The following is a 56406-nucleotide window of genomic DNA, read 5'->3' as shown; positions in this document are numbered from 1 at the left end:
CAGCGTTTCCAGCTGGTGGCGGGCTTCACGCCGCTGCAGGCAGGCCTGCTGGTATCGGTGGCGGCGCTGGGCAGCCTGCCCAGTGCGCTGCTGGGTGGCAGCATCCTGCACCGCGTGGGCCTGCGCCCGCTGATCTGCGGTGGCCTGGCGGCTGGCGCCGTGGGTGTCGGTGTTGTGGCGTTCGGCTTCCCGCACGGCCTCGGCTGGGTGGTGGCCGGCATGGCGATCACCGGTTTCGGCATGGGCTCGGCCATCTCGGTGGCATCCACTGCCATCCTCAACAATGTGCCGGCACACCGCGCGGGCATGGCCTCGTCGGTGGAAGAGGTGTCCTACGAGTTTGGTGGCCTGCTCGCGGTGGCGATGCTGGGCAGCCTGAGTGCGGCAATGTACGGCGCCTTCCTGCCGGTCTCGGCGGACATGCCCGAGCTTGCCCGTCACGGCTTCACCCAGGCGCTGCATGCCGCACGCGAAAGCGGGCAGGGCGAGTGGTTCGCGCTGGCTGCGGCCGCATATGACCGTGGCTACCAGGTCGTGCTGCTGGTGATCACGGTGGTGCTGGCAGTGGGCGCGGCGATCATCGCGCGCCTGTTGCGGGGGCGCGTCGGTGGCCGCGACGGTGCGGCCGATCGCGTAAAATGACGCGATGAGAACCAGCAAGCGCGACCGCATCCTCGACGCCGCCGTCAACGTGATCAATCGTGACGGCGTGCGCGCGGTGACCTTCGAGTCGGTGGCCGCCGAGGCCAAGCTGACCCGTGGCGGCCTGCTGTACCACTTCCCGTCGCGCGAAGCGCTGCTGCGCGGCATCGACGAGCATCTGGTGCAGGCCTGGGAAGCGTCGATGGAGTCGCTGCTGGGCAAGACCGCAGGTGAGGCCACGGCGCTGGAGCGCTACCAGACCTTCGTGCGTGTGTCGGCGCAGAGCGCCACCCGTGCCGAGTTGATGTTCATGCTTGAATCGGCTGACCCGGACGCCGACGAGCGTCCGTGGGGACCGGCAGTGCGGCGCTGGGCGCCGTTGCCGCCGTCGGCCGCGGAACAGGATCCGGCCGCGCTCGACAATTTCGTAGCGCGGCTGGCGGCCGATGGCCTGTGGATCTACGAAGCGATGTACGAAGGGCAGCTGGATGAAAGTGTGCGCGCCCAGGTAGCGGAGCGGATCGCCGGGCTGCTGGCAAAGAACGACGGACTGTCCAGCTGAGCCGTCGACCGACGCGCGGATATCGCTCTTGGTAGAGCCGACCGCTGGTCGGCTGCTCACGAAAATCCCGCGCTTCGCGCGATAGTCGACTCTACCCAGCCTGCGCTGCGCTCGCGGCCAGCCATGCCCGCGGCGACGCTCCCAACCGCTTGCGGAACGTCTTCGACAATGACGCGGTATCGGCAAACCCGACTTCGATTGCCACCTGCTTGACCGCCACGCCCGCACGCAGCTGCGCGCAGGCCAGGCTCAGCCGCCAATCCAGCAGATAACTAGCCGGCGTCGCCTGCATCACCTCCTTGAACACCGCTGCGAACGCACTGCGCGACATGCCAGCGGTGGCGGCCATGCGCGGCAGCGTCCATTCGTCCTGCGGCGCCTGGTGCATCGCCACCAGCGTACGTGCCAGCCGCGCATCGGACAGCCCGCGCATCAGCCCGTGGCTGACCCCGGCCGCATCGGGATGATCCACCACCCAGCGCAGGATCTGGATCAACGCCACCTCGAACAGGCGGTTGGTCAGCAGCCGCGAACCGCAGCGTTGGCGGTCGGCCTCGGTGAACAGCAGATGCAGGGTGTCGTCCAGTTCGCTGATCGCGGACAGCGGCACCACCATCACCGGCGGCAGCGATTGCACGATGGGGTTGCGCGCGCCGCCATCGAAGTCGAGCGTCGCGCAGGTGAAGTCGGGGCCATCCAGCGGCGCATTGAAGAACACGTGGTGCAGCGGTTGCGGATACAGCAGCAGGCTGGGCGCGTCGATCTTCAAGCGGGGAAGCGCGATATCGCCGTCGGGATGACGGACCTCCATTTCACCCTGGCGCAGGATGTGCAGGAACGCCCGACCGGGCTGCGGCTCGAAGACATGGCGCCCGCACAGCGGACCGCTGTGGAACAGCGCGGCCTGCACCCGGAAGCGTTCCAGAAGGGAGGACAGGCGGTCAGGTGCGGAGGTGTCGGCAGGCATGCTCATGGACGAATGGACAATAGATGCGGCTTATTACGACCAATGCGTCCGTCGAGTCTACCTAGGATGAGCAGGTCGTCCAATCCCGGGCGCTTTCCCAAGGAGATCCACCATGTCCCGTGTCCCCCTGATCGATGCCTCCGCCACCACTGCCGAGCGCCAGGCCCTGCTGGGCCAGGTCCACGCCGCTTTCGGCGCCACCCCAGCCATGTTCCGCGCCGTGGCCAACTCGCCGGCCGCCCTGCAGAGCATGTGGGGTTCGTTCGGCGCGCTGGGCGGCGGTCGGCTGTCGCCGTTGCTGGGCGAGCAGATCGCCGTCGCCATCGCCAATCGCAACGCCTGCGAGTACTGCCTGGCGGCGCACACGGCGTTGGGTCGAAAGGCCGGCGCCAGCAGCGAACAGATGGCTGCCGCGCAGATCGGCCAGTCCAGTGATCCGGCCACCTCGGCGGCGCTCGACTTCGCGCTGAAGGTGGTTGAACAGCGTGCACAGATCACCGACGGTGATGTGCAGGCGCTGCGCGCAGCCGGCTTCGATGACGAGCAGATCGTCGAGATCCTCGCCCATGTGGCGCTCAACCTGTTCACCAACTACATCAACGTGGCGTTCGACGTGCCGGTGGACTTCCCCAAGGTGGCGCTGCGCTGAGGTCCATCAGGCCGGGGGTGTCTTGCTCCCGGCCGTTCTCAGCTATCGTGGCTGTCGTCCGCCTGCAGCCGTTCGGGATGGGTATACACATTGAACCCGCTCTCCCGCGCGAACCCGACCAGGCACAGTCCCGCACTGCGGGCCAGGTCGATCGCCAGCGCGGTCGGCGCCGACACCGCTGCCAGCACGCTGGCACCCGCACGTATCGCCTTGCTGACCATTTCATAGCTGGCCCGGCTGGAAATCACCAGCAACCCGCCGTCGATGGCGTGCTCGTTGTGATGCAGGGCGCCGATCAGTTTGTCCAACGCATTGTGACGGCCGACGTCTTCGCGCACCCAGCCGATCCGCCCGCTGGCATCGGCCCAGGCCGCGGCGTGCGTCGATCCACTCACCGCATTCATCGGCTGATGCTGCGCCAGCGTGGCCAGCGCCCGCAGCAATGCGGCATGCGGATAGGTGCGGCGCTCGCGGATCTGCGGCAGCGGGCGCAGCACATCCTCCAGCTGGCGCGTGCCGCACAGGCCACAGCCACCGCGACCGGGCAGCAGGCGGCCATTGGCCGGATCCAGATCGGCACCGGGTGCGTCTTCAGAAACGGTCATCTGCAGCTCGATGCCCTCCAGCTGCGGGCGGACCTCGATCGACAGCAGTTGCGAGGGCGTAGTGATCAGCCCCTCGCTAAGCGAAAAACCCAGCGCGAAGTCTTCCAGGTCGCAGGGCGTGGCCATCATCACCGCGAAGGCGGCGCCGTTGTAGCGCAGTGCAACCGGCACTTCCTCGGCCACCACGTCGACCTGCTGCTGGTGCCCCTCGCTGCGCCAGCGCTGCAACGGGCGCTGGGCCGTGCCGGCAGGCGGGATGTGCGGCGGGGTCGAGTCAGGCATGCAGCGCGTCCGGGCAAGGGAAATACGCAGGTGGTGGACCACCCACGGCTTCGAGAATAGCGCAGTGGCCGGGCGCTGACGCGGGTGTAACCGTTGTCATGGCACGCTGCGCTGAAAACAGCGTCTGCCTCTGGCGAAGCGGCCTTGTCCGTGCTTGACTGCGGGGCTGGCCGCGCTGCAGAAGCCGCATCGGGCCCGTCTCGTGCCGTTGATTGTTGTGTTCCTCCCGCCAGGTTCCCGAACATGTCCGAGCAGAAGCCGCCGCGTTACAAGCCCTACAACCAGCCGGCCGGTGGCTGGGGTGCCGCTGGTGCCACGGCCAAGGTGCTGTTGCAGCAGAGTGTGATCGGCAAGGGCTCGAAGGCGCTGCTGGCGATGAACCAGCCCGGTGGCTTCAAGTGCCCCAGCTGTGCGTTCCCCGATGCCGACGAACGCAAGAAGCTGGAATTCTGCGAGAACGGTGCCAAGGCGCTGGCCTGGGAAGCCACCCAGTTCCGTGCCGGCCGCGAGCTGTTCGCCCAGCACACGGTCACCGAGCTGATGGCGCAGACCGACTACTGGCTGGAAATGCAGGGCCGGCTGACCGAGCCGATGCGCTACGACGCGTCCACCGATCATTACGTTCCCTGCAGCTGGGACGAGGCGTTTGCCTTGATCGGCCGTCATCTGCAGGCGCTGGACAGCCCGCACCAGGCCGAGTTCTACACCTCCGGCCGTACACCCAACGAAGCCGCGTTCCTGTATTCGATCTTCGTGCGCGAGTTCGGCACCAACAATTTCCCGGACTGCTCGAACATGTGCCACGAGCCGACCAGCCGCGGCCTGCCGCCGGCCATCGGCGTGGGCAAGGGCACCATCGTGCTGCAGGATTTCGAGCACGCCGAGGCGATCTTCGTGATCGGCCAGAACACCGGCACCAATTCGCCGCGGATGATGAGCAACCTGGTCGAGGCGCGCAAACGCGGCATCCCGATCGTGGCGGTCAATCCGATGCCAGAGCGCGCGCTGATCCGCTTCGCCGAGCCGCAGGACATGGTGCAGATGGCCACGTTCGGTTCGACCGAGATCACCAGCGAGTTCGTGCACATCCGCATCGGCGGCGACCTGGCCCTGATCAAGGGCATGATGAAGGTAATGTTCGAGCGCGAAGCGCAGGGCGAGCGCGTGCTTGACCACGATTTCCTGGCCGAGCACACGGTGGGCCTGGACGCACTGCGCAAAGATGTGATGGCGCAGGACTGGGACGAGATCGTGCAGGTCTCCGGCATCACGCAGGCGCAGATCCGCCGCTGCGCCGAGATCTACATCCGCTCCAAGGCCACGGTGATCTGCTACGGCATGGGCCTGACCCAGCATCAGTATGGTTCGACCCTGCTGCAGCAGGTGGCCAATCTGCTGTTGCTGCGTGGCAACTTCGGCAAGCCCGGCGCAGGCATCGGGCCGATCCGTGGCCATTCCAACGTGCAGGGCGACCGTACCGTCGGCATCGACGAGAAACCCAAGCCAGCCTATCTGGACCGCGTGCAGCAGGTGTTCGGCTTCGATCCGCCGCGCGAGCACGGTCATCACGTGGTCGAATCGATCGAGGCGATGCTGGACGGCAGCGCCAAGGTGTTCATCGGTATGGGGGGCAACTTCATCCACGCCGTGCCCGATACAACGCGCGCGTATGAGGCCATGCGTGGCCTGGAGTTGACGGTCGGCATCGCCACCAAACTCAATCGGGGTCACCTGGTGCATGGCCGCGATTCCTTGATCCTGCCGGTAGTCGCGCGTTCGGAGCGCATCGTTACGCCTGCCGGCGAGCAGTTCGTCACCATCGAAGACGCGATGTCGAACGTGACCGCTTCGCGCGGCGTGCTCGAGCCGGTCAGCACGGACGTGCTCCCGGAGGTCGAGATCGTCTGCCGCATGGCGATGGCAACACTGCCGCACAGCAAGGTCGACTGGGCCGGGTGCATGCATGACTACGCACCCATCCGCGAGCTGATCGCGGCGGTGTACCCGGATATCTACACCGGCTTCAACGAGCGCATCCAGCAGCCGCACGGCTTCCATCTGGACATTCCACCGCGCCGTCGCGTGTGGCCCACGCCCAACGGCAAGGCCAACATCCTGGTGATGCCGGGGCTGGACGTGGACGCGCCCGTGGATGACCCCGAGATGCTGCGGTTGGCCACAGTGCGCTCGCACGACCAGTACAACACCACCATCTACAGCTACAACGACCGCTATCGCGGCGTCTACAACGACCGCATGGTGTTGTTCATGAACATCGAGGACCGGCTGGCACGCGGGCTGGAGAAGGAAGCACTGGTCAGCCTGGAGACGATCAGCGGCGACGGCGTGAACCGACGCATCGAGGGCCTGACCGTGCTGGACTACCCGATGCCGCGCGGCGCGTTGGCCGGTTACTACCCCGAGTTGAACCCGCTGCTACCGCTGGACTATTACGATCGGGTCAGCGGCACCCCGGCGGCCAAGTCGATTCCGGTGCGGATGCAGGCGATGGCAGCGGCGATTGCGTGATGCGTTCATCGGCTATCATCAACGGGTGAACCTGCCTGGCCTGCTGCTGAGATGGATGCTTCTCCTTGCCCTGGTGCTGAATGCACCGGCGCTTGCGGTTGCCTCATCCTCGTACGCGGCGCAGTCCAGCGCGGACCATTGCGCCGCACCGCATTCCGCTGCCATGCCCGGATGCTGCGACGAGGCAGCATCAACGGTCTGCCAGAGCAATGAGTGCGAATGCCCGCCGGCCAGCCTCGGCATGCTGGCCACCCTGAGCGGAACCCCGGCGTCACCCTGGCGTGAGGCGCCTTTGCCCGCCAGCACCCAGCAACGCGCACCGCCTCCGTTGCCGGATCCGCTACGCCCTCCCATCGTGTGATTCCCTGCAGGCCTCAAGCGCCTGCCGTAGCTGCTCGACTCACTCTCGACTCTGCCTGTGCCTTCGACGCGCAGGCAGCGGGCCGCGTTGCCCGCATCTGCAAAGGAATCAACACCATGAACCGTTCTCTCTCCCTCAGCCTGTTGCTGGGCACCGTGCTGGCCACTACCGCCTGCGCGCGTGCTGCTGAAGAATCGTCTGCCGCGCCGGTTGCCACCGAAGCCCCGGCGGCACCGATCAAGGCCGGCCCGTCGCAGGTGGATCCGGCACTGCCCATCGCCATCGTGCACAAGACCGCCAGCTGCGGCTGCTGCGGCATCTGGGTCGACCACCTGAAGGCCGAAGGCTTCCAGGTGGATGTGCGCAATACTGATGACATGAACCCGATCAAGGTCCGGCTGGGTGTGCCGGTCGGCAAGGCCTCCTGCCACACCGCCGAGATCGGTGGTTACGTGGTTGAAGGCCACATCCCGGCCGAGGACATCAAGCGACTGCTGGCCGAGCCGCCGGCCGCGCGCGGCCTGGTGCTGCCGGGCATGCCAGCCGGCTCGCCTGGCATGGAAATGCCGGATGGCTACGTGCAGCCGTACACCGTTGAACTGGTGCGCAACGATGGCACCACCGAGCCGTTTGCCCAGCACGGGCAGGGCGGCTGACAGGCGGCGGTGCCGGTCGTCCTGACCGGCACCCTTCGGCGCGCCCAATGTAGAGCCGAGCCCACCCTCGGCTTGCTCTTTGTGGCGTCGAGCCATGCTCGACTGCTCTGCTTCGGTCGAGCAAGCTCGACAGAATCAGCGGGCGCCGGCTGTTTCCTTGGCCAGCTGTGCGTCGAACTTCTGTTCTGCCGCATCCGCGTAGGCCTTGCAGGTCAGTGCCTTGGCACCGGCCCTGGCACCCGCAGCGTAGTCCCAGTTGCTCGCGCCCGGATGAGGGGTCAGCAACACGTCGCAGGGCAACGCCCGCACCGTCGCGAAGCTGCGCTTGTAGTCCTCGACCAGGCGCGGATAACGGGGGTTGCCCTTCAGCTGGTAGCCCGGTGCACTCAGACTGTCGGCATAGGCGATGCGCACCGGCTTGCCCTCGCGGGTATCGGTCCAGGTCCAGGCGGTGCTGCCCGGGGTGTGTCCCGGCATGAAGTGCGCGGTGAATTCGATGCCGCCCACCTCGACCACCTCGCCATCCATCACGATGCGGTCTGCATTGGCAGGCGGGTAGGTGATGCCATCGCCGAAGTGCAGGTCATCGCTGCCGCCACGCGCCAGCAGCACTGCCGATTCCGCGTTGGCGACCACGTGCGCGCCGCTGCGGCGCTTCAGTTCCGCCACTGGGCCTGCATGGTCGGCATGCGCATGGCTGAGCAGGATCAGACGCAGGTCCTGCGGGGCCACGCCGCGCGCCTTCATGTTGTCCAGCAGGTGGCCGGCCATCTGTGGCATGCCGCCGTCCAGCAGCACTGCGCCCTCGGCGGTCTGCACCAGCAGTGCGGTCAGGTTCTCGGTGCCGATCTGCCAGGTGTGGTCAGCAATCTGCAGCGGTGCCATCGGCTGCAGCCAGGAAGCATCCACGGTGTAGGCCCGCAACTGCGGCAGTGGTGCCTCGGCGGCGCTGGCGCAGGCGATCGGGAGTACTGCTGCAAGCGAGAGGGCGAGCATGTGCGGGCGCATGTGAAAGGTATATCGGGAAGGTGGATCGAGGCTAGCACGGCGCTTTCCGGTGCCGTTTCTATGATTCCTCATGCCTGCCATAAGCCGGCGTTGCGGGTGCCGGAATATTGGCGCGACAACTGCCGTGAAAGGGCGATGCAGTTCGCAACGTGTTCGCATCGCGCAGGGTAGCCTGCAGCGACCACAAGGAAGGAGCAGGCGCATGTGCATTGTGTGCAATCCAGGAGCCGCAGCATTCCTGCAGGCACGTCGCGAGTTTCTGGGCGGGATGGTCGGATTGGGTGCGGCGGCGCTGGTCGGGTCGGCCGTACCGCTGGCAGCGTTCTCTGCTACGCCGCCGCCGAATCTGGCAGGGCCGGCAGATAGGATCTTCCATGGCGGTCCGATCCATACGCTCGGGCCAAAGGGCAAGGTGCAGGCCATCGCGGTTCGCCAGGGACGCATTCTGGCCACGGGCAGCCGCGAGGAAGTCATGTTGCATCGAGGGCGCCAGACCGACGTGGTCGACCTGCACGGCCGGGCGCTGCTGCCAGGCTTCATCGACCCGCATATGCACTCGGCGATGGCGATGCTGTCCGATTGGGTGGATGTGACGCCGTTCAGTACCCGCACGTTGGCCGAGGCGCTGTCGAAGATTGGTGCCGCCGCAAGTGCGAGCAAACCCGGCGAATGGGTGGTTGCGCAGGGCATTGACCCTTCGCTGATGCCGGGTGAGCCGATCACCATGAAGGCGCTGGATGCGGTCGCTGCGGATAATCCGGTGTTCGTCCTTGAATCCAACGGACACGTCGCCTACAGCAACAGCAAGGGCTTCGCCGCTGCCGGAGTAACCGATGCGACGCCCGATCCGGAGCAGGGGCGTTACGATCGCGAGGGTGGGAAGCTGACGGGCCGGATGCAGGAGTCTCCCGCGATGAAGCCGTTCATGGCGGCAATGCCGGTCCCCGACGAGGATCGCTACGTCGCGTTGATCCAGCAACTGTTCTCGGACGCGGCCAGGGCCGGCTGCACCGGCCTGCATGATGCCGGCATCGGGACCGGAGGCGTGACCGATCTCAAGGTACTCAATCGCGTGATGGCGAAGAATCCGCCGATCCGCTATTCAGGCTTTCTCACCTCGGACCTGATGGACGACTGGGTCGAACTGGGGCTGAAGCCCGGCCACGGTGATGACCGCTTCCGCCTGACGGGTATAAAGTTCTGGTCCGATGGCTCCAACCAGGCGCAGACCGGCTATCAGCGCGAGAACTACCTCGGCTCGGACAAGCGGGGTTCGCTGAACTACACGCAGGAGCAGCTGACGAAAGGTGTGCAGCGCGCCCACGATCTCGGTTGGCAGGTCGGCATCCATGCCAATGGCGATGCGGCCATCGATACCACCCTGAAGGTCTACAAGACCGTACTGGCCAACACGCCACGTGCCGATCATCGCCACCGCATCGAGCATTGCAGCGTGCTGCATGGGGACCAGATCAAACAGCTTGCCGAGCTGCAGGTGTCGCCTTCGTTCCTGATCGGGCACGTGTACTACTGGGGAAAGGCGTTCCGCGACAACATCCTCGGTCCGCAGCGCGCCGATCTGTACGATCCATGCCGGTCGGCGCTGGCGGGCGGGCTTCGCATCTCGCTGCACTCGGACTTCAACGTCACCACCATCGAACCGTTGCGCTACATCGACAACGCAGTGAACCGGCGCATGCGTGATGGCGGCGAAGTGTTGAACCCTGAAGAGTGCATCAGTGTCGAACAGGCGCTGCGCGCAGTGACCATCGATGCGGCATGGCAATGCCGGGTGGACGACATTGTCGGAAGCCTGGAGTACGGAAAGTATGCGGACATGGTCATTCTTGATCGCGATCCGCTGACGATCGATCCGGCAAGAGTCCTCGAGCTGAAGGTGATGGAGACCTGGCTGCAGGGTGAGCGACGCTACGCCGCGTGATCCGAGGCTTGAAGCACGGCCCGGGGCAGCTGCGCCCCGGGCCCTGTGCAGGCTTAGTACTGGTACTGCCACCCCAGCGTCAGCACTCGGCCACGGCCCGAGAAATAGCTCGGGTTCGACGGCGTGGTCTGCGAGTAGTAGCTGATGTACTGCTTGTTCGCCAGGTTCTGCACGCCCAGGGTGAAGCTGTGCTTGTCCAGTACATAGCGGGCCACCAGGTCCATCGTGGTGTAACCCTTGAACTCCGCCACCTGCGCGCCACGCAGATCGAAGTCGCGGTCGAAGGCGTGGCTGGCCTGCAGGCGGGTGCTCAGCTGTGGTGTCCAGCTCTGTTCCCAGAACGCGGTCAGCCGGTTCGGCGCGATGTTGACGCCGGCCAGGTCGCTGTCGAGGCGGCCGTCGACGTCGGCATCGTAGCGGCCATTGGCGCGTGCATAACCCAGGCCCAGCCGGCTGTCGCCCAAGCGCAGGCGCAGGTTGCTTTCAAAACCTTCCACGCGGGTGGCCTGGCGCTGCACCGCATAGGCGTCGATGCCCGGATCGTAGATCAGCACCGAGCCCAGCTTGGATTCGGAGGTGTAGTACGCAATATCGCCACTGAAACGGCCATCGTCGTACTCCAGCCCGATCTCGCGGTTGTCCGAAACCACCGGTGACAGGTCAATCAGATTGTCCACGCGCTGGCCGTCGCGGTTGATCGCACGTAGCACGCGGCCGACGTCGGCCACGGTGTAGCCTTCCGAATACGAGGCGTAGGCGTTGAGGCGATCGTTGATGTACCAGACCGCGCCGAAGTTGGGCAGGGTCTCGCTCATGGTCGGCTTGCCGCCTGCCACCTTGCGCGCGCCGTAGCGGGGCAGGGTGGTGTAGTCGCCTACTTCCAGCTCGCCCTTTTCGTAGCGCAGGCCGCCGGAGAGCATCAGGTGGTCGGTTGGCCACCAGTGCAGCTGCAGCAGCGGCGACAGGCTCTGGTAGGTGGTCTGCGGCACCCAGTTCATGCCACTGGCCAGCAGTACCTGGTGGGTGCGGTCGCGCAGGCCGTCCAGGCCCAGGGTTACGTCCAGCGTGGTATCGGCGATGCGGGTCCAGCTCTGGGTCAGCTTGAAGCCACGCTTGTCCGATTCGTTCTGGGTCTGGTCCCAGGCGGCGTTCGCGCCGGTGTTGCCCCACGGATCCCACTGGCTGGCACCATAACGGCCTTCGAAGTCCACCGCGAAGGCCTGCGCCTGGAAGTGGCCACCGAGCAGGTCGGCGGCGCTGTAGTCCAGCGTCAGCGAGCGCGAGCGGTTCATCGGCGGATCGAGCGGGGTATCGCCGGGGACCGAAATGGTCGGGCGACCGGTGCGGTAGTCACCGTTCACCGCCAGGTAGTTGTCCAGCCCGCGCAGCTCGTAGCGGTTGGCCATCAGTTGCAGGCGGTGGCCCTCGGCAATGTTCCAGCCCAGCTTGGCGAACACGTTCGACGATGTCGAATCCATCAGTTCGCCCTGCGCGTTGGTACCGATCGAACGGCCCTCGCCGTCGTGGTACAGGCCCTGCTTCTCATAGGCCAGGCCGGCCACCAGATCGAACCGCTCACCGCGTACGCCGACCAGTGCCGAGCCGCGCTGGCCATTGTCATCGTGGCGGCTGGGCAGGGCCGAACTGTAGGTGACGTTGGTGTCGAGCAGGAAGGCGCCCGGCTCGCTGGGCGCGCTGCGGGTGATGATGTTAACGATGCCACCGGTACCGCCGATGCCCTGCAGTGCGTTGGCGCCGTGGATGACCTCGATGCGCTCGATCATCGCCGGATCGATGGTGTGCGAATCACGTGAGCCATCGCGCAGCGGCGTCGACTGCGGCACGCCGTCGACCATGTACAGGATGCCGCGGCCACGCATGGTTTCGCCGTAGTTGGACATCTTCTCGCGCGCCGGGGCAAACGCCGGGATCTGCGCCGACAGCACGCGCGAGACATCCGAGCCCAGCGCCAGCTGCTGCGCGATGTCCTCGCGGGTCAGCACGGTGATGGTGTTGGGCATCGCGGTCTCGCCCTGCGGCATACGCGCGGTCGAGGCCGATACCGTGACGCGGGCCAGCGAAGTGGTCGTGCCCGGGGACGCTGCCGATGACGAGGCCCGGGCCGGAGCGCGGGCCTTGGAGGATGCCGGCGCGGCACTCACCACGAACACCCCCGGCGAGCGCTCCTGCATCGCCAGGTCTTGCCCGGCCAGCAGGCGCTGCAGGGCGTCGTGCGGGGTGTAGCGGCCGTCGAGGGCCGGCGCGTTGCGGCCACTTACGCTATCGGCAGCGAACAGCAGCTGGATGCCACTCTGCCGCGCCAGTGTCGTGAGCGAAGCCTGCAGCGGGCCGGCCGGCAGGTGTAGTTCGACAGGTGCGGACGCAGCGGTCTGCGCGGTGGCGGGCAGCGCCGCACACAGGCAGGCGGCAAGCAGGGTGGGGGCCAGCCGGCGCAGCGCGGCAGGCGGAACAGGGCGGATCATGCGGGGGTCCTTCGGAAGGGTTCAAGCACTTGCCGGATGGGACGGCGCGCAACCCACCCTCGGCGTGGCAATCAATCGCGGGCACGCAGATGCAGGCTGCCGTCGGCGGCGGTATGCACCTGGACCGGCAGGATCTCCGGCAACAGGGCGACCGCCGTCTCGGCACGGTCGGCATCGAACACGCCCGACACCTGCAGTGGTCCCAGTGCCGGGTCGTCCAGCACGATCGGACGGTCGTGATAGCGCTGCAGGATGCGCAGCACCTCGGCCAGCGGCATGCGGTCGAACTGCAGCCGGCCGGTGGTCCAGTCGGCCCGGTCCGGATCCACTGCTTCCGGCGGAGACAGGGACCCCGGCTGGGCCAGCAGGCGCTGCCCCGGCTTCAGCCGCTGCTCGGTGCCGCCGCCATCCACGCTGACACCGACCTCGCCGCGCCAAAGCGTGACCTCGCTGAGATCGCCCTGGCGGTCAACATCGAACACCGTGCCGTAGTTGCGTACCTGTACCGGCCCGGCATCGACCTGGAAGCGGCGCCACGCCGAATGCTGCACCTCGAAGCGCGCATGGCCCTGCGCCAGCAGTACCCGCCGCGAACGCAGGTGGCGACGGACCTGCAGGTGGGTTCCCGCGTCGAGCAGCACGCGGCTGCCGTCCGGCAGCTCGATGTCGCGGCGCTCGCCGACGGCGGTCTGGTAGTCACGCACCTGCCAGGCCGGGTCGGCCAGCAGCAGCCCAGCGGCCGCCAGCAACAGCACCGGCAGTACCCGTTTCGCGCCAGATCCGCCGCGCCGCCGCTGCAGCTGCTCCGGGCCTGGCAACGGGAAACGCTCCTTCAGTGCCTCCCGGTGCTGATCGAGCGTGTCCTCGGCGGACGGTTCGGCGGGCGGCGACGGCGGTACCGGATCGGGTGATGCAGGGCTCACCGCAGCGCACCGTGCAGCCGACAGTCGGCCATGGCCAGGCGCAGGTGACGTTCCACCGCCTTCAGGCCGATGCCCATCCGCTGCGCCACTTCGGTCTGGGGCAGCTCGTGGATCTTGTGCAGGATGAACACCTGCTGCCGCCGGCAGGGCATGCGCTCGATGCTGGCGGTCAGCCGCTGCAGCGCCTGCTGGCCCTGCGCCTGGCGCTCGGGTCCGGGGCGCTCGCAGGCGCCTTCGGGAAGCTCGGCGCGGGGCTCCACCCAGTGCCGGCGCAGGTCCTCGGCGCGGCAGCGGTCGACCGCTGCGTCGTGGGCGATCCTGCGCAGCAGCGCGATCGGTTGGCGGGCGTCATGCACGGCCGGACGTTCCAGCAGGCGTACACAGATATCGTGTACCACTTCGCGGGCCAGCCCGGGCGAGCGGAACCGGCGATGCAGGTAGTCCACCAGTTCCTCGTAGTGGCGCACCAGCGAGGTCACCAGCGGCAGCGCAGGTGGGCGGGGAAGTGTCGGCTGGGACATCCGGACGGGCAGCAAGGGTGAAAGGCGGGTGCCGGGAGGTCATCCCTGCGTAATGACGCAATACTAATGGGAACTGTTCTCGTTTGCCATGCCGCGATCGCCAGGGCGATTGTTCGCCGCGCCTGGAAAGTGAATCCACGATCATCGGCTGGAGCGCAGAATCGCCCACGGCTAGCCTGCCTGCAGGCTCAAGGAGGTGGACCATGCATGTGCTTCTGGTGATGGTGGGCGGCATTGTGCTGTTGGGAGTGTTCCTGTTGTTCGGACGGCTGTGGAGCGTAGGCACCTCACAGCTGCCCACGGCCCTGATCGCGTTCATTGCCACCTGGCTGTTGGTGACGGTGGCCAACCTGTGGGTGGGTGTCAGCAAGGCCGGCTACGGGATGCGCGAAGAACTGCCGATCCTGCTGCTGGTGTTCGCGGTGCCGGCCCTGCTGGCCGGCCTGCTCTACTGGCGCCTGGCGCGCTGAAGGAAAGCCATGAGTACACGACTGCGATTGCCGGCCCTGCGCCAGCGCGACGGCCACCACGCCCGCGTGACCTACGAAGAACTGTTCTTCGACCTGGTCTATGTGTTCGCGGTCACCCAGCTGAGCCACCACCTGTTGCATCACCTGGACCTGGCCGGCGTGCTGCAGACCCTGGTGCTGTGGTTTGCGGTGTGGCTGGGCTGGCAGTACGCCTGCTGGGTCAGCAACTGGTTCGATCCGGAGGCACCGCGCATTCGTGGCCTGCTGTTTGCCACCATGCTGTTGGCCTTGCTGATGTCGTCGTCCATTCCCGAGGCGTTCGCCGACCGTGCCTGGGTGTTCGCCGGGGCCTACGCCACCATGCAGGTCGGGCGTACCGCCTTTGTGCTGTTCGAGGTCGGCCACACACACCCGCTGGCGCCGAACTTCCGCCGCATGCTGGCGTGGGTGAGCGTATCGGCCTGCTTCTGGCTGGCAGGTGCGGCAGCCGAGGGGAATACGCGGCTGGCGCTGTGGGCGGTGGCGGTGGCGTGCGAATACGTCTCACCGATGTTCGGCTTCGCGTTCCCGGGGCTGGGTCGTTCGCACACCCGCGAGTGGACCATCGAGGGCGGGCACCTGGCCGAGCGCTGCCAGCTGTTCGTCATCGTTGCACTGGGCGAGACGTTGCTGGCCACCGGTGGTGTGCTCAGTGAAGTCGAGCGGTGGAGCGGGGCGGTGGTGTCGGCGGTGCTTGCCACCTTCGCCGGCACGATCGCCATGTGGTGGCTGTACTTCGGCATCTCCAGCCGCGACGCCACCGAGGCCATCAGCCATGCCGAAGACCCGGGCCGGATGGGGGCCAACTTCCACTATGTGCACGCGTTGCTGATCGCCGGGATCATCGCTACGGCGGTGGGCAATGACCTGGTCATGGACCACCCGCACGCTGCGGTGACGCCGGTGCATGCGGCCGTGCTGGTTGCAGGGCCATTGATCTACCTGCTGGGCAGCGCGCTGTACAAGCGCGTGGTATACGGGCGCGCACCGTACTCGCATCTGATCGGTGCGGTGGCACTGGTCCTGCTGGGCGTGGTGTTGCCGCAGACCCATCTGCTGGCCGCCGGTTGGCTGACCAGTGCGGTGCTGCTGGCGGTGGGGTTGATGGATACGCGGTTGAAGCACCGTCTGCAACGCGCCTGATCCACACGGCGGCTCGCACTGCTTGCGCAGGCGGGCAATGGGAGTAGCGTTGGCGGTGGGTGCTCTTGGAGCCGGGAGTGGCGCAACATGCAGAGCGTTCCGCAATGGCTCGTCTGGGCCGGGTTGTCAGCCTGTTTCGCCGCTCTGACCGCGCTGTTCGCCAAGGTTGGGGTCAAGGGCGTCGACTCGGATCTGGCCATGGCCATCCGCACCCTGGTGGTGGCGGCGGTGATCCTGCCGCTGGTGGTGATCAGCGGCAAGTGGTCGAATCCATTGCTGCTGCCGGGGCGCACGCAGCTGTTCCTGGTGCTGTCGGCACTGGCCACCGGCGCCTCGTGGCTGTTCTACTTCCGCGCGCTGCAGAGTGGTGAACTGGCCAAGGTGGCGGTGGTCGACAAGTTCAGCGTGGTGCTGGTGATCGTGCTGGCTTACCTGCTGCTGGGCGAACGACCGAGCCTGCGGGAGTGGAGCGGCATCGGCCTGGTGGTTGCCGGGGTGATCGTGCTGGCGACGAAGAAGTAGCGGGATTCAACCCATCACACGGAAGTGCAGGATGCAGGGCGAAGCACACGGTAGAGTCGACTCTACCGTCTCCCTCTACCGCCTGGGGTGGCCTGGCCAAGCGCGGCGGCCATTGCCGCAAGTTTGCCGACCGTGTTGAGGTTGCGGGCGGTGCCTTGCTGGGCATAGGGAATCCGCAGGCGTGAGTCGGCCATGCCGTCGCCATAGTGGACGAAGATCTCGCGTGTACCCAGCACCAGCTGCTCATCGCGCAGGCCGGTCACCCCGGTCAAGGGATCCGTGGGCAGTGCCTCATCCACGAACAGCGCGACCACACGATTGCCGGCGGCGTGCGGGAACGGATTGCCGGCGGCAACCGCCGCGATCTCGGCTGCCGAGCGCACCAGCACACCCACCGGTTTTCCGGCATAGGCCTGCAGCCGTTGGCCAAGGGCTTTCCGCACGCCGGCTTCGTCAAGTCCGCTGCGGAACACCACGTTGCCGCTGGCGATATAGGTGCGGACGTCGGTGAAGCCTGCGTCCTCGCACATCGCCACCAGTTCAACCATCGGCAGCTTGCCGGTGCCGCCGACGTTGACTGCGCGTAGCAGCGCGACATGCACGCTCATGGGGTGCCCGCCTGCAAGCGGTCGTACATGCGCACCAGGTCGACCAGCGTACGCGCGCCCATCTTGCGCATCACCTGTGCGCGGCGCACCTTCACGGTGATCTCGCTCACCCCGAGGTCGCCGGCGATCTGCTTGTTGAGGCGGCCGCGCACCACGCCGTCGACCACCTCGCGCTCGCCGGGGTTGAGGGTATTCCAGCGCTTCTGCAGGGCGTCCAGTGCCTCGCCGTCACGGCGGCGCTGGCGGTCGATGTCGATCCCCTTGTGGATTGCATCCAGCAGCTCCTGGTCACGGAACGGCTTGGTCAGGAACTCGATGGCACCGTCCTTGATCGCGTTGACACCCATCGCGATGTCGCCGTGGCCGGTGATGAACACCACCGGCAGCTGCAGGCCGTGGCTGCCCATCGTGCGATGGAACTCCAGCCCACTCTGGCCGGGCATGCGCACATCCAGCACCAGGCAGGCCGGTGCATCTTCCAGTTCGTGCTCGAGGAATGCCTGGGTGGAGGCGAAGGCCCGTACCTGCAGGCCCATCGAGGCGAGCAGGTCTTCCAGCGCGGCGCGCACCGACGGATCGTCATCGATCACATAGACGATGGGCGCTGGATCGGCGGCGGGTGCAGCGGGCTTACGCATGAGGAAGTTCCGTGGCGATGGGCAGGTCAAACACAAAGCAGGCACCCCCGCCGCTGGGGCGCTCGGCTCGGATCCTGCCTTCGTTGGCCTCGATCATCGAACGGCTCAGGCTGAGACCGAGCCCCAGCCCGTGTGATTTGGTGGTCCAGAAGGCATCGAACACGCGCTCAGGATGGTCGATTGGCAGGCCGACACCGCGGTCGCGCACGCTGAGGCTGATCCGCTGTCCGTCGCGTTGGGTCAACAGGGACAGGCGTCGATCAGCGGCGGGCACGGCCTCCATTGCGTCCACCGCATTGAGGATCAGGTTGCCGATCACCTGCTGCACCTGCACGCGATCGGCCTGAACCAGCGGCAGGTCGGCATCGAGCAGCAGGGCCACGGCCACGCCGTGCTGGTCCAGCTCGCTGCGCGACAGCGCCAGCATTTCCTCCACCGCCTGGTTCAGGTCGAAGGCGCGTCGTTCCGGTGCCGCACCCTGGGTCAGGCCGCGAATGCGGGCGATCACGTCACCGGCGCGATGTGCATCGTCCAGGATGCGGGACACGGTCTGCCGGGCCTTGTCGACGTTCGGTGGGTCCTGTGCCAGCCAGCGCTGGCAGGCCTCGGCGCTGCTGGCAATGGCCGCCAGCGGCTGGTTGACTTCATGTGCGATGGAGGTGGTCAGCTCGCCCACGGTCGACGCGCGCGCCACCCGCAGCAACCGGCCCTGCGCTTCCTGCACTGCGGCCTTGGCCGCTTCCATCTTCAACGCGAGGTAGGTGGTGATGCCGATCACCAGCATGCCGATCACCGAATTGACCAGGCCGATGCGATAGGTGCCGAAGCGGGTGAGGAAGAAGCTCAGGGCGGTGAGTGCGATGCAGGCGATGGCCAGGCTGATCAGCCCGCGCGCACTCAGCACTCGTGATGCGGCGAGGATGACCGCTGCATAGAAGCAGGCCGCAGCCACGGCGTAGTCGGTGACGGTATCGACCAGGAAGATCGCCGCCATCACAACGATCAGGGCCAGCAGCACCAGCGGGCGGCGGGGCGACAGCGATGGCATCGGGACGTCTCCCTGGCGTGGGGGGGAAGGATAGCAAAGCCGCCTTGGGTGGATGCGGGCATCCACCAAAGCGATGCCCGGTAGTGCCGGCCGCTGGCCGGCATCTCCAGGGTTGTGCCGACCAAGGTCGGCACCTACCAAAGTGGTAGACGGTGTTGCCGGCCAGCGGCCGGCACTACCGAGCGGCTACTCCTCCAGGCTGGCGTTCCAGAACCCCTGCAGCACGCCGGGGGTGGTCGCCAGCGTGGCCAGTACCGCATCCAGTTCGCCGGCATCGACCGTGGTGGCGTACAGCACCGCTTCTATCTCCACGTCACGCTCGCCGAACGGGCGCTGGTCCACCGCGCGTACCGGGTAGTGCGCCTGTTCCAGCAGCAGCAACAGCTGGTCCAGCACCTCGGCCTGCTGCTCACGTTGGCAGACCACGTTGATCGCATAGGTCGCCTCGCTGAATGCCTCCGGCAACGGCTGCCGCTGGATGCGGTTCACCACCGGCCGCAGCAGGGTGTTGGCGGCCAGCACGAACACGGCCGCCAGTACCGCTTCGGGCAGCAGCTTGATACCCGCACAGGCGCCAACCGCCGCCGAGCCCCAGAGGGTGGCCGCGGTGTTCAGGCCGGACACCTGCGCGCCGTCCTTCATGATCGCGCCGGCGCCGAGGAAGCCGACACCGGAGATCACATAGGCCACCACGTGCAGTGGCGACGGCGGGCCGCCGTACAGGTCGTGGAAGCGCACGGCCAGGTCCACGAACACTGCCGCACCCACCGCCACCAGTGTATTGGTGCGCAGACCGGCGGTGCGTTGGCGCAGCTGTCGCTCCAAGCCGATGACGGTGCCAAGCACGAAGGCCACCGAGAGGCTGATCAACGAGCTCAGGGTCGCGCCGGCGTTGAACGCCGGCAGGTTCGGATTGATGTCCATTGTGCTTCTCCCTGGACCAGGCGGCGGGCGCTTACTGCCAGCCGTAGCGACGGATGTAGATCTTCTTCAGCAGGGTGGTCAGCACCGCGTAGCCGAACAGGATCGCCACCAGGAACGGCCAGTAGCCGGTCGGCAGGGCCTGCAGCTTGAAGTAGCCAGCCAGCGGACTCATCGGCAGGGCCACGCCGATGGCCATGATCAGGCCGGTCATCACCAGCAGCGGCGGCGCGGCGATGCTCTGCAGGAACGGCACCTTCGGTGTACGGATCATGTGCACAATCAGCGTCTGGGTCAGCAGGCCCACCACGAACCAGCCGGACTGGAACAGGCCCTGGTCGGCCGGTGTGCGCGCATCGAACACGTACCACATCAGCGCGAAGCAGCTCAGGTCGAAGATCGAGCTGATCGGCCCGAAGAACACCATGAAGCGGCCAATGTCTGCGGGGTTCCACTTCAGCGGCTTGCGCACCAGCTCCTCGTCCACGTTGTCGAACGGAATGGCGATCTGCGAGATGTCGTACAGCAGGTTCTGTACCAGCAGCTGCAGTGGCAGCATCGGCAGGAACGGCAGGAAGGCCGAGGCCACCAGCACCGAGAACACGTTGCCGAAGTTGGAGCTGGCAGTCATGCGGATGTACTTCAGCATGTTGTTGAAGGTGCGCCGGCCCTGGATCACACCTTCCTCCAGCACCATCAGGTTCTTTTCCAGCAGGATGATGTCGGCCGCCTCCTTGGCGATGTCCACCGCACTGTCCACGCTGATGCCGATGTCCGCCGCACGCAGCGCCGGTGCATCGTTGATGCCATCGCCGAGGAAACCGACCACCTTGCCCTGCGCACGCAGCTCGCGCACCAGGCGCTCCTTGTGCAGCGGGGTCAGGCGAGCGAACACGCGGTGGTGGTGCAACGCCCGTGACAGCGCGCCGTCATCCATGCGCTCGATCTGCGGACCGGTCAGAATGGTGTCTGCCTCCAGCCCGACCTGCGCGCAGACGCGGGCGGTCACCAGTTCGTTGTCACCGGTGAATACCTTCACCTCCACGCCATGCGCGGCCAGCGCCTGCAATGCCTGCGCGGCCGACTCCTTGGGCGGATCGAGGAAGGCCACGTAGCCGACCAGGGTCAGTCCGCATTCGTCGGCCTGCGAATACACGGTCTGGCTGGCAGCAGTTTCCTTCATCGCCACTGCCACCACACGCAGGCCCTGTTCGTTCAGTTCCTCCGTGGTCTGCCGCACGCGTGCCAGGCGCTGCTCATCCAACGCCTTGTCCTCGCCGTTCTCGCGCACGGTGCTGCACACCGCCAGCATTTCTTCCACTGCTCCCTTGCAGATCAGCTCATGGTGGTCCTCGCGTTCGGACACCACCACCGACATGCGGCGGCGCTCGAAGTCGAACGGAATCTCATCCACCTTGTGGTAGTCCTGCGACAGCCGCAGCGAGCTCTGCAGCTCCACGTGCTCCAGCACCGCACGGTCCAGCAGGTTGATCAGCCCGGTCTGGAAATGGCTGTTGAGGTAGGCAAACTTCAGCACATCCTCCGAATCGTGACCGAACACATCGGTGTGCCGTTCCAGCGCGATCTTGTCCTGGGTGAGGGTGCCGGTCTTGTCGGTGCACAGCACTTCCATCGCACCGAAGTTCTGGATCGCATCCAGACGCTTGACGATCACCTTGCGCCGCGACAGCAGCACCGCACCCTTGGCCAGGGTGGAGGTGACGATCATCGGCAGCATTTCCGGGGTCAGGCCCACCGCCACCGACAGCGCGAACAGGAATGCCTCGGTCCAGTCGCCCTTGGTCCAGCCATTGATCAGCAGCACGAACGGCACCATCACCAACGCGAAGCGGATCAGCAGCCAGCTGACACTGTTGACGCCGGCCTGGAACGCAGTCGGCGCGCGGTCGGTGGCGGTGCTGCGCTGGGCCAGGGTGCCGAAGTAGGTACGGTTGCCGGTGGCCAGCACCACGGCGGTGGCGGTGCCGGACACCACATTGGTGCCCATGAACAGCAGGTTGTGCTGCTCCAGCAGACCAGCCAGGCCATCGCCCGGGTGCGCGAACTTCTCCACCGGCAGCGACTCGCCGGTCATCGCTGCCTGCGCCACGAAAAGGTCCTTGGCGGTCAGCACGCGGCAATCGGCCGGAATCATGTCGCCGGCCGACAGCACGATGTGGTCACCGGGCACCAGCTCACGGATCGGCAGGTCCAGCAACCGCGCCGGGCGACGGCTGTGCAGGTGGGCACCGAAATACTGGTCGGCAACGTCTGCCGCCTCGGTGCCCGGATTGCGGCGCAGCACGCGCGCGGTGTTGCCGACCAGTGCCTTCAACCGCTCGGCGGCACGGTTGGAACGGCCTTCCTGCACGAAGCGGATCAGCGTGGACAGCAGCACCATCGCACCAATCACCACGGTGGCCTTGATGTCCTCGGTCAGCCAGGACACCGCCGCCAGCACGGTCAGCAGCAGGTTGAACGGATTGCGGTAGCACTGCCACAGATGGCGCCACCACGGAAGCGGCTTTTCGTGATCGACCTCGTTGGGGCCGAGCGTGGCCAGCCGCTCCTCGGCCTCATGCGGGCTGAGGCCATCGACGTGCGAGTCGAGCGCGGCCAGCAGGCGCGGCTCGTCCAGCTGCGACAGGGTCACCAGGCCGGTGGTGAGCGCGAACGGTGCGGCTTCGGCGCTGCCCGGGCCGAAGCCGGCTTCGGGCATGGCGCGACGGCCGAACAGGTTGCCTGCGCGACGGCTGCGCAGGAAGGCATTGAACCAGGCGTTGAGCAGGCTCATGGGAACTCCTTGAATGTCAGAGCCGGCCGCGGCCGGAATACGAACGGAATGGATGCAACGGATCAGGCGTGGCGCATCGCCAGTACCGCCGGTGACCACGGCTGCATATGCAGGCGCTGGCTGCCACCGATGCACAGCGGCTTCATCGCATCGCGAAGGGGGTAGGGCAGATGGCGCAGCACGTTGATGCGCTCGCTGATCGGCAGCAGCGACAGTGCGTCGGCGACCACGCGCGGCGAACCGAGCGACAGCGAACGGGCGAAAACCACGGGGCCGTGCTGCAGCAGTTGGCTGCGCAGGGCGGCAACATCGCGCTCGCCGATCAGGCGGCGCAGGGTGATGTAGAGGATCTTGTAGGACATGGGGGCGATCTCCAGGCAGGCGGTGCCTGACGATCCCCCGTCACTCAGGCAGGCGGGGACCGGCGGGCGGGCGCCAGGAACAGGCAACAGGCGGGCATACGGGGCGCGGTGCGCCCGGCAGGGTCGGGGTCCATCTGCGTCTCCATGAAGGGAGGGAGCTGGCCAGGGTTGCCCTGGCCAGTGGCGCTATTGTCCGCCCCTGAATGGGGCAGTCCTAGAGGCTCGTGGGTTAGCCCGGCTATACCTTGGTATAGCCGGCCACGCATCGCGCCAATCGATGGCGCATAAAGGGATCAATGCGCGGTGCTGGTCTGCTTGCACACGTCGTACTCGCCGCGGCTCAACGTCTTGTTGCGATCGGTATCGCAGGCGTGCAGGCGTTCGGCCCAGTCGGGCGCCACTGCATCCACCTCGGCCAGGGTGACGATGCCGTCCTTGTCCTTGTCCAGCGATTCATAGGCTGGAATCAGCTTCACTTCGGTTACGTCCTCGGCCGCGGTGGCCTTGCTGGCATCCTGGGTCTTGGAACACGCACCGAGAAGCAGGCCCGCGCAAAGTGCGAGAGCGACGGGGAGATAGCGAACACCGGTCATGGCAGGCTCCAGAAGTAGGGAGGTAGGCCAGGGTTGTCCGTGGCCACGGCCGGATCATCGGCGCCTGCCTGTAAGCGAGCTGCGAAGAATCCGCCTGCCTGGCCGGTGGCGGTGAGCCGCCATTCACCGGGCTGCCGTGATCGACGGCCCAGAGGCGGCTGCGGGGAGACGGATGGGTAGAGTCGACTGTTAGTCGACTATCGCGCGCAGCGCGGGGTTTTAGGCTTCCCGCCGAGAGCAGTCGACTGACAGTCGACTCTGCCCTCGAACAGTGGGATGCCGGCCAGCGGCCGGCGCTACCCCCTCTCTTCAGTTCCGGTCGGCAAACGCGTCCGTGGCGCGCACCAGCGCATCGACCGTCGCCGGCTCGTTCGCGCTATGTCCCGAGATCACCATCTCCAGCTTTGCCTCCGGCCAGGCCTTGGCCAGGTCCCAGGCGCTGCGCGGCGGGCAGATGATGTCATAGCGGCCCTGCACGATCACGCCGGGCAGATGGCGGATGCGATCTATATCGCGCAACAGCTGGTTCGGTTCCAGGAAGATACCGTTGCGGAAGTAATGCGCTTCGATGCGGGCCTTGGCCAGCGTGTCCAGCGGGTCGTCCGTAGAAACAGCATCCACGTCGTGCTGCAGGGTGGCGGCGTTGTCTTCCCAGCCCAGCCAGGCCTGCGCGGCTGCGATGCGGGTGGCCTCATCGGCGCTGTCCATGCGCGTCCAGTAGGCCGCAATCATGTCGCCACGCTCGCCTTCTGGAATGTAGGCCTCGTAGCGATCCCAGCGCTCCGGGAAGATCCAGCGCGCACCACCGTTGGTTTCCGCGAACCAGCGGTTCTCCATCTCGCGGCCAAGGAATACGCCACGCAGGATCAGGCCGGTGGCACGCTCGGGATGTGCCTGCGCGTAGGCCAGCGACAGGGTCGAGCCCCAGGAACCGCCATAGACCAGCCAACGCTCGATGCCGAGGTGCTCGCGCACCTTCTCGATGTCGGCCACCAGTTCCTGCGTGGTGTTGTCGCGCAGCTCGCCGAACGGCGTGGAGCGACCGCTGCCGCGCTGGTCGATCAGCACGATGCGGTAGCGCGCCGGGTCGAAGAAACGGCGATGGGTGGGCGAAATACCCGCACCCGGTCCGCCATGCAGGTACACCACCGGAATGCCCTCCGGCGTGCCGCACTCTTCGATGTGCAGCGTGTGCAGATCGCTTACCGGCAGAGTGAACTCGCGGTACGGCTCGATGGTTGGGTACAGAGTGCGCATGGCGGGTGTCTCACAAGCAGGGGCGGCCAGCATAGCGCCTCGCGCCGACCGAGGCAGGGGGTGTTGCTTGCGGGACGCTGGAAATGGGCTTGCCGATGCGCATAAGCTTCTGGGATGCACGCGACCACGACAAGGACGTCCACGTTCAGCATCAGCCTCGGCAGTGGCGCCCGCGAGCTGCTGAAGTGGATCGCATTGCTGGCCATGACCGGCGACCACGTGGCCAAGGTGGTGTTCGGTGGCTACGTGCCGGTGGTCACTGAACTGGGGCGCATCGCCTTTCCGCTGTTCGCACTGGTGATGGCCTGCAACCTGGCCCAACCGGGCGCCGACCTTCGCAAGTCGATGCGTCGCCTGGCCCTGTGGGGCGTCATCGCCCAACCGCTGCATGCCTTGGTCTTTGGCTCCTGGCTGCCGCTCAACATCCTACTCACGTTCGCCCTGGCTGCCGTGGCGGTGCACGCGCTGGCCAACAACCGGCCCCTGTTGCTGTTGTTGGCGGCGGGTGTACTGCCGATGCTGGTGGACTACCAGTGGGCCGGAGTCGGCAGTGTCCTGCTGGCCTGGATCGCGTTCCGCCATCGCGCGTGGTGGACGCTGCTGATTGCCTTGGCGGCGGTGTGCTGGGCCAACCGGAACGGCTGGGCCGTGCTGGCAGTTCCCGTGGTGCTGCTGGCCGCACGGGTGCAGTGGCAACTGCCACGCTGGCGCTGGATGTTCTATGGGTACTACGTGGGGCATCTGCTGGTACTGGCGGTGGTGGCGCGCGTGCTTTCTTGATCAATGCATGGGTGGTCGTGCCTTGTGTCGGTAGATCCACGCCATACGTGGATGCTTCTGGCGGATTGCCTGGCATTCTGTAGAGCCGAGCCCATGCTCGGCTCATCAAAGGAAACGGAGCCGAGCATGGCTCGGCTCTACAGTACGCCCACGCCGCCCATGGATGCCTTTCAGAAATCCATCGTGGCCGACAACAACACCGTTCTCGGTGCCCCCAGCGCCAGGCTGGAAAGCAACGGCATGCCCCAATACGCCTTGTTGGTCACGTTGTTCGCGCTCGCTCTCAGGGCAAGCGGTCGTCCGGCCACGGTGGTGCTGTAGCGCGCACCCACATCGAACAAAGTGCGCCCAGGTACCGACAGGCTATTGTCTGCGCTGATGTACTGCTTCGACATGGCGGTGGCATTGCCGGTCAGGGTAAAGCCCTCCAGTGCAGGCACATCCCATTCCACGCCCAGCTTGGCCTGCCGCTGCGCAACCGCCGTGGCCATGCGGCCTTCATTCACGCCACCGGCCGTGCGGGTCAGCTTGGGCTGCACATAGGCCATGCCACCCAGCAGGCGCACGCCATCCAGCGGTGAGCCGAAGAAACCCCATTCCACGCCGCGGTTCCGTTGTTCACCACCGAACGAGAAGACATTCGTGACCGGGTCGGTGTAGCTGTTCGGTCGCTTGATCTCGTACACGCTGAAGGTGTGCGCGAAGCTGCCAAGGTCCAGTTTCAGGCCGAGCTCCTTCTGCTTGGTGCGGAAAGGCGCGAACACATCGCCGGCGTTGGCAGCAGTCATCGGCGCGGTGGCGCCCTGGCTGAGGCCTTCGATGTAGTTGGTGTAGACCGAAAGTGTATCGGTGGCCTTCACCAGCAGGGCGGCGGCCGGGGTGGTGGCGCTCTCGTCATAGCGCGAGGTGCGCGCACCGTTGGCGACATTGAAGGTCTCGCTGACCACCTGCTGACGGCGCACGCCCAGCGTCAACTGCACGCGGTCATCGGCGAAGGACAAGGTATCAGCGAAGCCGATGCTGTCCAGCCGCAGTTCGGTGTGCGAGATATGCGGGGCCATGAAGGGCGCGGCAGGGCCCCACACCGGGTTGTACAGGTTGGTGGTCCAGTCCCAGCCCGGCACGCTGCGGCGGCCGTAGTCGTTCTGGGTGTGCTGGTAATGGGTCACGTTGGCAGCCCACTGGTGGCCGACGCTGCCGGTACGGAAGCTGCCGCGCAGGCCAGCATCACCGGACTGCTTCTTGATGTCGAACGCCAGCTGGCCGATCACGGTAGTGAAGTCACCGGCTGGGTTGAGGATCTGCGCGCTGATCGATCCGTTGTAGCGGTAGTCGGTCTTGCTGGTGCCGTAGGCCAGGTAGGCCATCAGGTTGTCGATGATATCCAGCTCGCCACGCAGCATCGCGCCCTTGTCCTGGCTGTCCACGTAGGCCCAGTCCGGGTTGATCAGTGTGTCGCCTCGCGGCGGGCGGGGAATGGCGACGCCCGGTGCCAGGCCGACACCACGGGCCGGGCCGTCGACGCGGTCGTCGGCGCTGTACAGATCGGCCGACAGGCGGGCGCGCTCGCCGCGCCAATCCAGCGCCAGCGAGCCCAGCTGCACCTTCTTGCTCTGCTTGCCCACTGCACCGTCGCCATCACGGTAAGCGCCGTTGAAGCGGATGCCGAACTGCTTGTCGGCGCCCAGACGGCGGCCCACATCCACATGGGTGCCGAACTGCGCATCGGAGGCGAAGTTGGCGCTGATCCGCAGCAATGGCTGGTCATCCGCACGCTTGGGCACCAGGTTGACGCTGCCACCGACCGAGCCGCCCGGCGGCATGCCGTTGAGCAGGGCGGACGGGCCCTTCAACACCTCGATGCGCTCGAACATTTCCGGTGAGGTGCGGTAGTACGGCGCGATGCCGCTGAGGCCGTTGAAGGTGGTGTCGCTGCTGCTGGAGGCGAAGCCGCGGATGGCGTAGTTCTCGCTCCAGGAACCGGTGACGCCGTTGCTGAACACCGTGGGGTCGGTGGCGGCGATGACGTCGGTGAGGTCCTTGGCCTGGCGGTCGCGGATGAAGGCTTCGGTGTAGCTGACCGTACTGAACGGCGTATCCATGAAGTCCTTGTCGCCGAGCAGGCCGACGCGGCTGCCAGAGGCCACCTGTCCGCCGGCATAGTCGCCGGTCACCCGGCGCTGTTCCTGCACCTGCACCGAAGGCAGGGTGGACGGCGTCGACTCGGCCAGCGCGGCGAACGAGGCCAGCAGGCCCAGCGCCAGGACCGACACCCGGATGCCCAGCGCCTGCGTCTGGCCGCTACGCGCATTGGGGGTGCTCTGGTAGCGCCGGGCCATGCCCGGCGGGAGCATCACCAGGCGGGTCGGATCAGCAGCTGCGCGCTGCAGCAGAGAGGAAAGGTCGTACACGGTCATGCCAGATTCCTGTGAATCGCAGGTGCGAACGCGCCTGGCGCGCTGCCGACGGCAAGCACGGGGGAGGGCGCAGCGCAGGGTTGTCGGCTGGGTGGGGACCTGGCGGAAAGTGAGCCATGGGCTCGATTGCGGACGGCGACGGGGTTGCGAACCACGCGCGTCCCGAATTAGTTGAGTAAATTAAACTAAACCATATGATGCGGACAAGAGGGTCCCTTTGCTGGCACCCTCGCTACGGTATGAGCATGCAACCTGAGATCCCGGCGCCGGCCCGTGGCCGCCCGCCTACCATCACCCCCGATCGGCTGGCCGACATCGGCATCACGCTGGGCCTGCCGAACCTGACCATGGCCAATGTGGCCGCCGAGCTGGCGGTGACCCAGGCCGCGCTCTACAAGCGCGTGGCCAATCTGGAGGCCTTGAAGCGGCTGGTTGCCGATACGGTGTTCCAGCGCTGGCAGATTCCGCGTGCGTCTGCCGATGCGCCGGGTGGGTTGCAGGCCTACCTGCTGGGGTTCGTGGAATCACTGTGCGAGGTGGTGAAAGCGCACCCGGGGTTGCCGCCTTACCTGCTGCGCCGTTCGGTGGCGACCACGCCGATGCTGGAGAAGATCGCCTCGCACCAGGCGCATGTGGCCGAGGTGTTCGGCCTGCCGCTGGACAAGGCGCGCTGGTTGCTGGCCACGATAGCGTTCTACTGCATTGCCGGTGCGGATACGGTGTACGGGCTGGTGGATGACGAAACCGAAGTGTTGACCGGCCGCCGCGTGCAGGACGAGGAAGTGATCGCCGAATTCAAGCAGGGCATGCGTGCGCTGGTGATAGGTTCGCTGGAGGTATTGGAGCTTCGGTAGATCCACTCCATGCGTGGATGCCGTCGCACGGTTGGCCAAGGCAGCATCCAGGCATGGCGTGGATCTACAATGCGGCCATGCCTGCCACGCCCACCCTCGATGATCTGCGCCGCCATGCGGTGGCGCGCACGCTGTTCAAACCCACCACGCTGATGACCGCGATCCGGCGCCTGGGCTTCGTGCAGGCCGACCCGATCCGCGCGCCGGCACGTGCGCAGGACCTGACCCTGCGCCACCGGGTGAAGGACTATCGCGCCGGTGATCTGGAGCGCCGTTATACGCGCCTGCCGGTGGAAGAAGATTGCCTGGTGAACTACGGCTTCCTGCCACGCGAGCATTTGGCGCTGATGCACCCGCGCGTGTCCAAGCGCGAGTGGGACGCCGAGACCCATCGCCGCGCGGCCGACGTGCTGGCCTTCGTGCGCGAGCGCGGCAGCGTGCACCCGCGGGAGGTGGATCAGGCGTTCGCGCATGGGCGGGTGACCAACTACTGGGGCGGCACCAGCAATGCCAGCACGCATCTGCTGGATGGCATGCATTACCGTGGCCTGCTGCGCGTGCAGCGGCGCGACAGCGGCACCCGCATCTACGCCGTGGCCGACCACGCCGAGGCAGATGCCAGCGAGCAGGCACAGATTGAACGCGCCGCGGCCCTGATTGATCTGGTGGTGCGCAAGTACGCGCCACTGCCGTCGGCCAGCCTGACCTATCTGGTGCGCCTACTGGGCTATGGCGCACCGCATCTGGCCGAGCAGACCCGGCAGGCGTTGATGCTGGCCAAGCACCAGCTGGCCAGCTGCACGCTGGACGGCACCACCTGGTACTGGCCGGCGGACGAGAACCCGCGCTCGCGCCGGCATGCGCCGGACGAACAGGTGCGCCTGCTGGCGCCGTTCGACCCGGTGGTGTGGGACCGCCGCCGCTTCGAGCTGCTGTGGGGCTGGGTCTACAAGTTCGAGGCCTACACGCCTGCGCCGAAGCGCCAATACGGCTACTACGCGTTGCCGATGCTATGGCACGACCAGGTGGTGGGCTGGGCCAATCTCAGCGTGCGCGACGGTGAGCTGGCGACCAGCGTGGGCTATGCCGGCAAGTCGCTGGTCCGCGACCGCGTGTTTCGTTCCGCGCTTGAAGACGAACTGCAGCGCATGGCGGCTTTTCTGTAGAGCCGAGCGACGCATTGATGCCTGTCGGTCTAGGTAGTCGCCAACCTTGGTTGGCGTCGCTTTCACCGGTGCCCACCAAGGTGGGCATCTACCGATCCCGCCGCCCATGCGCCACCATCGCCACCACCACAACACCTGCGGCCACGCTGGTGTGCCCGGACAACGCGGCCAGACCGAAACCCACTCCCAGCCCGCGCATGGCGAACACGGCACTGAACACCAGCAGCGCCCAGCCGACCGCGCGCAGTTTCTCGGTCGCCTGCGCGCTCAACACACGGCGCAGCACATCGCGCTGATGGCGCTCCATCGCCAGCGCCAGACAACCGAACGCGGCCAGTGACAGCACGAACAGAATGACGTGGATCATGCGCTGGCCTCGGAAACCGCATTGCGTGACGCTGCAGACGGCCGTGTGCGCTTCACCTTCGGTGCATGCCGCCAGGTGCGCCAGGCCAGCAGCGTGTGCAGGGCGGCCAATGCCAGCAGGGTCAGGTCGGTCCCGGCAAAGGCCCAATCGCCTGCGGCCAGCGTGCGCCACAACGGATGTGCCGTAGTCATCGCCGTCAGCACCGGCAGCAGTGCAAGCAGCAACGCCGCCAGCAGGAACTGTTCGATCCACGCTCGCTTGGGTGTCCGCAGCGTGGCGTGCACGAACATGGCCGCCCAAGCCAGGAAGAACACATGCACCTCCCACGCCGCGCGACCGTCCATGGCAGTGGGCAACAGGCGGTTCGCCCACAGATAGGCCGCCATCGCCACCGACAGGCCGGCGACGGTGGCGATGTTGAGACGCTCGACCAGGCGGAAGCCGAAGTAGGGGCGCTGCGGATCGGGCAGCTGCGCACGGCGCTTGACCGTCCATAGCACCAGCCCGGTGCCGACCATGGCGGTGCCGGCCAGGCTGACGATGAAGTACAGCCAGCGCAGGGCGGCATCGGCGAAGCGGCCCAGGTGCAGACCATACAGCACGCCCTGTGTATCGGCGGCGACGCCCGAGTGCTCCTTGACCTGCAGCAACTGCCCGCCGCTGCCGTCGAACAGCAGATAGTTCGGTGTGGTGGAAACACGGCTGGACTGCGCACGCACCACGGCCACGAGTGCGTTCTGGTCGCCGGGGTTCTGCACCTGCACGCTGCCCACCGATCCGGTTCCCCAGCGCTGCTCGGCCTGTTGCACCAGTGCGCCGACGTCGGTGAGCGGGGCAGGCTGGCCAGCGGCTTTCTGCGGTGGCAGGAACAGGCGCATCTCGCTGACCACCTCGGCCTGCTGGCGCTTGTCAGGCAGTTTGGCCAGGCCCCACGGCATGTACAGCACCGCCAGCATCACCAGTCCGCTCCAGGTGATCATGAAGTGGAACGGCAGGCCGAGCACCGAGAGTGCCGCGTGACCATCCAGCCACGAGCGCTGGCCCTTGCCCCAGCGGAAGGTGAAGAAGTCAGCGAAGATCTTCTTGTGGGTGATCACGCCGCTGACGATGGCCACCAGCATGAACATCGCGCACAGGCCGACGATCCAGCGACCCCACATCGCAGGCATGTAATGCAGGTTGAAATGGAAGGCATAGAAGAAGTCGCCGCCGCCGGTGTCGCGTGCCTGCAGCGGCGCGCCGGTGTTGGCATCGAACAGGCCCGAGTCGAAGCCATGCCGGCCACGCCCACCCGGGCTGGCCCACATCGCCGACACCCATGGCATGCGCGTGCTCGGCAGGCCGAGGTTGATCTGGCTGGCCGCTGGCGTGTCGGCCATGATCGTGGCGACGGTGCGCTGCGTGACGATAGCGGCATCCGGCAATATAGACGGCGTGGCGATTTCCGGGCGGGTATAGCGCGAGAGCTCGTCGCGGAAGTAGCTGGCGGTGCCGGTGAGGAACATCGCGTACAGGATCCAGCCGGCCAGCAGCCCGACCCAGATATGCAGGTCGGACATGGTCTGGCGGATGCCGCGTGGCTTCGGGGTGCGATCGACCTTGCTCATGCAGTGCCTCCGTTGCCGACCGTCTGTGCAACCAGCCACAGTGGCAACGCGGCGACGATCAGGCCCAGCCATGCGCGCCAGGCCGAGCGCACCGCGAACACCCAGACTACGGCGCCCGCATACAACAGGAAGCTGGCCAGCATGCCGGTGAACACGGCCTGGCGGCCATCGATGGGCAGCGCCAGTGCGGCGATGCTGCACAGCGCGGCCAGCACATAGCCGCCGAACAACGCGGCGAGGATGCGTGAGACCAGCGGCAGCCAGGCCAGCACGACGGTGGTACGGAAAACGCTCACATCACTTCTCCGGGGCGCCACGCGCGATGGCGTGGCGCCCGTGCATCAGGCATCAGAAATCGACGGTGGCCGACAGCACGGCGGTGCGCGGCGTGCCCAGCCCGGAGCCGAGGCTGCCTGCCCAGTACGCCTTGTTGGTGAGGTTCTGCACGGTGGCGCGCAGCACCAACGGGTGACCGGCGGCCTGCAGTGCATAGCGGGCACCGAGGTCGAACACGGTGCGGCCGGCCACCCATTGGCTGTTGTCGGCATTGATGTAGCCCTTGGACAGGCTGACTGCATTGCCGGTGAGGGTGAGGCCCGGCACGGCCTGCACATCCCACTCCAGGCCCAGCTTGCCCTGCCACTGCGGGGTGGCGGTGGCCAGGCGACCCTGGTTGATGCCGCCCTGGGTACGGGTCTGCTTCGGCTGCAGCCAGCCGATTCCGCCCAGCACACGCAGCTGTCCGGTGGCCTGGCCGAACACGGTCCATTCCACGCCACGGTTGCGCTGCTGGCCGCCGAACGAGAACACGTTGGTGGCCGGGTCGGTGTAGGAGCCGGGCTTCTCGATCTCGTACACGCTCAGCGCACTGGCCAGGCGACCGAAGTCGAACTTGGCGCCGACCTCGCGCTGGCGGGTCTTGTACGGTGGGAACACTTCGCCGGCGTTGGCTGCGCTGACCGGGGCGGTGCTGCCCTGGCTGAGCCCTTCGATGTAGTTGGCGTACAGCGACAGGCGATCACTGGCCTTGAACAGCAGCGCGCCGGCCGGAGTGTTGGCGCTGGTGTCGTAGCGCGACGTGCGCTTGCCAGTGCTGCCGTCGATGGTATCGCTGAGCACGGTCTGACGGCGGATGCCAAGGGTCAGCTGCACGCGGTCATCGATGAAGGACAGCGTGTCGGCGATACCGAAACTGGTGGTGCGGACTTCGCCGGTCTTCGGCAGCGACGCATTGCTGAAGCTGCGGTCGATGGCCGGACCCCACTGCGGATTGTAGATATTGGTCACCCAGTCCCGGGCCAGCAGGTTGCGTTGGAAGCCGAACTTGTAATCGTGGTGGTACCAGGCGGCGCTGATGGCCAGTGCATGATCGACCGGGCCGGTGCGGAAGCTTGCCGACAGCCCTGCTTCGGCGGTGTCCTTGCTGTAGATGAAACGCTGGTGGGCGAAGTTGTTGCGGAAGTCGCCGGCGGCATTGGTGATCAGCGTGGTGCCGCTGGCGATGGAATCGAAATCGGTATGGCCGTGGCCGTAGCTGGCGTGCGCCTGCAGGTGATCATTGATGTCGAACGACCAGCGCAGCGCGGCGGCCTGGTCCTTGACGGTGCTGAAGGTCCAGTCCGGTGCGAACAGCGTGCTGGCCTCCGGCGGGCGCGGCACGGCCAGGCCAGGTGCCAGCGAGACACCACGGTTGAGGCCATCCACGTGGTCGCGGCTGCTGAACAGGTCCAGCGATACCTGCGAGCGCTCGCCGCGCCAGTCCAGGCCGAGCGATGCCAGCTGCGCCTTGTGCTGCTGGTGGTCGGTGGCGGTGTCGCCATCGCGGTGCACGGCATTGAGGCGCATGCCGAACTGCTTGTCCGCGCCGAAGCGGCGGCCGATATCCAGATGGCCACCGAACTGTGCGTCGCTGCCGTAGCTGGCGGTGAAGCGGGTCAACGGCGTGTCGCCGGCACGCTTCGGTACAAGGTTGACGCTGCCGCCGACCGAACCGCCCGGCGGCATGCCGTTGAGCAGCGCGGACGGACCCTTCAGCACCTCGATGTTCTCGGCCAGTTCCGGGGTGACCCGGTAGTAGGGAATCAGCCCGTACAGGCCGCCGAAGCCGATGTCCGAGGAGGCCACGCCGAAGCCACGGATGTTGAAGTAATCGGTGATGCCGCCACTGGAACCGCTGTTGTAGACGCTCGGGTCGGTCAGCGCGATCACCCGTACCAGATCCGGTGCCTGGATGTTCTCGATGAATTCGGCGGTGTAGCGGGTGGTGTTGAACGGTGTGTCCATGAAATCGAGGTCGCCGAGCAGGCCGACACGGCTGCCGCGCGTCACCTGGCCACCGGCGTAGGCATCGGTAGGCGCGGTCTTGTCGGCGCGTACGTTCACCGTGGGCAGCTGGCGGGCGCCATCGGGCGCGTCGTTGGCGTGGGCGGCAGTGGCGATCAGCAGCGCAGGCAGCAATGCCGCGCGCGCGGCGAGGGACAGCGCGGTACGGCGCGGGAGGGGCAGGGTTCGGGCGGGGAGGGACATGGCGGTTCTCGTCGTGGTGGGTCGTGCGATCGGCCAGCACGGCGCCGTCGATGACCTGCACGGGCAGGACGACGCGGGCTGTGGAGTGGCTGGCAGAGGGCACGGCGCTGCCGCTGGGGCAGTGCTGCACGCGAGGTGCGTGGGCGATCTGTGGCTGGGTGGAGCGAAGCGCGGAGCGCGGGTGCTGCGGGGTGGATCAGATATCGTCGGCGAGGTCGTCGAGGTCCTGCAGGCCACCGCCGCGGGCCAGCACGCGCTCGTAGTTGCGGCGGCGGCGCTGGTCGGTGTCGGTGGTGGTCTCGCCACGTTTCCAGTAGCCGGCAACGGCGACGTCGGTGCGTGCCAGGCCGACCGCTTCGATGAAGTGGCGGCGCAGGGCGCGCATTTCCTCGCGTTCGCCGGCCGCCCAGACGGTGTTGTTGGCGTCCGGGTGCAGTCTGCGTGCCTGCTGCAGCAGGGGCGCATCACCGGTGGCCAGGCGCTGCACGCAGACACCATCGATGCGGGGCAGCTCGTCTACCGGGAAGGGATCATTCGAGGCGATCCAGGCCTGCGCATGCAGACCGGCCGGCCATTGCTGCAGCAACGCAGACAGGGCTGGGATGGCGCTCTGATCAGCGAACAGGAGAGCGCTGGCACCTTCACGCTGCGGCACCTGCAGATGCGGGCGCGGCCCGGTCAGATCGAAGGCATCACCGGGGCGCAGCGCACGTACCCAGGCCAGCATCGGTCCTGGTGCTTCGTGCAGCACCACATCCAGCGTGAATCGGCGCGTGTGCGCGTCGACGCAGCGCACGGTGTAGATCCGTGACACATCGCCGAAGGCGGCGCCGAGCTGGATGCGCACGGCAGTGTTTGCGCGCTGCCACGGCGCGAGGGCTGCCTGCTCCGGCAACTGGACCACGAGGCGCAGCAGGCTGGCGCATGGCTGTGCAACCGCGACCACCTGGACCTGCAGCGCCTGCAGGCCGCGATCATGGTCGGCACTGCGTAGCGGTCCGGCCGGGGGGATTGAAGTGGGAGACGCGGACATCGACAAAGATCCTGGGCACTGCGAATGCGAATTAGTTACATCATAGTAAACTAAATTGATCAAGTCGCAACCCAGGCCTGTCCAGCGGCCACGGGATGCGTTGACCACCGCGTCGCTGCGGACCACCATGGCAGCCCTTGCCCGCGCATCGCGCAGGAGCCGTTACCGCATGGCTGCACCGAAAAAGACCGCCACCCGTGGGCGACCGCCCACCATCACCCGCGACCGCATCGCCGACGCCGGCATTGCAATGACGCTGCCGGGGCTGAGCTTCGTGGGCGTGGCGGCGGCGCTGGGGGTGAGCCACATCGCGCTGTACAAGCATGTGGCGAATCTGACGGCGCTGCGCGAGCTGGTGGCCGAGGCGATCTTCGAGCGTTGGCAGGCGCCGGCGCTGGATGCCGCTGGCCGGCGCAGCATCGAGGAGGACCTGCGCGCATTCCAGCGCTCACTGCGGGCGCTGGTGGATGCCAATCCGGGCCTGGCGCCATTCCTGGTCAGCCACGGCGCGAAGACGCCGGAGATGCTGGCCCGCATCCAGCGCCACCATGCCGAGTTCAGTCGTGCACATGGCCTGCCGCTGGAGCAGGCAGCGTGGTTGCTGTCGACCGTGGCGTATCACGCCGTGGCGTTGGCCGACACCGTGTACTCGCGGAATGCGGTGGTCGATACGTCGCGGCGGCCACTGGATAGGAAGGCACAGCAGGCCGAGTTCGACCGCAGCATGGAGGCATTGATCATCGGTGCGTTGGCGATGTGCGGACGCACGGCAGCCTCTGGGTAACCCCTCAATCCTGGTTGGCACCGTTGCCCCGGTAGTCGCCAACCTTGGTTGGCGCCGCGATACATCGTTGCCCACCAAGGTGGGCATTTACCGGTCAAGCGGCATCTTTGCGCTCCGCATCGTTCATCCCCGGGCTGACGCGGCGGCCGATGTCCTTCAAGCGCGCCAGCTGATCCACCATCGACGGTGCATCGTCCAGGCTGCCGACGAACGTCCACAGGTAGGTCATCACCGCGTACACATGACCCGGCGTCACACCGTCGGTGGTGGCGAGTCGGCCGATGGTCACCGCGAACAACACCGCCGCCGCCGCGCCAACCACCACGAAGGCCCCAGCTTCGCGATCAGATAGCAGGATACGCAGCCGCGACAGCGTGGTGTAGTGGCGACGCAGCACCGAGGGGCTGACCCGGTCAACCAGTCGGATTTCATGTTCCAGCCGGTTGTTCAGGCGCCCATGCAGCTGCTCGTTGCGGCGTGCGAACGACGGCATCAGCAACACTGCGCCAAGCAGTGCGATCAGGCTCGCGGCGCCCACCAGCGGTTCGATCACCAGCAGCATCACCGCCGCACCGAACATCGATACCAGCGCGGTGGCGATGATCGGCACGTGCTTCTCGAAGAAGTCGACGAACTCGCGGGCCAGCACCACGCGTGCGGCCGAGGTGGAGGTGGCGTGGCCCAGCCTGCGCTGTGCCTGCACCACATTCACCGCCAGGTCGGCATAGATGCGGGTGAAGGTACGGGTATCGACCGCACGGCGGGCGGCACCGACCAGCCAGAACAACAGCACGACGCCGGCGTACGAGATGGCGTGGCCGATGTCGCCGCGGATGATCGCGTCCACCGCGAAGCCGGCAAACAGCGGATACGCCAGCAGCAGCGCGTTCTCCAGCGCCACCAGCGAGAACGTGCCGGTGAGCTGCCACGGGTAGGTGCGCAGGATGGCCTTGAGGGTGGCGGCCGCGTTTTGCTGGCCGATGGTACCGGCGGCGGCCGCCGGATCGTGAGGGTGTTTCATGGGGATGCCTGGGCAAGGTGGAGACAGGGCAGGGGGCTGGATACCTGCCGCCTCCCTGGTCACGCCCAGTATCGGCAGCCCTTTGGAGCGGGCATGGAGGGACGATGGAGATTGCGTGGAGAAATCGGCGCCGTTCAGCGATGCGAATGCCCACCAAGGTGGGCCGCTACCAGAGCAGCGTCTGCCGCAACGTTGCGCCCTCAACGACGTGCATGCACCGGCCAGCGGATCTCGAACGAACTGCCGCCACGTTCGGTGGCCCGGCACTGCGCGGTTCCGTGATGGGCCACGGCAATCGCACGTACTACCGCCAGGCCAAGCCCGGAGCCACCGCTCTGCCGGGAACGCGAGACATCGGTGCGCTGGAAGGCCTCGAAGATGCTGTCGCGCAGCTCGTCCGGCACGCCGGGGCCGCCGTCCTCCACCGCTACGGTGCAATGGCCTTCGGCCAGGGTGACGGCCACCCGCAGCGGACACGGAATGGCATGCCGCCGCGCGTTCTCCAGCAGTGCCAGCACGGCCTGGCGGATGCGTGCGGGATCGCAGTCGGCCAGTGACGGGCGCGCATCCAGGCTTACCGAGAAGCCACTTTCGGTCAGCGCTTCGGACATCGCTTCCACCACTGCCGCCACCTGTACGCTGACATCGCTGCGCTGCAGACGAAGATCCAGATGACCACTCTCGGCCAGGCTGACCACGCGCAGGTCCTCGATGATCCGGGTCAGGCCTTCCAGCTGGGTGAGCATGCTGTTGAACTGTTCCGGGCCTGGCTCGAATACCCCTTCGGCAATGCCCTGCAGGCGGCCGCGCAGGATGGTCATCGGCGTGCGCAGTTCGTGCGCGATCGCGGCGTTCCAGAACACCCGGTTCTCGGACATCCGGCTGAGCCGCTCGGCCATGGAGTTGAAATCGCTGACCAGCGTGGCCGCTTCGGTCATCGAGGTGTCGCCGCCGCGTGCACGTGCCTCCAGATCACCGCTGGCGACCCGGCGCAGGCTTTCGGCCACCGAGTTCAATGGCGTGATGATGCGGCGGGTCAGGCGCGAGGCGACCAGCGTGGCGAAGATGACGACAACGGAGGCGGTCAAGCCGATCCACAGCCACTCCAGCCCCGATGGCATGATGGTTTCCGGCTCGTCGTACCAACGCGGATAGAACACTTCCATCAGGTAGTAGAACAGGTAGAAGCCGCTGATCGACAGCACCGTCGAGCACAGCGAGGCGACCGTGATGGACAGCGTGATCTGGCGGCCGATGCTCTTGCCTTTGGGGTTCATCATTCAGTCCAGGAAACGGTAGCCAACGCCACGGATGGTGGCCGGAATGCCGATGACGCCGACGTCTTCCAGCTTGCGGCGCAGTTTGCTGACGTGGCTGTCCACCGTCCGTTCCTGCGCATCGCCCTCGGGCAGGCAGTTGTGCAGCAGATCCAGCCGGCTGTGCACCTGGCGCGGTGCGCGCGCCATGTGTACCAGCAGGCGGAACTCGGTGAGCGTGAAGGTCAGTGCGTGCAGTTGCTCATCTGTGCGCACGGTCACCTCATGGCTGCGCAGGTCGATCTCGAACGGTCCCTGGCGGATCACCCCGCTGGGCGCATCGCTGGGTTCTCTGGCACTCCGCCGCAGCACCGCCTGGATACGGGCGACGATCTCGGCCGGATTGAATGGCTTGGCTACATAGTCGTCGGCGCCGACGCGCAGGCCGGTCAACTTGTCCACGTCCTGGTCGAGTGCGGTGAGCATGATCACCGGCGTATTGCCACGCCTGCGCAGTTCGCTCAGCACCTGCCATCCATCCATTCTCGGCATCTGCACATCCAGCAGCACCAGATCCGGGCGTAGCTGGCGATGACTGGCCAGGGCCGTCTCGCCATCGACCGCGCGGACGCTGCGCAGGCCGGAACGCGCCAGGTACGCACCAAGGATGTCGGCGATCTCGCCTTCGTCTTCGGCAATCAGGACCAGGGGCGCCTGGCGCATGCGGGTATCGGGTTTCATTGCGTGATGCGGCTTTGGAAAGTGAGCAGGTGAGGGCGATGTCAGTGGAGAGGTCATCGTCGGCGTTCCATGGCCTGTGCTTCCTCGTTGGCGGCCCAGGCCAGCGTGGCCAGCACCAGCGTGCGACGCAGCGACGGCGCCAGCGGTCGCCCTTCACGCAGATCCCGCGCAGCCAGGGCGGATACCGCTGCCGACAATCGGGCCCAGCGCGATGCCATGTCGGCTGCATCCACCCGTGCCTGCAGGCGGGTGGCCATGCGCAGGATGGCGCGCAGGCGGAGCGTCATCTGGGTGGCGACCAGCAGGGTTGCGAGGGCGAGCAGCAGATGCAGCGTGGCACCGGCGGCGGTTGGCTTCGTCTCCGACCAGACCGCCAGGCCGATCAGCGCCAGCGAAGCGGGCGATCCGAGGCGGCTCGCGTGGCCTGGCCCATCGCTGCGGAACCACAGCAGGGCGGTAGCACCGAAGCCTGCCAGCAGGGGCGCTAGCACATGGGGACTGGCCAGCGTCCAGGCCGTGGTCGATGCCAGCACCAGGGCGAGCAGCCACGGCGAAGGCGCGCACCAGGCCAGGTAGGCGCGGCGCACATCGATCGACGGCAGGTCTGGATGGGGACGGAGCACGGTGGGCAGGCAGTCGGCAAGTTGCCGAGGCTAGCCGCCATTGATGGAGACTCGGTCGAGATTGTGTCGAGATTGCGTGGACACGGATCGCCTGGTTCAGCCGCCGGCGGCGTGCCTGAACGGCTGCCGGATCTCCATGCAATCTCCACAGTGGCTCCAAGAAACGTCCACCCCTGGCTTGCAGACTGCGGCCTCAGCGGTCGCACTGGGTGGCCGCCCGCAGCCGGGCGTTTCGATGAACAACCGCAGGATCTGGACCATCGCCGCAGCCGTGGCTCTCATTGCGGGTGCCGCAGGCTGGTGGGTCTTCGCAGACAGCGATGATGCCGCGTTGATCACCGCGCCGGCAAGAGTGGCGGATCTGGAAAAGACCGTGCAGGCGGTGGGCCGGGTCAACCCGAAGGAGCTGGTGGCGGTGGGCGCGCAGGTGTCCGGCCAGGTCAAGCGCCTGCATGTGGTGCTGGGCCAGCGCGTACAGGCCGGCGACCTGATTGCCGAGGTCGACTCGCAGCCGCAGCGCATCGCCCTGCGCAGCGCTGAAGCGGCCACCAACACGCTGCGTGCCCAGCATGCGGCCAGCCAGGCCCGTTACGCCCAGTCCAGCCGTGTCTACGAGCGGCAGTCGCAGCTGGTGGCGTCACGCCTGGTGTCACAGGAAGGTTTCGAGGCCGCGCGGGTGGCACGTGATACGGCGCGCTCGGAGATGGCCGCGCTGCAGGCGCAGATCGACCAGGCCGTGACCCAGGTCGAAACCGCACGTATCAACCTCGGCTATTCCCGCATCGTCTCGCCCAGCGACGGGTACATCGTCGCTATCGTGACCAAGGCCGGGCAGACGTTGAACTCGATGCAGACCACGCCGACCATCGTGATGCTGGCGCAGATGGATACGATGACCGTGCGCGCCGAGATCGCAGAGGCCGATGTGGAGCTGGTCGCGCCCGGCCAGCCGCTGTGGTTTTCGACACTGGGCCCGAGTGGCCGCCGCTACGAATCCCATCTGCAGCAGCTGGAGCCTGCGCCGTCGACGATTGCCGATATGGCCGGCAGCAGTGCGGGTGGCTCGGCGCAGACGCCCAAGGCGGTGTACTACGCCGGCCTGTTCGATGTGGCCAATCCGGGCCTGAAGCTGAAACCGTCGATGACGGTGAAGGTCACCCTGCAACTGGCACGCGCTGCCAACGCACTGCAGGTGCCGTTGACCGCATTGACCGAATCCGAAGGCAAGGACAGCAACCGCGGCACGGTGCAGGTGGTCGATGCAAAGGGCCGCGTCACCGAGCGTGAGGTCAGCACGGGTTTGCGCACCGCGACGGCGGTGCAGATCCTGTCCGGGCTGAAGGCAGGCGAGAACGTGGTGGTCGGCCAGGCGCCAAGCGGCGCTGAGCCGGAAGCTGCCAGCCTGTTGGGGATCTGAGCATGGCCGATGCTCTGCTGGAACTGCATGGCGTATCGCGCGCCTATCGCTCGGCCGCCGGTGAAGTGGTGGTGCTGAAGGATGTCTCGCTGCGTATCGACGCCGGTGAGTTCATCGCCATCATCGGCCCGTCCGGTTCGGGAAAATCAACGTTGATGAACATCCTCGGCTGCCTGGACCGGCCAACCGAAGGCAACTATCGCGTGAACGGCGAGGCCACCGAGCAGATGGCGCCGGATGCGATGGCCCGGCTGCGCCGCGAGCACTTCGGCTTCATCTTCCAGCGCTACAACCTGATGGAGAACCTGAGCGCTACCGAGAACGTGGCATTGCCGGCGGTCTATGCGGGCGTGGATGCAGAGACGCGTACCGCGCGTGCCCGCGGGCTGCTGGAAACGCTGGGCCTCGGCGAACGCACCGCAAACCGGCCGAGCCAGCTGTCCGGCGGCCAGCAGCAGCGCGTGTCGATCGCGCGTTCGCTGATGAACGGCGGCGCCATCGTACTGGCCGACGAGCCGACCGGCGCGCTCGATCACGCCAGTGGCCAGCAGGTGATGGCCGAACTGAAGCGCCTGCATGGGCAAGGCCATACGGTGATCCTGGTGACCCATGACGCTGCAATTGCCGCGCATGCCGGCCGGGTGATAGAGATTGCCGACGGACGTGTGGTCGCCGATCGTGGTGACAGGGCGCCGGTGTTGACGCCCGCTGCGTCCATCGCCGAACGCGGTCCGTCCCTGACTGCCGAGCGCCGGGCGCGCCTGGACGCGGTACGCGAGGCCGCCCGGATGGCGGTGCGTTCGATGCTGGCCCATCGACTGCGGACCTTGTTGACGATGCTCGGCATCATCATCGGCGTGGCCGCCGTGGTGACCGTGGTCGCGCTAGGCAAGGGCGCGCAGGCGCAGGTGGAATCACAGATCAATGAACTGGGCGCCAGCACACTGGAGATATTCCCCGGCGCCGATTTCGGTGACCCGCGCTCGGCGGAGATCGAAACGCTGGTGGTGGGGGATGCCGGCCATCTGGCCGCGCTCAGCTACGTGGACAGCGTCAGCCCCAATCTGACGGGTTCGGTGGCAGCACTGCAGGGCAGCCGTCGTGCCAACACCCAGGTGCAGGGCGTGGGCGCGGACTTGCCGCGCGTGCGCGGGCTGCAGCTGAAGGCTGGGCGCTTCTTCACCGATGCTGAAGTAGATGCGCATCGTGCCGTGGGCGTGGTCGATCAGAAGGCGGCCAAGGCGCTGTTCACCGGCAACCCGATCGGCAGTACGGTGCTGTTGGGCGGCATGCCGGTGGAGGTGATCGGTGTGGTCGGCGCCAGCGCCTTTGCCGGCGGTGCGACGCCCACGGTCTACGTGCCGTATACCTCGGCGGCCTCGCGGCTGCTGGGCAGCCAACGGCTGGAGAGCATCACCGTGCGGGTGCGCGACAACGTGCCGACCACCGCCGCCGAAGCCTCGCTGGCTGCCGAACTGCAACGGTTGCATGGGCGGCGGGATTTCTTCATCTACAACGCCGATCAGATCCGCAAGGCGGTGATGAAGTCCAGCCAGACCATGGCGGCCCTGGTCTCCGCCATTGCCGCGGTGGCGCTGGTGGTGGGTGGAGTTGGGGTGATGAACATCATGCTGGTGTCGGTGAAGGAGCGCGTGCGCGAGATCGGCGTGCGTCTGGCAGTGGGTGCGCGGCAGGGTGACATCCTGCGCCAGTTCCTGATCGAAGCGGTGCTGATCTGCCTGCTCGGTGGTGTGCTGGGCGTACTGTTCGCGTTCGGTGCGGGAGCGCTGTCCAGCCTGCTGTCGCTGGGCGTGCCGTTCCTGTTCACGCCGGGGCCGGTGCTGGCTGCATTGGCGTGTTCGTCGGCGATCGGGCTTGGCTTCGGCTACTTCCCGGCACGCAGCGCCGCGCAGCTGGACCCGATCCAGGCACTGGCGGCGGAGTAGGGCCGCACCCGCTGCAGGACATTGTAGAGCCGAGCCTACGCTCGGCTGTTCTCCGGCCAGACCAGGATGAACCCTGCGCTGCGCGCAGCAAGCCGAGCGTGGGCAGGAGCATTCCCGGCAGCAGAGTGGGTGTGTCAGCGCGGCGGAAAGGCAATGACGATGTCGTTCAGCGGCAACTGGTTGTCGCGCGGCACGGTCACGCCGGGTTTCCAGGCGTCACCTTGGCCGAACAGTTGTGCCTCGCTTTCAGGGCCGAAATCGTCGAAGGACTGGAAGACATAGGGAATGCCTTCGGACCCTTCGAACGTGGGCTTGTTGGAAAGCTGGAAATGCAGGTGTGGCGCAGCGGAATTGCCCGACTGTCCCAGCTGCGCCAGCACCTGTCCCCGTTGGATGCGTTGCCCGGGTCTGACCTTGACGCTGCCTGCGCGCAGGTGGGCGTAGCTGGCGAAGACATCCGGCGCGATTTCCACCACCACGTAGTTGCCGAACAAGCCGTCGGCGGTCAGTGACGATGGCTCCGGTTGTGCGGTCAGTGGGGCATGCTCCGGCTGTCCGTCGCGGGTGGCGCGGACGATGCCATCGGCCACGGCCAGCACCGGTGCCGCATAGCCCACCCAGTCCGAGTGGCGGGTGTGCTGCAGATCCTTTGTACCGGGCCGCAACGCGCGGCCTTGTGCGTTCACGCCGACCAGATCGAGGGCGAAGCGCTGTGGAATGGTCAGCTCACCATTGACCGCAACCAGGCTGCCCCAATGGTGCGACTGCGCCGCGCCCGGTCCTTCATGCGCGAGCCAGCGGCCACCCTGCAGCGGCGGTCCCACGGCCAGCACTGGCGCAGGATTGACCTGCACGCTGGCGCCATCCAGCAGCACGTTGCCGTGGTGCTCGGTGCCCAGCAGCATGTGGTGACGGAGGGTGTGTGGAACGGGCGCGCCGGGTGGCAATGACAGCCACAGGAAAACCACCAGCCGCTTGCCGGGCGCAATGCTGAGGGCCACATCCTCGGCCGGCATCGGCCGAACCCAGCCGCGCAGGGCGGGGCCGTCCAGCGTCAGCAGCGATGTTGCAGCGTTGTCGGCGAACACCTGCAGCGACTGCGGCTGCAGCGCGCCGGTATCGCCGTAGAAATTGGTGATGTGCAGTTCATAGGCCAGATGGCGCAGGCCGTCGCTGCCGATGAAGGGCGCTGGCGCGAAGGGCACCCTCGCTTCGACCGGTGCAGGGGCTGGCGCCGCCAGTGCGAGCGAAGGAAGCAGCAACAGCAGTAGCAGGACGAAGCGGATGCTGCGGGTCATGCGGGTTCCCCAGGGGGCCGTTGGTGCCCGCTGACGAGCATAGCGCTACACCGGGGCCACAGACGTACGGGCAGGTTCGGCAAGCCGGCAGCTGCGGCCGATATCAGGCCGACGGCCGGGGATGCCTGCGCACACGTGCCCGCTCGCGGTACAGCCGGCTGTCGGCGCGCTGCAGGGTGTCGGCCACCGTCTCGCCAGGTGCATGGTGGGTCGCGCCCAGCGAGAAGGGCGTGGGTGACTGCCCGGCGTGCTCCGCATACCACTGTTCCAGTGCGGTCAGCCTCCCCGGTTCCGGGCCGGTCAGCACCACCATGAACTCGTCGCCCCCCATCCGTACCACGTTCTCCGCCGCACCCAGCGGAGAGCGCAGGAAGGCGGCGAACTCCACCAGCACCGTGTCACCTCGCGCATGGCCCTGGCTGTCGTTGATCTGCTTGAAATGATCAAGATCGAACATCAGGCAGGCCCATGGCCGCTCGCCCAGTTCGTCCAGGCGGGGCAGGAAGCGGCGGTTGTAGCTCTGGGTGAGCGGGTCCTTGAAGGACATTTCACGCAACTGCTGTTCCTGCATCCGCAATGCGGTGACGTCCTGTGCATGGCCGAGCACGTAGGGTGGATTGGCTTCGCTGTCGAGCACGTTGTGGTAGGCCCAATAGTGCCGGGTTCCATCGGCAGCGATCAGTTCGATGACGCCGGCATCGGTGTGGTTGACCGTGATGCGCTCGAGATAGGCCTTGAAGGCGGCGCGCTTCTCCGGCGGCATCAGGTCACACAGGCTGCGCCCGATCATCTGGCCTTCGTCGAAACCCAACGACTGCACTGCCGCCGGGTTCACCGACGTCAGCGTGCCATCCAGCGTATGCGTACAGATCAAACCCAGGCTGTAGTGGAACAGACGCCGGTAGCGGGTTTCGCTAGCTTCCAGCGCATCCAGTGCGGCGCGCTCCTCGGTGATGTCCTGGATGGCGCCGACCAGCCGAGGGTGACCATCAACCTGCTGCCGGCCACCGACGACCCTCGTCCAGATGGCGCGTCCATCGGCGGTCGTCATCGGCAATTGAACCTCCCACGACGTGCCTTCCTCGATGCAGCGCTGTACCGCTGTGCGGATGATGCTGCGGCTGTCCTCGCGGTAGAACGAAAGCGCGGTGTCGAGCGTGGGCTCGAAGTTGCTGCGCACGCCATGGATCTGTTTGGTTTCGCGCGTCCAGCGCACTTCGTTATTGACCAGGTCCATCTCCCAGCCGCCTACCCGCGCTGCGCGGTTGGTGCGTTCCAGGAAATCCTCACTGCGTTTCAACTCGCGGTGCAGAGCCTTGGCCTGGCCGACCTGGGCCATCAAGGTGCTGCGCTGTTCCAGTACCTGGGTGGTGACCCGCGCCAGATGCACCATCAGTTCGCGCTGTGAGGGCGACAGTACGCCCGGCATCGGATCGAGCAGGCACAGTGTTCCAATGCGAGCGCCGTGCGCCGAGCCCAGCGAGATGCCGGCGTAGTGGCGGATGCGTGGGCCGCCGGTCACCAGCGGGTTGGTGGAGAATCGCGGATCCTGGCGCGCGTCCGGAACTTCGAACAGCTCATCCTGCTGGATCGCATGCGTGCAGAAAGAAATCTCGCGTGCGGTCTCACTGACACCTTCCAGCCCGATGTTGGCCTTGAACCACTGGCGCTCGTCGGCTACCACCGAGATCAGTGCCATGGTCATGCCGGTGGCGGCACGCGCGGCGGCGACGATCGCATCGAAAACCGGCTCTGGCGGAGTGTCGAGCAGATGCAGACGGTCGAGTTCAAGCAGTCGTTCGGCTTCGTCCATGGCGCGTTTCAGGGCTGGGGTGGCGAGGGCGGCTTCGGCGGCTGTCAGGCACTACGCTAGTGCGTAGCGCGTTATGTATCGCCAGCGTCGGGTGATGCCGATGTGACGCGCCTCGGTCAGCGTTTGCGAAGCGCGCGCGAGGGGCGTACCGAAACGTGACGGTGGTCGCGAACGTGCCAGCGCCAGGGAAAGTCCACCGCACGTGTGATACCGATGCGGGGCCCGACGACCGGGTCGAGCGGCGGTGCGGTGCCGTCGCTGGCAATGATGATCCCTTGGTTCCCGGTCACCAGATCCGCGCCATCGAAGCCGCGGTCCAGTCCGAAAGCCTGCGAGAGCTTGCCGGGGCCGCTGGCCAGATCGTGATCACGCCTGGCCGCCGGGCGCAGTTCGTGCATCCGCTCCAGCCCCGCCAATGGCTCGGCGGCGCGCAGCAGGACGGCGACACCTTCGCCGATTTCACCGCAGACAACGTTGCTGCCCCAGTGCATGCCGTAGGTGAAGTAGACATAGAGATGGCCGGCCTCACCAAACATGCTGGCCGTGCGTGGGGTCTGCCCACGATAGGAGTGCGCGGCTGGATCCACACTGCCGGCATAGGCCTCGACCTCGACGATGCGCGCCGCGCGGCCATCGTCGCGGACCAGCAGCTTGTTGAGCAGCTCAGGGGCAACGTCGGTGGACGGGCGCTGGTAGAAGCGGCGGGGAAGGATCTTCCAGTGATCGGGCAACCAGTCCAGCACGGCGGTGGCAAGCTCTGCAGGAGGAGTCTGCAGTGTGGCGGCGATCAGGTGAAGCCGTTGCGGACGCTGCGTCAATCCTGCCGGGGAGATGCTGCCAACGCCGCACGACGGGCGGCATGAACCTCCGGTGTCTGCGGCTTGATGAACAGAGCTACCAGCTCCGGGTACTCGCGCTTCACGGCGGTCTCGATACGGGTGATGCAGGCCTCGATCTGCGGCGTACGGCGGTCATCCTCGAACTCTGCACTGAGCATGGCCACGACCTGCTCTGGTCCCATCTGCATGGTGGTCACGCCGTTGGCACGGCGCAGGTCCGGATCGGCTTCGGCCACGGCCATGATCCGCTCCGCGACTGCGGGATGGGCAGGCTCACCTACCAGCAGCCCTTTGGTTTCGCGTGCGAGTAGGAAGGCCGTAGCCGCCAGCACGCCAGCAATACACAGGGACGCCACACCATCGAGAACGGGCAGGTCCAGCAACTGGGCGGCGACCAGACCGATCAGCGCAAAGCCAAGGCCGAGCAGCGCGGCGCTGTCCTCCAGCAGCACGGTGAATGTGGAAGGATCCTTGCTGCGGCGGAAGGCTTCGAAGTACCCGAGCGTGCCCTTGGTCCGGCGGAACTCACGCAGCGCCACCCACCACGATGCACCTTCGAACAGCATGGAAATGCCGAGAACGCTGTAGCTCAGCGCATGGTTGGTGGCGGGTTCCGGTCGGCGGATATGCTGGATGCCCTCGTAGGCGGAGACGCCAGCGCCGGCAGCGAACACCAGCAGGGCAACGATGAAGCTCCAGAAGTACAGTTCGCGCCCGTAGCCGAACGGGTGCACCGGGTCCGGCGACTTGCTGGCGCGATGCAGGCCATAGAGCAGCAGCAGCTCATTGGCGGTGTCGACCAGCGAATGCACACCCTCGCTGAGCATGGCCGAGCTGCCGGAGATGCCCGCAGCGATGAACTTGGCTACAGCGATAGCCAGGTTGCCGGCCAGGGCGGCGTAGATGACAAGACGGGAACCGGTGGGGGCGGACATCGCGCAGGCGGTAACGGGCGGTGCGGATCATCTTCCGCGCCCACCCGTGCCCACGGTGTGCAGGGCTGGCGCGTCAGCGTCCTGTGGGGTGGAGATACAGCCGCGTGCCGTCCGATTTCAGCGCGCCCGACCAGCGGCCGCCACCTGATGTGTGAAAGCGGCCGAACACAGTATTGCTGGTGTCGGTCAGCAGCAGCTCATCGCCGGACAGCACCCATCGATTGGCCGGGAAGAAGCCATCCCGACAGCCAGCCGGAACATAGGCGCTGTAGCCGCCGAACCATTCACTGTTCCGCAGTTCGATGGTACAGGTGCTGCCGTTTTCCTGGCCCAGGGTCCAGCGGCCGAACAGGTCGTCGTCGCGGACGTCGCGATTGCGATGGCGGCGGTTCTCTCGCCACCACTGGTCGCTATCGTCGTGGGAACTGAACGAGACCTCTGTCTGCGAGCGTTGCCGACGAGGTGAGGGATCGTGTGAGGATCGGCGGTACGCCTCAATCCCCCATCACCCGCCCGATGGCGTCGGCCAACAGGGTGCGAACCCGTGCCGCAGGCAAGTCCGGATCGCGCACGGCACGCATCGCCAGTCCTTCCACCAGAAGCCGCAGCAGCAGGGTTCGGCTGGCAATCCGCTCTTCGTCCACGACGCGGCCCAGGCTGACGTCGCGCTGCCGCAACCACGCGTGGATGGCAGCGCTGGTCTGCCTGTCATGGGTACGCAGTACCTCGGCCAGCATCGGGTCGCGATGCGCCTCGGCATTGATCTCCGCATACAGTGCCACGCTGGCGATGGCGTTGCCGTGGATCGGCAGCACTTCGCCGCGTGCCCATTGCTGGTAGCACTCCAGCAGGCCGTCCACCAGGTCCGATGCTGCCGGCATCTCGCTGATCGAGGCCTGGTCGTGGCGCAGCTGGCGCTCGATCAGCGCCAGGATCAAGGCCCGCTTGTTGGCGAAGTAGCGGTACATCAGCCCTTGGCTGATCTCAGCTTCGGCGGCGATGTCGCCGATCGAGCCGGCATGGAATCCGCGGGTGATGAAGCACTTCTGGGCGGCATCGAGGATGCGCCGGCGCTGGGCTTCGGCATGGGCGACAGCAGGGTCGTTGGCGGATACGGCTACGGCGGCTTTCGGCGTCATTGCGAGAGGTAGGAGCGTCTAGGGGCGGGATAGTACGTCATAAAAGGTGTGAATGAACGGTCATTCATTTGTAATTGCCGCCTTCCAGACTGCGCCGGCCTCCTCCTTCCGCGAATGAGTCCGATGCGCTACCTCCCGCTGCACCGTCCGTTGCTCACCCTCGCCATCGCCGCCGCGCTGCCGGTGCTGGCCCATGCAGAAGACAATCCCAGCGCCGATGCTGCCGCCTCCGCCGAGGTCGCGCGTACTGTCGCCCTCGACCAGGTGATGGTGACCGCGCAGAAACGCGCCACCAACCTGCAGGAGACGCCGATCTCGGTGTCGGTGGTCGATGCTGAAACGCTGAAGGACCGCAGCGCGATTTCGCTGGGCAGCCTGTCTGATGGTTCCATTCCTTCGCTGCGGGTCACGCCGTTTGCCACCCGCAGTTCGGCGCTGAACATCGGTATCCGTGGCATTGGCGCCTCCGGTGACGCAAACCAGCCGGCCCGCGACGCCGGCGTCGGTATCTATGTCGATGGAGTGTTCATGGGCCGTGCGCAGGGCCTGGGCAGCATGCTCTACGACGTGGAGCGCATCGAAGTGCTGAAGGGGCCGCAGGGCACGCTGTTCGGCCGCAACACCGAAGGCGGCGCAGTGAGCATCGTGACCAAGCAACCGACCGGCGAATTCGGCGGCAGCGTCAGTGCCGGTGTGTCCAACTTCAGCGGCTACAACAGCGCGCTGCACGTGGACCTGCCCAAGGTGGGCGATGTCAGCTTCAAGGTCGATGCAGTGCAGGCCAGGCGTGGCGGCACCACCGACAATCCGATGCGTGGCGAGCGTGACTTCAACAGCTACGACAAGCGTGGCGCGCGCTTGAGTGCGCTGTGGCAGCCGAGTGATGACTTCTCGCTGCTGTACGCGTTCGATCGTTCCTACGATGCCACCACGCCGTACCACACCCAGGTGCTGGTGCCGGGCGCCTACCTGAGCCCACTGCAGAAGGCCGGCGCCAGCCAGGATCGCCGCGACAGCGCCATCCTCGGCGGCCCGCAGGAAGACAACATCGGGCGGACCAGTGGCCATCTGTTGAACCTGTCGTGGACGCTGAACGACAACCTGGAACTGAAGTCGATCAGTTCATACCGCGAACTCACCCAGGGCCAGTTCGACATGGGCCTGGTCGATGCAATCTCGGCCTATGGTGGCGCAGGCACACCCTTCGGGCGTTACAGCCTGGCGCAGGTCTACCAGCACCAGTACAGCCAGGAGTTCCAGCTGATCGGCAATACCTCGCAGGTGCAGTTCCTCGGCGGTGCGTTCTACTACCACGAGACCGCCGGTGACAATGCGCAGACCCCGAACATGCTGGTCTGGGGCCCAGGCGGCAACAGCTACACGGTGAATCCGGCGACCAACCCGTTGGATCTCTCGCGGGTACGCATCGACCGCGCCAGCAAAGCGTGGACCGACAGTCTGGGTGTGTTCGGCCAAGCCACGTGGACCCCGGAGGCGCTGCAGCGCCTGCACCTGACCGCCGGTGGCCGCTATACCCGCGATGACAAGAAGGGCAGCCTGTACATCGTCAATGGTGCGGTGACCAACCTCGCGTTCAAGGACCGCTGGAGCCGCTTCGACCCGATGGTCAACATCGCCTACGACCTTGGCGGGCACGCGATGCTTTATGCCAAGTACAGCACGGGATTCAAGGCCGGCGGTGCCAACTCGCGCTCGACCAACTACAGCGCGTTCGGTCCTGAAGAAGTGACGGCCTATGAGCTGGGCTTCAAATCGCAGTTCTGGGACAACCGCGCCCGCCTGAACCTCGCCGTGTTCGATTCGACCATCGCCCACAAGCAGATGGACTTCTCGCTGCCGTTCGACCCGAACAGTGGCGAGACCCGCACTACCATGGTCACCACCAATGCATTGAGCGATGGCAAATCGCGCGGCGCGGAGCTGGAGTTCAATGTGATGCCGGTGGACAACCTGACGCTCGGCCTCAACTACGCCTATACGAAGATCGACGCGCAGACCGCGACGGACCCATTCGGTGCGGGGGTGCAGGTAACGGTCCAGCCGCTGCTGGCGCCGAAGAACGCCGGCAGCCTGTCTGCCGACTACCTGGTGCCGTTCGCCAATTTCTCGGCACTGAAGTTCCATGTGGACGGCAACTGGTCCGATGGCTACTACACCAGCGAGTACGACCAGATGCTCACCGACAGCTCGTTCGTGGTGAACGCTCGGGTGGCGCTGGTGGATGTACCGGTCAACAGCACCGGCACCACGATGTCGTTCTCGCTGTGGGCGCGCAATCTTCTGGATGAACAGCATCTGTTCTACAAGATCAACAGCGCAGCGCTGGGCCAGAGCGGCATCTTCAACGACCCGCGCACCTTCGGCCTGGATGTGGCCGTCAACTTCTGATTCGACTGGAGATTCCAATGAAGATCGCTCGTACCGAACTCGCTCTGGCCCTGATGCTGGCTCTTCCGATGGCTGCCGCAGCGGTTGCCGCTGATACGCCGCAGGCCGTCGCTGCCAAACAGGTGGCTACCGCCAACACAAAGCCCGCCGCCGCCGATGCGCAGCGGGTGATCCCGCTGCAGGGTGCCTGGAATGTGCGTACCTTCGCTGGCCTGCAGGGCAGCAAAGGGCCGATTCCAGCCGATGCCTTCGTGCGCACCGCCGACCTTGGCCGCCTGACCGATGCCGACCGTGATGTCCTCGTCGCCGCCGGTGTGAAGCTCGACATCGATCTGCGCACCGCCGATGAGGAAGCACAGTCACCGGATCTGCTGGCCCGCGACGATCGCTTCGACTATCAGCGCATTTCGCTGATGGGCACGGAGAAGATGGACCTGCAGAAGATGATGACCAGCTTCCCGGATACGCTGGGCGAGGCCTATGTGCAGTGGTTGGGCCACAGCCAGCCGCAGTTCAAGCAGGTGTTCCAGCGTATCGCCGCGCAGCAGGATGGTGCGGTGCTGTTCCATTGCACCGCAGGCAAGGACCGCACCGGTATCATCGCCGGCCTGCTGCTGGACCTGGCGGGCGTGCCCAAGGCCGAGATCGTGCACAACTACGCGATCTCGGCGCACTACCTGGAAGGGCAGCCGAAGGACAGCGCGATGAACGCGCAGATCATGGCGTTGATCAAGCAGAATCCGGAGATCGGTCGCAGGATGGCCGGCATGTCCGGTACCGCGCCGGACAACATGGTGCAGTTCCTGGCGGCACTGCACAGCCAGTATGGTGGAGCAGAGGGTTACCTGAAGTCGATCGGGGTCAGCGAACAGGAGATCCAGCAGTTGAAGGTACGGCTGGGGCAGGCAGGCTGAAAACTGCATGCCCAAGGCAGGTGCCGGACAGTGCCGGCACCTGCAGTGCGTCATCACGGCTGCAGCGGCGCAACCAGAATGGCGGCGTCGAGCACCGGGAACGTCTGCGGTGCCTGGCCGGACGATGCAACCAGACGGATCTCCAGCGTGGTCGTTCCACCATCGGCTGCATTGAGTGCCTGCAGGGCCCCCAGTTTCTGAGGCAGCGGCACCGCGAACGTGGTGGGATGGCTGTGATCCATCCCGGCCATGGTGGGCCCGAAGAACGATACGGTGCCGGCGTAGTACGGGCTGTCGGCATCCACGGACGAGGTACCGGCCGGTGCGTTGATCAGCACGTCGAACTCGCGGGTGTTGTTCAGGCCGCGTGGTCGCTCCAGAGTCACTTCCGCAATCAACTGTCGTGGGCCCGATGCGGCCAGGTGCGCGCGCACCGCCTCATTGGGGACAGCCACGCGGACAGTGCCATCGGAACGTGTGCCGCGCACCAGCCGCACCGCACCGGCAGCTGCGGGCAGTGCGGCCGCCGTCAGCAGGTCGTTGCGGCCCCCATAGACGTAGTCGTAGTCGAAGGCCGTGGTGGAGAAGAAGGCGCTGGCAGGACGCTCGCCAACGGGCTTGCCCTGTGAATTGACGAAGAACCGGAACGGTTCGTTCATGAACTGACGCCGCTGGTCGACGTTGATGGGCATGATCGGCTTGCCGCGGGATTGCTGCAGCTGGTTCCACACGTCCCACAGGCGGTCCATGTTGGCGTGGTGCAGGTAGAAGATCGGATCGAGCGGCGACAGGAAGTTGGTCATGTTGCCATAGGGGCCGGGGTCGACCGCGCCGACGCCACCGATGCAGTTGTGCACCTTGTTGTGCGGGAAGCCTTCGAGTACCGAGAATTTCGTGGCGCCGTCGGGTTGCATCACGTGTGAGGCCGTACGCGAGCTGGTGAAGCTGCGACTCACATCATCGTTGTAGAACTCGACCGGCGAAAGCCCTGCGTGAATGGTATCGGGAGACACGGCCGAAGCGGTCTTTGCATCGAAGCCGGGATTCTCGCGCCAGAGATAACGGGCGCCGCAGGCGATCGCATAGGCCGCATTGCCCGAGATGCCGGTCTTCTCCGCGGCGCTGTAGCCGGTCACATCGTTCCAAACATCGTCCGCAGTGAGATAGCCACGGAGCTTGAGCTGATCGCGTTGGCCTGCATCCAGCGTTTCCCAGTATCGCTGCAGGGCTGGCCGCATGAACCGGGTGAAGACCGCCAGGTTGCGTGTATACGGCGCATAGGCGCTGTCAGTGGGTGTCAGCACGCCGTCGAACATCGCCGGGGGAATCCGTGGCAGCTCGGTCCAGTCCCAGTAGGGCATGGCGAACTGCGGATCGCCGCTGAGCGTGCGGATGGTCTGCTCGAAGTAGCCGACATAGCCACGGTGCCAGACGTAGAACCACCAGTTGCCGTGCGGGCAGTCCATCAGGTGCACGAAGGCGTTGCGGAACCAGTTGCGTGGATCATCCGCCGGCAATGCCAGCATGGCCTTGATGCCGCGTGCGTAGCTGGCCAGCATGCGCTGGCCTTCGGGGCTGGTGACGTTGTAGCGGTGGTAGCGTGCCTGCGCGGCCTTGTCGGCCGGTGCGGCGCCGCTGGCCCAGGCACCGGACGCGACCAGTGACGCCAATGAAGCGCTGGCGGTGGTGGCAAGAAAATCACGACGTGTGTAGCGCATAGCCCTCCCCCTGGTGATTGGTTGAACCGCATTGGGTTACAAATCACTGGCAGGACCGGCGGCAGCGTGGCGGCCGGTCCGACGGGGACATCCAGCCCCGCCGCTTCCACCGGCAGGTGCAACGATGGCCGGGGTGGAAGCGGCGGTAGTATAGGCATGGCAAACAGAGCTGATCTGCGAAGCAGGCCACAGTCGCAGGCGCGTACACATCTGCCCGGCTGAAGCTGTTCACCGTCGTCGTCGCTGCGTTGTCGATCAGCCAGGCATGGCCTGGCTCTACTGATCGGGCTTCACTCTTACCACCCGTTTCCGGTACTCGTACACGTTGTCACCGCGGATGCGCTTCTCCTCGGTGCCGGTGACCCGGCCCACCTGCTGGTCCGAGCCGGTCACCGGCTGGGCTTCGATCTCGGTTTCGTGTTCGAAGGAATGCGATTTGTCGGTGTTGCGGTAATAGCGGTACAGCGCCCAGTACAGCGCGGTTGCGCCGGCCGGGCCTGCCGCCAACAGCCAGAGACCACTGTCATCACTCATGTCGATGCCACCAGGAAGGCAATTGCGAGGGCTTCAATGACGGTGCCGGTGGCCAGTGCCGCCAACAGCATCTTCCACTGTTGCACGGGCACGCTGCCCATGGTTTCGCCGGTGCGGCCGTTCACTGCGATGTAGTGCAGCATGCCGCCGTTCTTGCCGGGCTGGTGGTACGAATACAGCCACACCGGCAGGTACATCGACACCCAGCGGGTGCCATGCACCTCCAGCTGCTCCTGCTCCCAGCGTACGCCGCGGTTGTAGCGCTTCACCGAGCCCTCCACCTGCGCGCGCGCGATCGACAGCAGCTGATCTTCCAGGCGTGGGCGTAGCTTCTCCACGTCCAGGTTGCGCTTCTCCGAGGTGAAGCCGGCCAGGTACGAGGCGTTCCACTTGACCGCGTTCTTGGTATCGAACGGCAGGATGGTGTTGATGATGTTGTTGGTGTTGGCGCGGGTGTCCAGGTTGCCGCGTTCGGCCGAGGATTCCAGCGGCAGGTCATCGACGGTGAAATCCACCTGGCGCTCGACCTGGTAGACGTCGGCGTCGTAGAGGGTGCGCTTGTTCTTCTCGCTGCCGACCGTGTATTCGCGGGTCTTGATCTCGCCCTTGCCGATCACGGCAGCGCTGACATTGCTGTCGACGATCATGTACGGAAGGAACACGCCCACCACGTTCTCCGGGGTGAACTGATCCTTGAACGCCTTCAGCGCGAACATCCGGCGCTTGTCGACGAACTGGCGGATGCGTGCGACCGCATCGTCCTTCTTGATGTGGAAGGGCAGGACGGCATCGGGCACCGCGCCGTTGGCGATCTGCTCGTTGACACCGAACACATGGCGGCACCAGTGGCAGCGCGCCGTCATCGTACTCTCGGTGTTGACCGTGACTTCAGCGCCGCAGCCGGTGCACTTGAACGTCATCAACGCCGAGGTGTCGGCATCGATGTCACGGGCGCCTGAGGCGATGACGGTACCGCGCAGCTGGTCGATGGCTTCGCCCAGCCCGAATTCCTCCTCGACCCGCGCGCCATGCCATTCGTGACGGCAGTAGAGGCAGACCAGGATATCGGTACCGGCCTTGGGCCGGATGTCGGTGGCGCCGCACCTGGGGCAGCGGTTGAGGCCGTCCTTCAGCTCGCTGGCCGAGGTGTCGATGGCCACAGGATCGGGTGCTTCCACTTCATCACGGATGGCCTGCGGCAGTTTCGAGGTGTCCAGCGGGAAGCTGCCGGGCAGGGGAGGGACGTCCTGCGGCGAACCCGGCCCATCCAACGACGCCGCCGGCAAGGGCGGCGGCGTCGAGGGCGCGGATCCGGGCAGCGGCGGTGGGCCGTTTCGGGGATCGGACATGGTGGTTGTACGTCCTGCCGGTTACAGGCCCAGTGCCTTGGCCTTGAGCGCGTCGTAGTCGCTCTGGGTGATCAGGCCCAGGTCGAGCATTTCCTTGGCCTTCTTCAGCTTGGCCACCGGATCATCGGCAGCCGGCGCGGTCGGCTGCTGCATGCCACCGACACCAAACATGCCCGAAGCCATGCCGACACCGACCAGGCCTGCCGCGCCGCCGTTCTCGCCGGCCGACTGGATGCCCTGGGCAACGCTGGCCTGCAGGTTGGAATTGCCGCGCGAACCGGACAGCGCATCGGCGCGCTGCACGGTCTTCAGCAGCTCGCGGGTGTTGGCGTCGTACTCGATGGAGACGATGGCGGTCTTGACGATGGCCAGGCCGCGATCGGACTTCCACTGGT

At 66.3% G+C, this 56406-nt stretch carries 51 protein-coding genes (2 of these 51 running past the window's edge); 17 read left to right on the top strand and 34 right to left on the bottom strand.

Annotated elements, in window-relative coordinates; all coding sequences use genetic code 11:
* Both DI041_RS00745 and DI041_RS00740 read left to right on the top strand, forming a co-directional pair.
* On the top strand, window positions 1-642 hold the 3' end of the coding sequence (locus DI041_RS00745; RefSeq protein ID WP_136637948.1) for an MFS transporter. Its footprint begins 891 nt before the window's first position; the window shows 642 of its 1533 coding nt (coding positions 892-1533); the start codon falls outside the window, past its left edge; its stop codon occupies window positions 640-642.
* A 4-nt stretch (window positions 643-646) separates the two neighbouring features.
* On the top strand, window positions 647-1204 hold the full coding sequence (locus tag DI041_RS00740; RefSeq protein ID WP_046982539.1) for a TetR/AcrR family transcriptional regulator: 558 nt from the start codon (window positions 647-649) through the stop codon (window positions 1202-1204).
* A 91-nt stretch (window positions 1205-1295) separates the two neighbouring features.
* On the opposite strand, the gene DI041_RS00735 is transcribed toward DI041_RS00740, so the two are convergent.
* A complete protein-coding gene (locus DI041_RS00735; protein ID WP_046982540.1) occupies window positions 1296-2177 on the bottom strand; it encodes an AraC family transcriptional regulator in 882 nt (293 codons plus the stop codon).
* A gap of 106 nt (window positions 2178-2283) precedes the next feature.
* Here DI041_RS00735 and DI041_RS00730 point away from each other — a divergent pair, with 106 nt between their 5' ends.
* Window positions 2284-2820: a carboxymuconolactone decarboxylase family protein gene (locus DI041_RS00730; protein WP_046982541.1), complete on the top strand. Its 537-nt coding sequence runs from the start codon at window positions 2284-2286 to the stop codon at window positions 2818-2820.
* Between the two features lie 38 nt (window positions 2821-2858).
* On the opposite strand, the gene fdhD is transcribed toward DI041_RS00730, so the two are convergent.
* Complete coding sequence (fdhD, locus tag DI041_RS00725; RefSeq protein WP_136637949.1) at window positions 2859-3707, bottom strand: formate dehydrogenase accessory sulfurtransferase FdhD; 849 nt, start codon at window positions 3705-3707, stop codon at window positions 2859-2861.
* A 243-nt stretch (window positions 3708-3950) separates the two neighbouring features.
* Between fdhD and DI041_RS00720 the strand changes: the two genes are divergently transcribed.
* Window positions 3951-6236, top strand: coding sequence for an FdhF/YdeP family oxidoreductase (locus DI041_RS00720; protein ID WP_136637950.1), 2286 nt, complete (start codon window positions 3951-3953; stop codon window positions 6234-6236).
* Between the two features lie 477 nt (window positions 6237-6713).
* Window positions 6714-7253, top strand: coding sequence for a DUF411 domain-containing protein (locus DI041_RS00710; protein ID WP_136637951.1), 540 nt, complete (start codon window positions 6714-6716; stop codon window positions 7251-7253).
* Window positions 7254-7388: 135 nt separating this feature from the next.
* On the opposite strand, the gene blaL1 is transcribed toward DI041_RS00710, so the two are convergent.
* Complete coding sequence (gene blaL1, locus DI041_RS00705; protein ID WP_136637952.1) at window positions 7389-8261, bottom strand: L1 family subclass B3 metallo-beta-lactamase; 873 nt, start codon at window positions 8259-8261, stop codon at window positions 7389-7391.
* A 70-nt stretch (window positions 8262-8331) separates the two neighbouring features.
* Between blaL1 and DI041_RS00700 the strand changes: the two genes are divergently transcribed.
* Complete coding sequence (locus DI041_RS00700) at window positions 8332-10203, top strand: amidohydrolase (RefSeq protein ID WP_211195168.1); 1872 nt, start codon at window positions 8332-8334, stop codon at window positions 10201-10203.
* 53 nt (window positions 10204-10256) lie between these two features.
* Here DI041_RS00700 and DI041_RS00695 read toward each other — a convergent pair whose 3' ends face one another.
* The 3 genes from DI041_RS00695 to DI041_RS00685 form a co-directional block, all read right to left on the bottom strand.
* Complete coding sequence (locus DI041_RS00695) at window positions 10257-12686, bottom strand: TonB-dependent receptor (RefSeq protein ID WP_046982546.1); 2430 nt, start codon at window positions 12684-12686, stop codon at window positions 10257-10259.
* A 71-nt stretch (window positions 12687-12757) separates the two neighbouring features.
* A complete protein-coding gene (locus DI041_RS00690; protein WP_136637953.1) occupies window positions 12758-13609 on the bottom strand; it encodes a FecR family protein in 852 nt (283 codons plus the stop codon).
* Window positions 13606-14130 carry an RNA polymerase sigma factor gene (locus DI041_RS00685; protein ID WP_136637954.1) on the bottom strand — a complete coding sequence of 175 codons (525 nt, stop codon included), beginning with the start codon at window positions 14128-14130 and terminating at the stop codon, window positions 13606-13608. Before DI041_RS00685 ends, DI041_RS00690 begins: the two co-directional genes overlap by 4 nt.
* 203 nt (window positions 14131-14333) lie before the next feature.
* Here DI041_RS00685 and DI041_RS00680 point away from each other — a divergent pair, with 203 nt between their 5' ends.
* From DI041_RS00680 to DI041_RS00670, 3 genes are all read left to right on the top strand, one after another.
* Window positions 14334-14600 (top strand): hypothetical protein, encoded by a 267-nt coding sequence (locus DI041_RS00680; protein WP_006369821.1) that lies wholly within the window; start codon window positions 14334-14336, stop codon window positions 14598-14600.
* A 9-nt stretch (window positions 14601-14609) separates the two neighbouring features.
* Window positions 14610-15782 (top strand): low temperature requirement protein A, encoded by a 1173-nt coding sequence (locus DI041_RS00675; RefSeq protein ID WP_136637955.1) that lies wholly within the window; start codon window positions 14610-14612, stop codon window positions 15780-15782.
* A gap of 87 nt (window positions 15783-15869) precedes the next feature.
* A complete protein-coding gene (locus DI041_RS00670) occupies window positions 15870-16304 on the top strand; it encodes an EamA family transporter (RefSeq protein ID WP_136637956.1) in 435 nt (144 codons plus the stop codon).
* A gap of 62 nt (window positions 16305-16366) precedes the next feature.
* On the opposite strand, the gene DI041_RS00665 is transcribed toward DI041_RS00670, so the two are convergent.
* The 8 genes from DI041_RS00665 to pip all read right to left on the bottom strand — a co-directional run bounded on the left by DI041_RS00665 (window position 16367) and on the right by pip (window position 24525).
* Entirely contained in the window at window positions 16367-16912 is a 546-nt protein-coding gene (locus tag DI041_RS00665; protein ID WP_136637957.1) for a DUF1697 domain-containing protein, read from the bottom strand.
* The gene (locus DI041_RS00660; protein ID WP_136637958.1) at window positions 16909-17550 is read right to left on the bottom strand and encodes a response regulator transcription factor; all 642 of its coding nucleotides are present in this window, start codon (window positions 17548-17550) and stop codon (window positions 16909-16911) included. The genes DI041_RS00665 and DI041_RS00660 overlap by 4 nt, the downstream gene beginning before the upstream one ends.
* Window positions 17543-18598: a sensor histidine kinase gene (locus DI041_RS00655; protein ID WP_046982554.1), complete on the bottom strand. Its 1056-nt coding sequence runs from the start codon at window positions 18596-18598 to the stop codon at window positions 17543-17545. Before DI041_RS00655 ends, DI041_RS00660 begins: the two co-directional genes overlap by 8 nt.
* A gap of 186 nt (window positions 18599-18784) precedes the next feature.
* Entirely contained in the window at window positions 18785-19522 is a 738-nt protein-coding gene (locus tag DI041_RS00650; protein WP_012511185.1) for an MgtC/SapB family protein, read from the bottom strand.
* Between the two features lie 31 nt (window positions 19523-19553).
* Complete coding sequence (gene mgtA, locus DI041_RS00645; RefSeq protein ID WP_136637959.1) at window positions 19554-22313, bottom strand: magnesium-translocating P-type ATPase; 2760 nt, start codon at window positions 22311-22313, stop codon at window positions 19554-19556.
* 62 nt (window positions 22314-22375) lie between these two features.
* On the bottom strand, window positions 22376-22675 hold the full coding sequence (locus tag DI041_RS00640; RefSeq protein ID WP_046982556.1) for a hypothetical protein: 300 nt from the start codon (window positions 22673-22675) through the stop codon (window positions 22376-22378).
* A 293-nt stretch (window positions 22676-22968) separates the two neighbouring features.
* Entirely contained in the window at window positions 22969-23268 is a 300-nt protein-coding gene (locus DI041_RS00635) for an EF-hand domain-containing protein (protein ID WP_136637960.1), read from the bottom strand.
* A gap of 309 nt (window positions 23269-23577) precedes the next feature.
* A complete protein-coding gene (pip, locus tag DI041_RS00630; RefSeq protein WP_136637961.1) occupies window positions 23578-24525 on the bottom strand; it encodes a prolyl aminopeptidase in 948 nt (315 codons plus the stop codon).
* A gap of 114 nt (window positions 24526-24639) precedes the next feature.
* On the opposite strand from pip, the gene DI041_RS00625 reads away from it, so the two are divergent.
* Window positions 24640-25305 (top strand): TraX family protein, encoded by a 666-nt coding sequence (locus DI041_RS00625; RefSeq protein WP_046982558.1) that lies wholly within the window; start codon window positions 24640-24642, stop codon window positions 25303-25305.
* A 170-nt stretch (window positions 25306-25475) separates the two neighbouring features.
* Here DI041_RS00625 and DI041_RS00620 read toward each other — a convergent pair whose 3' ends face one another.
* Window positions 25476-27722 (bottom strand): TonB-dependent receptor, encoded by a 2247-nt coding sequence (locus DI041_RS00620; RefSeq protein ID WP_136637962.1) that lies wholly within the window; start codon window positions 27720-27722, stop codon window positions 25476-25478.
* 239 nt (window positions 27723-27961) lie between these two features.
* Here DI041_RS00620 and DI041_RS00615 point away from each other — a divergent pair, with 239 nt between their 5' ends.
* Together DI041_RS00615 and DI041_RS00610 are read left to right on the top strand one after the other, a co-directional pair.
* Window positions 27962-28576: a TetR/AcrR family transcriptional regulator gene (locus tag DI041_RS00615; RefSeq protein WP_046986479.1), complete on the top strand. Its 615-nt coding sequence runs from the start codon at window positions 27962-27964 to the stop codon at window positions 28574-28576.
* Window positions 28577-28629: 53 nt separating this feature from the next.
* Entirely contained in the window at window positions 28630-29742 is a 1113-nt protein-coding gene (locus tag DI041_RS00610) for a DNA glycosylase AlkZ-like family protein (protein ID WP_248298394.1), read from the top strand.
* 88 nt (window positions 29743-29830) lie between these two features.
* Here the strand turns inward: DI041_RS00610 and DI041_RS00605 are convergent, their stop codons facing one another.
* The 5 genes from DI041_RS00605 to DI041_RS00585 form a co-directional block, all read right to left on the bottom strand.
* The gene (locus DI041_RS00605; protein ID WP_046986480.1) at window positions 29831-30109 is read right to left on the bottom strand and encodes a DUF3325 domain-containing protein; all 279 of its coding nucleotides are present in this window, start codon (window positions 30107-30109) and stop codon (window positions 29831-29833) included.
* Window positions 30106-31716, bottom strand: coding sequence for a PepSY-associated TM helix domain-containing protein (locus DI041_RS00600; RefSeq protein WP_046986481.1), 1611 nt, complete (start codon window positions 31714-31716; stop codon window positions 30106-30108). Before DI041_RS00600 ends, DI041_RS00605 begins: the two co-directional genes overlap by 4 nt.
* Window positions 31713-32012, bottom strand: coding sequence for a DUF3649 domain-containing protein (locus tag DI041_RS00595; protein ID WP_136637963.1), 300 nt, complete (start codon window positions 32010-32012; stop codon window positions 31713-31715). The genes DI041_RS00600 and DI041_RS00595 overlap by 4 nt, the downstream gene beginning before the upstream one ends.
* 52 nt (window positions 32013-32064) lie before the next feature.
* Entirely contained in the window at window positions 32065-34242 is a 2178-nt protein-coding gene (locus tag DI041_RS00590) for a TonB-dependent receptor (RefSeq protein ID WP_136637964.1), read from the bottom strand.
* A gap of 196 nt (window positions 34243-34438) precedes the next feature.
* Window positions 34439-35275 carry a siderophore-interacting protein gene (locus DI041_RS00585; protein ID WP_136637965.1) on the bottom strand — a complete coding sequence of 279 codons (837 nt, stop codon included), beginning with the start codon at window positions 35273-35275 and terminating at the stop codon, window positions 34439-34441.
* A gap of 169 nt (window positions 35276-35444) precedes the next feature.
* Between DI041_RS00585 and DI041_RS00580 the strand changes: the two genes are divergently transcribed.
* Window positions 35445-36059, top strand: coding sequence for a TetR/AcrR family transcriptional regulator (locus DI041_RS00580; protein WP_136637966.1), 615 nt, complete (start codon window positions 35445-35447; stop codon window positions 36057-36059).
* Window positions 36060-36153: 94 nt separating this feature from the next.
* On the opposite strand, the gene DI041_RS00575 is transcribed toward DI041_RS00580, so the two are convergent.
* From DI041_RS00575 to DI041_RS00560, 4 genes are all read right to left on the bottom strand, one after another.
* Entirely contained in the window at window positions 36154-37080 is a 927-nt protein-coding gene (locus DI041_RS00575) for an ABC transporter six-transmembrane domain-containing protein (protein WP_136637967.1), read from the bottom strand.
* A gap of 200 nt (window positions 37081-37280) precedes the next feature.
* On the bottom strand, window positions 37281-38357 hold the full coding sequence (locus DI041_RS00570; RefSeq protein WP_136637968.1) for an ATP-binding protein: 1077 nt from the start codon (window positions 38355-38357) through the stop codon (window positions 37281-37283).
* A 3-nt stretch (window positions 38358-38360) separates the two neighbouring features.
* Window positions 38361-39077: a response regulator gene (locus DI041_RS00565; protein WP_136637969.1), complete on the bottom strand. Its 717-nt coding sequence runs from the start codon at window positions 39075-39077 to the stop codon at window positions 38361-38363.
* Between the two features lie 53 nt (window positions 39078-39130).
* Entirely contained in the window at window positions 39131-39700 is a 570-nt protein-coding gene (locus DI041_RS00560; protein WP_248298395.1) for a hypothetical protein, read from the bottom strand.
* A 235-nt stretch (window positions 39701-39935) separates the two neighbouring features.
* Here DI041_RS00560 and DI041_RS00555 point away from each other — a divergent pair, with 235 nt between their 5' ends.
* Window positions 39936-41117: an efflux RND transporter periplasmic adaptor subunit gene (locus DI041_RS00555; protein WP_136637970.1), complete on the top strand. Its 1182-nt coding sequence runs from the start codon at window positions 39936-39938 to the stop codon at window positions 41115-41117.
* A gap of 2 nt (window positions 41118-41119) precedes the next feature.
* Window positions 41120-43063 (top strand): MacB family efflux pump subunit, encoded by a 1944-nt coding sequence (locus DI041_RS00550; protein WP_136637971.1) that lies wholly within the window; start codon window positions 41120-41122, stop codon window positions 43061-43063.
* Between the two features lie 134 nt (window positions 43064-43197).
* Here DI041_RS00550 and DI041_RS00545 read toward each other — a convergent pair whose 3' ends face one another.
* The 6 genes from DI041_RS00545 to DI041_RS00520 form a co-directional block, all read right to left on the bottom strand.
* A complete protein-coding gene (locus DI041_RS00545) occupies window positions 43198-44361 on the bottom strand; it encodes a M23 family metallopeptidase (protein WP_136637972.1) in 1164 nt (387 codons plus the stop codon).
* Window positions 44362-44464: 103 nt separating this feature from the next.
* A complete protein-coding gene (locus DI041_RS00540) occupies window positions 44465-46174 on the bottom strand; it encodes a sensor domain-containing diguanylate cyclase (RefSeq protein WP_046983351.1) in 1710 nt (569 codons plus the stop codon).
* Window positions 46175-46290: 116 nt separating this feature from the next.
* Complete coding sequence (locus tag DI041_RS00535; protein ID WP_136638063.1) at window positions 46291-46917, bottom strand: DNA-3-methyladenine glycosylase; 627 nt, start codon at window positions 46915-46917, stop codon at window positions 46291-46293.
* A 71-nt stretch (window positions 46918-46988) separates the two neighbouring features.
* Window positions 46989-47948, bottom strand: coding sequence for a cation diffusion facilitator family transporter (locus DI041_RS00530; RefSeq protein WP_046983350.1), 960 nt, complete (start codon window positions 47946-47948; stop codon window positions 46989-46991).
* Window positions 47949-48021: 73 nt separating this feature from the next.
* Window positions 48022-48447, bottom strand: a complete 426-nt coding sequence (locus DI041_RS21375) for an AprI/Inh family metalloprotease inhibitor (RefSeq protein WP_136638064.1) — start codon at window positions 48445-48447, stop codon at window positions 48022-48024.
* On the bottom strand, window positions 48443-49087 hold the full coding sequence (locus tag DI041_RS00520) for a TetR/AcrR family transcriptional regulator (RefSeq protein ID WP_046983349.1): 645 nt from the start codon (window positions 49085-49087) through the stop codon (window positions 48443-48445). Before DI041_RS00520 ends, DI041_RS21375 begins: the two co-directional genes overlap by 5 nt.
* 123 nt (window positions 49088-49210) lie before the next feature.
* On the opposite strand from DI041_RS00520, the gene DI041_RS00515 reads away from it, so the two are divergent.
* Complete coding sequence (locus DI041_RS00515) at window positions 49211-51496, top strand: TonB-dependent receptor (RefSeq protein WP_211195169.1); 2286 nt, start codon at window positions 49211-49213, stop codon at window positions 51494-51496.
* 17 nt (window positions 51497-51513) lie between these two features.
* Entirely contained in the window at window positions 51514-52410 is an 897-nt protein-coding gene (locus tag DI041_RS00510) for a tyrosine-protein phosphatase (RefSeq protein ID WP_136637974.1), read from the top strand.
* A gap of 53 nt (window positions 52411-52463) precedes the next feature.
* Here the strand turns inward: DI041_RS00510 and DI041_RS00505 are convergent, their stop codons facing one another.
* The 4 genes from DI041_RS00505 to DI041_RS00490 form a co-directional block, all read right to left on the bottom strand.
* Window positions 52464-54128: a tyrosinase family protein gene (locus DI041_RS00505; RefSeq protein WP_136637975.1), complete on the bottom strand. Its 1665-nt coding sequence runs from the start codon at window positions 54126-54128 to the stop codon at window positions 52464-52466.
* Window positions 54129-54404: 276 nt separating this feature from the next.
* Window positions 54405-54662: a hypothetical protein gene (locus tag DI041_RS00500; protein WP_046983345.1), complete on the bottom strand. Its 258-nt coding sequence runs from the start codon at window positions 54660-54662 to the stop codon at window positions 54405-54407.
* Window positions 54659-56011, bottom strand: coding sequence for a TFIIB-type zinc ribbon-containing protein (locus DI041_RS00495; protein WP_136637976.1), 1353 nt, complete (start codon window positions 56009-56011; stop codon window positions 54659-54661). The genes DI041_RS00500 and DI041_RS00495 overlap by 4 nt, the downstream gene beginning before the upstream one ends.
* 21 nt (window positions 56012-56032) lie before the next feature.
* Window positions 56033-56406: the final stretch of an SPFH domain-containing protein gene (locus tag DI041_RS00490; protein ID WP_046983343.1), read on the bottom strand. The gene runs 766 nt beyond the window's last position; 374 of the gene's 1140 nt are visible here — the last part of the coding sequence; its start codon lies beyond the right edge, outside the window — the gene reads right to left on this strand; its stop codon occupies window positions 56033-56035.

Source organism: Stenotrophomonas maltophilia (assembly GCF_004920835.1).
GTDB lineage: Bacteria > Pseudomonadota > Gammaproteobacteria > Xanthomonadales > Xanthomonadaceae > Stenotrophomonas > Stenotrophomonas maltophilia_AQ.
This window is presented reverse-complemented; position numbering and strand designations above follow the sequence as displayed.

What these genes read in the sequence shown, in the direction of transcription:
- DI041_RS00640 (WP_046982556.1), bottom strand. Translation starts at nt 22,675, where the DNA reads ATGTCCTACAAGATCCTCTACATCACCCTGCGCCGCCTGATCGGCGAG.
- DI041_RS00615 (WP_046986479.1), top strand. Translation starts at nt 27,962, where the DNA reads ATGAGCATGCAACCTGAGATCCCGGCGCCGGCCCGTGGCCGCCCGCCT.
- DI041_RS00520 (WP_046983349.1), bottom strand. Translation starts at nt 49,087, where the DNA reads ATGACGCCGAAAGCCGCCGTAGCCGTATCCGCCAACGACCCTGCTGTC.
- DI041_RS00635 (WP_136637960.1), bottom strand. Translation starts at nt 23,268, where the DNA reads ATGACCGGTGTTCGCTATCTCCCCGTCGCTCTCGCACTTTGCGCGGGC.
- DI041_RS00540 (WP_046983351.1), bottom strand. Translation starts at nt 46,174, where the DNA reads ATGGACGAAGCCGAACGACTGCTTGAACTCGACCGTCTGCATCTGCTC.
- DI041_RS00700 (WP_211195168.1), top strand. Translation starts at nt 8,332, where the DNA reads ATGCCTGCCATAAGCCGGCGTTGCGGGTGCCGGAATATTGGCGCGACA.
- DI041_RS00735 (WP_046982540.1), bottom strand. Translation starts at nt 2,177, where the DNA reads ATGAGCATGCCTGCCGACACCTCCGCACCTGACCGCCTGTCCTCCCTT.
- DI041_RS00530 (WP_046983350.1), bottom strand. Translation starts at nt 47,948, where the DNA reads ATGTCCGCCCCCACCGGTTCCCGTCTTGTCATCTACGCCGCCCTGGCC.
- DI041_RS00555 (WP_136637970.1), top strand. Translation starts at nt 39,936, where the DNA reads ATGAACAACCGCAGGATCTGGACCATCGCCGCAGCCGTGGCTCTCATT.
- DI041_RS00610 (WP_248298394.1), top strand. Translation starts at nt 28,630, where the DNA reads ATGGCGTGGATCTACAATGCGGCCATGCCTGCCACGCCCACCCTCGAT.
- DI041_RS00660 (WP_136637958.1), bottom strand. Translation starts at nt 17,550, where the DNA reads ATGCGTAAGCCCGCTGCACCCGCCGCCGATCCAGCGCCCATCGTCTAT.
- DI041_RS00505 (WP_136637975.1), bottom strand. Translation starts at nt 54,128, where the DNA reads ATGCGCTACACACGTCGTGATTTTCTTGCCACCACCGCCAGCGCTTCA.
- DI041_RS00500 (WP_046983345.1), bottom strand. Translation starts at nt 54,662, where the DNA reads ATGAGTGATGACAGTGGTCTCTGGCTGTTGGCGGCAGGCCCGGCCGGC.
- DI041_RS00675 (WP_136637955.1), top strand. Translation starts at nt 14,610, where the DNA reads ATGAGTACACGACTGCGATTGCCGGCCCTGCGCCAGCGCGACGGCCAC.
- DI041_RS00495 (WP_136637976.1), bottom strand. Translation starts at nt 56,011, where the DNA reads ATGTCCGATCCCCGAAACGGCCCACCGCCGCTGCCCGGATCCGCGCCC.
- DI041_RS00590 (WP_136637964.1), bottom strand. Translation starts at nt 34,242, where the DNA reads ATGTCCCTCCCCGCCCGAACCCTGCCCCTCCCGCGCCGTACCGCGCTG.
- blaL1 (WP_136637952.1), bottom strand. Translation starts at nt 8,261, where the DNA reads ATGCGCCCGCACATGCTCGCCCTCTCGCTTGCAGCAGTACTCCCGATC.
- DI041_RS00625 (WP_046982558.1), top strand. Translation starts at nt 24,640, where the DNA reads ATGCACGCGACCACGACAAGGACGTCCACGTTCAGCATCAGCCTCGGC.
- DI041_RS00670 (WP_136637956.1), top strand. Translation starts at nt 15,870, where the DNA reads ATGCAGAGCGTTCCGCAATGGCTCGTCTGGGCCGGGTTGTCAGCCTGT.
- DI041_RS00710 (WP_136637951.1), top strand. Translation starts at nt 6,714, where the DNA reads ATGAACCGTTCTCTCTCCCTCAGCCTGTTGCTGGGCACCGTGCTGGCC.
- fdhD (WP_136637949.1), bottom strand. Translation starts at nt 3,707, where the DNA reads ATGCCTGACTCGACCCCGCCGCACATCCCGCCTGCCGGCACGGCCCAG.
- DI041_RS00565 (WP_136637969.1), bottom strand. Translation starts at nt 39,077, where the DNA reads ATGAAACCCGATACCCGCATGCGCCAGGCGCCCCTGGTCCTGATTGCC.
- DI041_RS00720 (WP_136637950.1), top strand. Translation starts at nt 3,951, where the DNA reads ATGTCCGAGCAGAAGCCGCCGCGTTACAAGCCCTACAACCAGCCGGCC.
- DI041_RS00620 (WP_136637962.1), bottom strand. Translation starts at nt 27,722, where the DNA reads ATGACCGTGTACGACCTTTCCTCTCTGCTGCAGCGCGCAGCTGCTGAT.
- DI041_RS00730 (WP_046982541.1), top strand. Translation starts at nt 2,284, where the DNA reads ATGTCCCGTGTCCCCCTGATCGATGCCTCCGCCACCACTGCCGAGCGC.
- mgtA (WP_136637959.1), bottom strand. Translation starts at nt 22,313, where the DNA reads ATGAGCCTGCTCAACGCCTGGTTCAATGCCTTCCTGCGCAGCCGTCGC.
- DI041_RS00740 (WP_046982539.1), top strand. Translation starts at nt 647, where the DNA reads ATGAGAACCAGCAAGCGCGACCGCATCCTCGACGCCGCCGTCAACGTG.
- DI041_RS00510 (WP_136637974.1), top strand. Translation starts at nt 51,514, where the DNA reads ATGAAGATCGCTCGTACCGAACTCGCTCTGGCCCTGATGCTGGCTCTT.
- DI041_RS00605 (WP_046986480.1), bottom strand. Translation starts at nt 30,109, where the DNA reads ATGATCCACGTCATTCTGTTCGTGCTGTCACTGGCCGCGTTCGGTTGT.
- pip (WP_136637961.1), bottom strand. Translation starts at nt 24,525, where the DNA reads ATGCGCACTCTGTACCCAACCATCGAGCCGTACCGCGAGTTCACTCTG.
- DI041_RS00570 (WP_136637968.1), bottom strand. Translation starts at nt 38,357, where the DNA reads ATGAACCCCAAAGGCAAGAGCATCGGCCGCCAGATCACGCTGTCCATC.
- DI041_RS00665 (WP_136637957.1), bottom strand. Translation starts at nt 16,912, where the DNA reads ATGAGCGTGCATGTCGCGCTGCTACGCGCAGTCAACGTCGGCGGCACC.
- DI041_RS00575 (WP_136637967.1), bottom strand. Translation starts at nt 37,080, where the DNA reads ATGAAACACCCTCACGATCCGGCGGCCGCCGCCGGTACCATCGGCCAG.
- DI041_RS00545 (WP_136637972.1), bottom strand. Translation starts at nt 44,361, where the DNA reads ATGACCCGCAGCATCCGCTTCGTCCTGCTACTGCTGTTGCTGCTTCCT.
- DI041_RS00655 (WP_046982554.1), bottom strand. Translation starts at nt 18,598, where the DNA reads ATGCCATCGCTGTCGCCCCGCCGCCCGCTGGTGCTGCTGGCCCTGATC.
- DI041_RS00515 (WP_211195169.1), top strand. Translation starts at nt 49,211, where the DNA reads ATGCGCTACCTCCCGCTGCACCGTCCGTTGCTCACCCTCGCCATCGCC.
- DI041_RS00650 (WP_012511185.1), bottom strand. Translation starts at nt 19,522, where the DNA reads ATGGACATCAATCCGAACCTGCCGGCGTTCAACGCCGGCGCGACCCTG.
- DI041_RS00600 (WP_046986481.1), bottom strand. Translation starts at nt 31,716, where the DNA reads ATGAGCAAGGTCGATCGCACCCCGAAGCCACGCGGCATCCGCCAGACC.
- DI041_RS00585 (WP_136637965.1), bottom strand. Translation starts at nt 35,275, where the DNA reads ATGTCCGCGTCTCCCACTTCAATCCCCCCGGCCGGACCGCTACGCAGT.
- DI041_RS00550 (WP_136637971.1), top strand. Translation starts at nt 41,120, where the DNA reads ATGGCCGATGCTCTGCTGGAACTGCATGGCGTATCGCGCGCCTATCGC.
- DI041_RS00680 (WP_006369821.1), top strand. Translation starts at nt 14,334, where the DNA reads ATGCATGTGCTTCTGGTGATGGTGGGCGGCATTGTGCTGTTGGGAGTG.
- DI041_RS00695 (WP_046982546.1), bottom strand. Translation starts at nt 12,686, where the DNA reads ATGATCCGCCCTGTTCCGCCTGCCGCGCTGCGCCGGCTGGCCCCCACC.
- DI041_RS00685 (WP_136637954.1), bottom strand. Translation starts at nt 14,130, where the DNA reads ATGTCCCAGCCGACACTTCCCCGCCCACCTGCGCTGCCGCTGGTGACC.
- DI041_RS00580 (WP_136637966.1), top strand. Translation starts at nt 35,445, where the DNA reads ATGGCTGCACCGAAAAAGACCGCCACCCGTGGGCGACCGCCCACCATC.